General features: G+C 41.6%; 44 protein-coding genes (2 of these 44 cut by a window edge). 39 read left to right on the top strand and 5 right to left on the bottom strand.

What is annotated here, in order from left to right; all coding sequences use genetic code 11:
• Positions 1-254 carry the final stretch of a helix-turn-helix domain-containing protein gene (locus tag MKX46_RS12580; RefSeq protein ID WP_341071278.1) on the top strand. It extends 1144 nt beyond the left edge of the window, so the window shows 254 of its 1398 coding nt (coding positions 1145-1398); its start codon lies beyond the left edge, outside the window; the stop codon is at positions 252-254.
• A gap of 253 nt (positions 255-507) precedes the next feature.
• On the opposite strand, the gene MKX46_RS12575 is transcribed toward MKX46_RS12580, so the two are convergent.
• A complete protein-coding gene (locus tag MKX46_RS12575; RefSeq protein WP_341071277.1) occupies positions 508-900 on the bottom strand; it encodes a helix-turn-helix domain-containing protein in 393 nt (130 codons plus the stop codon).
• 255 nt (positions 901-1155) lie between these two features.
• Between MKX46_RS12575 and MKX46_RS12570 the strand changes: the two genes are divergently transcribed.
• Positions 1156-2538, top strand: coding sequence for a DNA-binding protein (locus tag MKX46_RS12570; RefSeq protein ID WP_341071276.1), 1383 nt, complete (start codon positions 1156-1158; stop codon positions 2536-2538).
• Positions 2539-2771: 233 nt separating this feature from the next.
• Positions 2772-2999: an aspartyl-phosphate phosphatase Spo0E family protein gene (locus MKX46_RS12565; RefSeq protein ID WP_023990607.1), complete on the top strand. Its 228-nt coding sequence runs from the start codon at positions 2772-2774 to the stop codon at positions 2997-2999.
• A gap of 235 nt (positions 3000-3234) precedes the next feature.
• On the opposite strand, the gene MKX46_RS12560 is transcribed toward MKX46_RS12565, so the two are convergent.
• Positions 3235-4050 (bottom strand): flagellar motor protein MotB, encoded by an 816-nt coding sequence (locus tag MKX46_RS12560; RefSeq protein ID WP_039271420.1) that lies wholly within the window; start codon positions 4048-4050, stop codon positions 3235-3237.
• A complete protein-coding gene (locus MKX46_RS12555; RefSeq protein ID WP_029514537.1) occupies positions 4034-4861 on the bottom strand; it encodes a flagellar motor protein in 828 nt (275 codons plus the stop codon). Before MKX46_RS12555 ends, MKX46_RS12560 begins: the two co-directional genes overlap by 17 nt.
• 208 nt (positions 4862-5069) lie before the next feature.
• On the opposite strand from MKX46_RS12555, the gene uvrB reads away from it, so the two are divergent.
• The 3 genes from uvrB (at position 5070) to MKX46_RS12540 (ending at position 11712) form a co-directional block, all read left to right on the top strand.
• Positions 5070-7061: an excinuclease ABC subunit UvrB gene (uvrB, locus tag MKX46_RS12550; RefSeq protein ID WP_029514536.1), complete on the top strand. Its 1992-nt coding sequence runs from the start codon at positions 5070-5072 to the stop codon at positions 7059-7061.
• A gap of 172 nt (positions 7062-7233) precedes the next feature.
• Entirely contained in the window at positions 7234-10095 is a 2862-nt protein-coding gene (gene uvrA / locus MKX46_RS12545) for an excinuclease ABC subunit UvrA (RefSeq protein ID WP_029514535.1), read from the top strand.
• A gap of 405 nt (positions 10096-10500) precedes the next feature.
• Entirely contained in the window at positions 10501-11712 is a 1212-nt protein-coding gene (locus MKX46_RS12540; RefSeq protein ID WP_029514534.1) for a hypothetical protein, read from the top strand.
• 113 nt (positions 11713-11825) lie between these two features.
• On the opposite strand, the gene MKX46_RS12535 is transcribed toward MKX46_RS12540, so the two are convergent.
• A complete protein-coding gene (locus MKX46_RS12535) occupies positions 11826-13451 on the bottom strand; it encodes a nitrite/sulfite reductase (protein ID WP_039271414.1) in 1626 nt (541 codons plus the stop codon).
• Between the two features lie 359 nt (positions 13452-13810).
• On the opposite strand from MKX46_RS12535, the gene MKX46_RS12530 reads away from it, so the two are divergent.
• The 7 genes from MKX46_RS12530 to MKX46_RS12500 all read left to right on the top strand — a co-directional run bounded on the left by MKX46_RS12530 (position 13811) and on the right by MKX46_RS12500 (position 26574).
• Entirely contained in the window at positions 13811-15055 is a 1245-nt protein-coding gene (locus MKX46_RS12530) for a S1C family serine protease (protein WP_341071275.1), read from the top strand.
• Between the two features lie 49 nt (positions 15056-15104).
• Positions 15105-17018 (top strand): stalk domain-containing protein, encoded by a 1914-nt coding sequence (locus MKX46_RS12525; protein WP_341071274.1) that lies wholly within the window; start codon positions 15105-15107, stop codon positions 17016-17018.
• A gap of 194 nt (positions 17019-17212) precedes the next feature.
• Positions 17213-17653: a GNAT family N-acetyltransferase gene (locus tag MKX46_RS12520; RefSeq protein WP_039271408.1), complete on the top strand. Its 441-nt coding sequence runs from the start codon at positions 17213-17215 to the stop codon at positions 17651-17653.
• A 423-nt stretch (positions 17654-18076) separates the two neighbouring features.
• On the top strand, positions 18077-20587 hold the full coding sequence (locus tag MKX46_RS12515; protein WP_340933343.1) for a U32 family peptidase: 2511 nt from the start codon (positions 18077-18079) through the stop codon (positions 20585-20587).
• 198 nt (positions 20588-20785) lie between these two features.
• Positions 20786-21676 (top strand): UTP--glucose-1-phosphate uridylyltransferase GalU, encoded by an 891-nt coding sequence (galU, locus tag MKX46_RS12510; RefSeq protein WP_340933341.1) that lies wholly within the window; start codon positions 20786-20788, stop codon positions 21674-21676.
• Between the two features lie 344 nt (positions 21677-22020).
• A complete protein-coding gene (locus MKX46_RS12505; protein WP_341071273.1) occupies positions 22021-25230 on the top strand; it encodes a lantibiotic dehydratase in 3210 nt (1069 codons plus the stop codon).
• Positions 25231-25233: 3 nt separating this feature from the next.
• Positions 25234-26574, top strand: coding sequence for a lanthionine synthetase C family protein (locus tag MKX46_RS12500; protein WP_340933338.1), 1341 nt, complete (start codon positions 25234-25236; stop codon positions 26572-26574).
• A 115-nt stretch (positions 26575-26689) separates the two neighbouring features.
• On the opposite strand, the gene MKX46_RS12495 is transcribed toward MKX46_RS12500, so the two are convergent.
• Positions 26690-29149, bottom strand: a complete 2460-nt coding sequence (locus MKX46_RS12495) for an O-antigen ligase family protein (RefSeq protein ID WP_340933335.1) — start codon at positions 29147-29149, stop codon at positions 26690-26692.
• A gap of 235 nt (positions 29150-29384) precedes the next feature.
• Here MKX46_RS12495 and MKX46_RS12490 point away from each other — a divergent pair, with 235 nt between their 5' ends.
• From MKX46_RS12490 to ligA, 26 genes are all read left to right on the top strand, one after another.
• Positions 29385-30755: a class I SAM-dependent methyltransferase gene (locus MKX46_RS12490; protein WP_340933334.1), complete on the top strand. Its 1371-nt coding sequence runs from the start codon at positions 29385-29387 to the stop codon at positions 30753-30755.
• A gap of 47 nt (positions 30756-30802) precedes the next feature.
• Entirely contained in the window at positions 30803-31738 is a 936-nt protein-coding gene (locus MKX46_RS12485) for an NAD-dependent epimerase/dehydratase family protein (RefSeq protein ID WP_341071272.1), read from the top strand.
• Positions 31735-32529: an ABC transporter permease gene (locus MKX46_RS25590; RefSeq protein ID WP_430024401.1), complete on the top strand. Its 795-nt coding sequence runs from the start codon at positions 31735-31737 to the stop codon at positions 32527-32529. Before MKX46_RS12485 ends, MKX46_RS25590 begins: the two co-directional genes overlap by 4 nt.
• A gap of 14 nt (positions 32530-32543) precedes the next feature.
• On the top strand, positions 32544-33275 hold the full coding sequence (locus MKX46_RS12480; protein ID WP_103047484.1) for an ABC transporter ATP-binding protein: 732 nt from the start codon (positions 32544-32546) through the stop codon (positions 33273-33275).
• 33 nt (positions 33276-33308) lie between these two features.
• Positions 33309-34169 carry a glycosyltransferase gene (locus tag MKX46_RS12475; protein WP_341071271.1) on the top strand — a complete coding sequence of 287 codons (861 nt, stop codon included), beginning with the start codon at positions 33309-33311 and terminating at the stop codon, positions 34167-34169.
• A gap of 10 nt (positions 34170-34179) precedes the next feature.
• The gene (locus tag MKX46_RS12470; protein WP_340933328.1) at positions 34180-35883 is read left to right on the top strand and encodes a glycosyltransferase; all 1704 of its coding nucleotides are present in this window, start codon (positions 34180-34182) and stop codon (positions 35881-35883) included.
• 27 nt (positions 35884-35910) lie between these two features.
• A complete protein-coding gene (locus tag MKX46_RS12465; RefSeq protein WP_340933325.1) occupies positions 35911-36882 on the top strand; it encodes a methyltransferase domain-containing protein in 972 nt (323 codons plus the stop codon).
• 36 nt (positions 36883-36918) lie between these two features.
• Complete coding sequence (locus tag MKX46_RS12460) at positions 36919-38616, top strand: glycosyltransferase (RefSeq protein WP_341071270.1); 1698 nt, start codon at positions 36919-36921, stop codon at positions 38614-38616.
• Positions 38606-39337 carry a hypothetical protein gene (locus MKX46_RS12455; protein ID WP_340933322.1) on the top strand — a complete coding sequence of 244 codons (732 nt, stop codon included), beginning with the start codon at positions 38606-38608 and terminating at the stop codon, positions 39335-39337. Before MKX46_RS12460 ends, MKX46_RS12455 begins: the two co-directional genes overlap by 11 nt.
• Before the next feature lie 31 nt (positions 39338-39368).
• Positions 39369-40304: a glycosyltransferase family 2 protein gene (locus MKX46_RS12450; protein WP_340933321.1), complete on the top strand. Its 936-nt coding sequence runs from the start codon at positions 39369-39371 to the stop codon at positions 40302-40304.
• Complete coding sequence (locus MKX46_RS12445) at positions 40301-42040, top strand: DUF6020 family protein (protein WP_341071269.1); 1740 nt, start codon at positions 40301-40303, stop codon at positions 42038-42040. The genes MKX46_RS12450 and MKX46_RS12445 overlap by 4 nt, the downstream gene beginning before the upstream one ends.
• A gap of 9 nt (positions 42041-42049) precedes the next feature.
• Positions 42050-42403: an EamA family transporter gene (locus MKX46_RS12440; RefSeq protein ID WP_340933319.1), complete on the top strand. Its 354-nt coding sequence runs from the start codon at positions 42050-42052 to the stop codon at positions 42401-42403.
• Positions 42387-42722: an EamA family transporter gene (locus MKX46_RS12435; RefSeq protein ID WP_340933317.1), complete on the top strand. Its 336-nt coding sequence runs from the start codon at positions 42387-42389 to the stop codon at positions 42720-42722. Before MKX46_RS12440 ends, MKX46_RS12435 begins: the two co-directional genes overlap by 17 nt.
• A gap of 61 nt (positions 42723-42783) precedes the next feature.
• Complete coding sequence (locus tag MKX46_RS12430) at positions 42784-43902, top strand: acyltransferase family protein (RefSeq protein ID WP_340933315.1); 1119 nt, start codon at positions 42784-42786, stop codon at positions 43900-43902.
• Positions 43903-43978: 76 nt separating this feature from the next.
• On the top strand, positions 43979-44722 hold the full coding sequence (locus MKX46_RS12425) for a sugar phosphate nucleotidyltransferase (RefSeq protein WP_340933313.1): 744 nt from the start codon (positions 43979-43981) through the stop codon (positions 44720-44722).
• Positions 44723-44759: 37 nt separating this feature from the next.
• Positions 44760-45308, top strand: coding sequence for a dTDP-4-dehydrorhamnose 3,5-epimerase (rfbC, locus tag MKX46_RS12420; protein WP_340933311.1), 549 nt, complete (start codon positions 44760-44762; stop codon positions 45306-45308).
• A 96-nt stretch (positions 45309-45404) separates the two neighbouring features.
• Positions 45405-46424, top strand: a complete 1020-nt coding sequence (gene rfbB, locus MKX46_RS12415; RefSeq protein ID WP_340933309.1) for a dTDP-glucose 4,6-dehydratase — start codon at positions 45405-45407, stop codon at positions 46422-46424.
• 1 nt (position 46425) lies between these two features.
• On the top strand, positions 46426-47295 hold the full coding sequence (gene rfbD, locus MKX46_RS12410; RefSeq protein ID WP_340933307.1) for a dTDP-4-dehydrorhamnose reductase: 870 nt from the start codon (positions 46426-46428) through the stop codon (positions 47293-47295).
• Positions 47296-47559: 264 nt separating this feature from the next.
• On the top strand, positions 47560-48522 hold the full coding sequence (locus MKX46_RS12405) for a glycosyltransferase family 2 protein (RefSeq protein WP_340933305.1): 963 nt from the start codon (positions 47560-47562) through the stop codon (positions 48520-48522).
• 121 nt (positions 48523-48643) lie between these two features.
• Entirely contained in the window at positions 48644-48736 is a 93-nt protein-coding gene (locus MKX46_RS25585) for a putative holin-like toxin (protein ID WP_219727884.1), read from the top strand.
• 372 nt (positions 48737-49108) lie between these two features.
• Complete coding sequence (locus tag MKX46_RS12400) at positions 49109-50017, top strand: glycosyltransferase family 2 protein (protein ID WP_165146359.1); 909 nt, start codon at positions 49109-49111, stop codon at positions 50015-50017.
• A complete protein-coding gene (locus tag MKX46_RS12395; protein ID WP_029514512.1) occupies positions 50014-51414 on the top strand; it encodes an undecaprenyl-phosphate glucose phosphotransferase in 1401 nt (466 codons plus the stop codon). Before MKX46_RS12400 ends, MKX46_RS12395 begins: the two co-directional genes overlap by 4 nt.
• 106 nt (positions 51415-51520) lie before the next feature.
• Complete coding sequence (locus tag MKX46_RS12390; RefSeq protein ID WP_165146362.1) at positions 51521-52393, top strand: phosphatidylinositol-specific phospholipase C/glycerophosphodiester phosphodiesterase family protein; 873 nt, start codon at positions 51521-51523, stop codon at positions 52391-52393.
• Between the two features lie 126 nt (positions 52394-52519).
• Complete coding sequence (locus MKX46_RS12385) at positions 52520-53230, top strand: heptaprenylglyceryl phosphate synthase (protein WP_341040127.1); 711 nt, start codon at positions 52520-52522, stop codon at positions 53228-53230.
• Positions 53231-53271: 41 nt separating this feature from the next.
• Positions 53272-55596: a DNA helicase PcrA gene (pcrA, locus tag MKX46_RS12380; protein ID WP_029514509.1), complete on the top strand. Its 2325-nt coding sequence runs from the start codon at positions 53272-53274 to the stop codon at positions 55594-55596.
• A gap of 89 nt (positions 55597-55685) precedes the next feature.
• Positions 55686-57671, top strand: partial view of an NAD-dependent DNA ligase LigA gene (ligA, locus tag MKX46_RS12375; protein ID WP_341071268.1) — the 5' portion only. 30 nt of this gene lie beyond the right edge of the window; the window shows 1986 of its 2016 coding nt (coding positions 1-1986); it begins with the start codon at positions 55686-55688; its stop codon lies off the right edge, out of view.

Genomic DNA, 57671 nt, shown 5'->3' with positions numbered 1-57671 from the left:
TTTTATGGAATTATTCCCGCGTGTATCTGGAACTTGCGCGTTACTATTTCAACATAGGCAGATATTCAGAAGCTATTGACAATATAATAAAAAGCCTTAGGGTATCCACTCAGTTAAATACGAAGAGTAATTTTATTAAAGGAGTAACCTTGTTATTCGAAAAACTAACAGGCCATATTACACATGAACAACTTGCAGAATATGAAAAAGTGCTTGAAGAAGTGCGTTATGGTATGAAGCAAATGGTTCTCTAAACTAATTTGAACAGTCTCAAAGTATCCTCACAGTTGAATGATAAGGCTTACTATATCAAGTCTATCACGTTATTGTTTGAGAAATACAAAAACCATTCGACACATGAACAACGGGCAGAATATAAAAAGTACTTAAAGCTGTCGAATATAACATTAAGCAAATGACGCCTTAAAACTCAAAAGGGCTATGTACATTTCTACTATAGGTAGAAAAACATAGCCTTTTTTGACATTTAAAGAGTATGGTGCACGGCTAATTCTGAGAATTTAATTTCTCATTAGCATCCGAATCACCTGAGTTACTCACTAAAAGCTCACTCTCTGTCGAGAAAAGTTCCTTTAAAATACGATAAGCTTTATTTTGCCCTGCTTCATTCTGCTGGGAAAGTATACGAACGCATTCCCAAATCCAAGGCTGGCTTTTGAGTTCTTCATATGGATTATAGTCAAAAAATGCAAATACGTTTGTGTCCAGCGCCTCTGCTATTTTCTCCAGTGTCTTGATCTGCACATTGACCTCACCGCGCTCTAACTTGCCGATATAGGAACCTGTTGAATCGGATGCTTCTGCTAACTGTTCTTGTGTAATACCCCGCAATTTTCGAAATTGACGGATTTTTGTTCCTAATAGTTTCGTTGTTTCCATAGACATCCACACTCCTATAGTATGAGTGTAGACAAAGCTAGATTAAGCGTGGAGGTAATTAAATTACCTTAATTATTCGTCGTTTAGTTCTTGTAAGAACTATTTTAATAACATCAAATTCCATAATATAATAAAACAGTGTAGAAAAGGGGTTGACCATCATCCAATTTATTCATATAATTTCTAGTATATTGTAATTGATTGTCGAGGAGGGTGATTTTTTAAAATCATCTGAATATGCCGGGGGTGTTTTTATTGGAAAATGCAACCACGATTCGTTCGGAAATTGAGAAAGAATTAAAACTTGGTGGCTACACGTTTAATAGTTTTGGACAAGCTACGGGGCTTAACCGGGGTATATTTAGTGCGATGCTTAACGGAAATCCACCTAAACCTATATCTGTAAGACAAATGGACTTGATTACCAAAGCCTTTAATTATCCAGAGGGCTGGTTATATGATCTGTATGTGGATGAATGTTTTTATGATGGAAGACCACATTGGAAAAGGGTCAAGCCGTTCCTGATTCGTTGTGTTGAAGTGGGAAACTTGCGATGTGTTGAGAAAGTGCTTTCACGCTTAATGGAAGATCTTAACCACATTCCAACAATCTTTGCTTTGGCAGAGGAGCTTTATGAAGAAGGGAAGTTACAAGAGGCAATTCCTTTCTATGAATGTGTCATTGAAAATGAGAAATACCAACATTCAGAGAGGTTGGCAATTAGTCATTATAGAATTTTTTCAATCTCTGTTAGTGAAAGTATGGAAAGAAATTTGGAGGCCGCACTAAGATTTGTACCCTTTAGAAATCGGGTACCCTTAGAATATCATTTAGATGGTTTGCTTAAACTGTTAAATCTTTATCACAATTTGCATCAATGGAAAGAAGCGGAGCGTTATGCGGATGAATTAAGAGCGCTTACAACTATTGTATGTAAAAGTAGAGAAACTAATAAAAAGAGTTTTACATTGAAAACTGAAAGACATTTAGTTGTCTACTATGGTCAAGGTTATTTGATGAAGGGAATTGCATTGGAAAAACAAGAAAGATATGAGGAGGCCATGAAGTATATTTCTGGCTATGCTGATTTGAGTTGGTTTGAAGATTTAGGGGGAATTGGACAAAAAGAAGTACAAAAGTTCACCCTTTGGGCAAATGCTAATCAACTTAGCTTGAAAATTCTTATGGGCGATACAAGTAGTTTACCAATGTATATTCAATTTCTAAAAAATAACCCACCCGAGATTTTGTTGGGTTTATTAACGATAGTAGAGTCGGCTAACAAGCACGGTTTTTTAATTGAACATATTCTCCAACAGTTTTCTCATGAATTGGCCTCATTTAATAATGAATTATCTATGGAAGCCAGCTACTATAAACAGTCATTTAGTTATGACACTTATGCTGATTTGTGTTACCAACTGGCCATATATATGTTTAATAACCATTCCCATGAAAAAGGCATCTATTATGTTTTAAAAAGCTTGAAGAAATGTCTGGAAATCAGCAGTAAAGAAAAGTTTATGATTTGTACAGCATTATTTGAAAGGTTTAGAAACAAAGCAACAAAAGACCAAAAATCAGAATATGAAGGTATCATGGAGGAGGTTTTAATCAATGCGAGTAAAAAACCTTAAATACATGCTGATTATGGGTTTTTTTAGCTTTTTAGCATTCTCTCATTACATTGTTGTTTTTGGACATGGTGCAGGAGGTTAATAGTTATCAAAAAAGCCAATTCTTTTGAATTGGCTTTTTTGATTCATTCCGTTAAAGGGATGAATTGGGTTTTATTATATTTTTAACCTGTGGGGAAGGTATCAGCTTGTAAACTAATGTAAATACCACACCGAACAGGAGGTTTATTGATGTGAAATGGAAACAATTGGAGGAATGCATCGAAGAAAAGCGGAAGGAACTAAATGATTTGGCGAATGAGGTGGGATTGAAGGATCGGCGGGTGTTAATCAAGTCCATGGAGTTAGATCGACTCCTTAATAAATACAGCGACTGGAAATATAGCTATCGTAGACAACAGAGCATCCCCCAAAGTTCACAAATACAAGAGAAGCAACACGAGCTTGTCCTATCTTATTAATCTTCAAGCATCATGACAAGATAGAATCTAACTTCACCAGGGCTTCTAATACATAGTGGGATATAGAATAAACAAAATAATCTCTATTGCATCTCGTACGCTGCTCTTATCCACGTTGTTCGTACGGTTTATTGTTCTGCGTCTACATCAGGCGGAAGCCATGTATTAATGATGAATATGTATCAAAAAAACCTCCCGATTCACGTTATTACGTGATTCAGGAGGTTTTTGGGTTTTACTGTTGAAGTTGGCGTAGTACGGTGATTTCGACACGGCGGTTTTTTTGTCGTCCAGCTTCGGTGCTATTGTCACCAACCGGTCGGGTATCTGCATAACCTGCATACTGAAATCCTGAGGGTGAAAGTTGCTCTCTGTCGAGAAAGAATCGGAGTACAGATAGTGCCCGTGCGCCTGAAAGCTCCCAGTTATCCTTATACATCGATGAGTTCGAGGAGCGCGTGAACGGAATGTTGTCCGTATGGCCCTCAATGCTAATCGGTGTTTTCAAATCTCGAAATAGACTGGCCAACTTGGATAGTGTGTTGGCAGAGCCTTGCTTGAGTGCAGCTCTACCTTGATCGAATAAAAAGCGGTCATTCAGCGTAATGACAATACCACGCGGCTGATCTGACACAAAAATCTGATTTTCCAGTTTGTTGTCCGTAATATATTCTTGAATGACACCCATTAAATTTTGCAGCTCTTTTTCCTGCGTGCGGAATGCTTGTTCACGTTCGGTAAGCTTTGTCGATCCAGTTTCCTTTTTATCGGCTGCTGGTTGCTTGGTCGTGGGTGGATTCTTGCTGGTATAACGATCGGCAGTACCTGTAATGCCCGAGCCTTGCTCCAAAATAGAATCTCCCTTGTGGAACGTATCCTGAAGGGATTGAACAACGACATCGTATTTTTTAGCATCCAAACTACTCATGGCATACATCACAACGAAAAATATGAGCAGCAGGGTGATTAGATCGGCATAGGTAATCATCCAGCGGTCACGATGGTCTCCGCCGCCTCCTTGACCCCCTCGGCGCTTACCGCGCGTTCTCATGGAAGTCCTCCTTTGGAGATGCGTCCTCAGTGCGTGAGCGACGAGGCGGTTTGCGATCTATATTTTGCTCTGAGCGGATAAAGAACTCCAACTTTTTGCGTACAAGCTTTGGATTCTCTCCGTTTTGGATAGCTAGAATACCTTGGAGCAGCAAATCCATTGTGATAATTTCACTCTCACTGGCTGCTCTTATTTTGGATGCGATGGGTAGAAAGATCAGATTGGCGCTAGCAACGCCGTATAGGGTTGCGATAAAGGCAACAGCAATGGACGGACCAAGCGCAGTAGGCTCGGTCAGGCTGCCCAGTACATGGATCAGGCCCATAACCGTACCGATAATCCCCATCGTAGGGGCATAACCGCCTGCGGATTCAAATATTTTGGCGTACCCCTCATGTTTGTGTTCAATGGCATCTAACTCAAGCTCTAAGATCTGTTTGATCTGTTCCTGCTCGGTGCCGTCGATGACCAACTGAAGACCTTCGCGCAAAAATGCATTCGGATGCTCTGATGAAATACGCTCTAGCGCAAGCACACCGGATCGGCGTGAGGTGGCAGCCATGGAAACCAAATCTTCTATATATTGCTCCGTAGGATTGTCCTCACGGCTAAATGCCATCCGTAGAGCGGTGGGGATCGTCTTCAGCTTGGAAGCGGGGTAGCTGATCACAACTGCGGCGAAAGTTCCCCCAAATACAATGAGAGCCGATGTACCTTGAAGCAGCCCGGTAAATTCGCCGCCTTCCCATAAGAAGCCACCGATTAATGCTATGATTCCTGCGATGATGCCCAATACGATGGTGATATCCAAAATTTAATTCACTCCTATTCAAGACTTATCGTTTGCATCCGCGGTAAGAAAGAGGTATAATACGGGAACAAACATTCTTATCCAACCATATTTCCCAAGTATCATTGCTCGGGAAATATCGACATAGAGTTACAGGTAAAGACGTTAAAGCTCGACTGGTGTAAAATCATGATGTTTCCATTTTAGACGATAAGGGTGATGCAGGGCAATGAGTGATATCGTTGTTAGCGATAAGACTTTTGAAATTCAGTCGGAATTCCAACCTCAAGGCGATCAGCCCCAGGCCATTTTTGAATTGGTAGAGGGAATTGCAGAAGGAAAGAAGCATCAAACGCTATTGGGTGCTACGGGAACAGGTAAGACGTTTACCATCGCACAAACCATTGCCAAGTTAAATCGGCCTACGCTGGTTATTGCACATAATAAGACTTTGGCTGCTCAACTGGCGAGTGAGTTTAAAGAATTCTTTCCGAATAACTCCGTCGATTATTTTGTCAGCTACTATGATTACTATCAACCGGAAGCATACATCCCGTCTTCCGATACGTATATTGAGAAGGATTCCAGCATCAATGAGGAGATTGATAAACTTCGCCACTCAGCGACAAGCTCTCTGTTTGAGCGTCGTGACGTTATTATTGTAGCGAGTGTCTCCTGCATTTATGGTTTGGGTTCGCCGAAAGAATATTCAAGCCTGCTGCTTTCGCTTAGAGTTGGCATGGAGAAACCCCGCAATCAGATTTTGTCCCGCTTGGTCGATATTCAATATCAGCGGAACGATATCAACTTCGTGCGGGGTACTTTCCGTGTACGGGGGGATGTTGTTGAGATATTCCCGGCTTCCCATGGGGAACATGCTATACGTGTAGAACTATTCGGGGATGAAATTGAACGAATTACCGAGATTAATGTGCTTACGGGTGAATTGATCGGTGAACGTGATCATATTGCTATTTTCCCGGCATCTCACTTTGTTACTCATGAGGATACGATGAAGGTAGCATTGGTCAACATTGAACGTGAGCTTGAAGAGCGGTTAGCAGAGTTGAAGGAGCAAGGGAAGCTGTTAGAAGCGCAACGTTTGGAGCAACGTACCCGCTATGATATCGAGATGATGAAAGAGGTTGGTTTTTGTTCCGGTGTCGAGAATTATTCAGGTCCACTGACATTCCGTGAGCGAGGAGCAACACCATATACGCTAATGGATTATTTCCCGGATGATATGCTGATCGTCATTGACGAGTCCCATGTAACATTGCCACAGATTCGTGCCATGTATAACGGTGACCAAGCACGTAAGAATGTACTGGTGGATCATGGTTTTCGTTTGCCGTCTGCATTGGATAATCGCCCGTTGAAGTTTGAAGAGTTTGAGGACAAGGTAAGTCAGATTATCTATGTATCAGCTACTCCAGGACCCTATGAGATGGAGAAGTGCGAAACGATGGTGCAGCAGATTATTCGTCCTACCGGGCTTCTTGATCCGATTATTGAGGTGCGTCCGAGCAAGGGGCAGATTGACGATCTTATTAATGAAATACGGCTTCGCATAGAACGTGAAGAACGGGTGCTGGTGACCACACTTACGAAGAAGATGTCCGAAGATTTGACTGACTATTTAAAAGAAGTAGGCATCAAGGTCCGGTATATGCACTCCGAGATTAAGACGTTGGAGCGGATGGCTATTTTGCGGGATCTTCGTCTAGGGACCTTCGACGTGCTAATCGGGATCAATCTTTTGCGGGAGGGTCTTGATTTGCCGGAAGTATCTCTGGTCACGATTTTGGATGCAGACAAAGAAGGCTTCCTGCGTTCTGAGCGCTCTCTGATACAGACAATCGGACGGGCAGCACGGAACAGTGACGGTCGTGTTATTATGTACGGCGATAAGATTACCGATTCTATGGATAAAGCGATAAAGGAAACGGAACGTCGGCGTGCGATTCAAATTCAGTATAATGAAGAACATGGGATTACCCCGCAAACCATACGTAAAAAGATTCGTGATGTTATTGAAGCAACTAAGGTGGCAGAATCGAAGAATGATTACCTTCCTAATGAGACGGGTAAACTTTCCAAGAAGGAGCGCCAATCACTCATTCAGCGTCTGGAAGCAGAGATGAAAGACGCCGCCAAGAACCTACAGTTCGAGCGGGCAGCCGAGCTGCGTGATGCTTTGCTGGAGTTGCGAGCTGATTAAACATTGAGAATAAGCTAGAAGCAAAACATATGAAAATAAAATGTTTGATTGCTTTGCTTTTAAAAATAGTGAGGGCGGCCTATGTGGTCGTTCTCTTTGCGATATATCACTTCCATGGGATAATCCAATGCGATATAGCATGACGTGAACTACGGCTAAGGAGATGAAACATTTGGCGAATGAAAGCATCATCATCAAAGGCGCACGCGCGCATAATCTCAAAAATATTGACGTGACGATTCCACGGGACAAGTTCGTCGTCCTGACAGGGCTTAGCGGCTCAGGTAAATCGTCGCTGGCTTTCGATACGATCTATGCGGAAGGGCAGCGGAGGTATGTGGAATCTTTATCTGCGTATGCCCGTCAATTTCTCGGGCAAATGGAGAAGCCGGACGTTGATTCGATTGACGGTCTGTCTCCTGCCATTTCCATTGACCAAAAAACAACAAGTCGGAATCCGCGTTCTACTGTCGGAACAGTTACCGAAATCTATGACTACCTGCGGTTGTTGTTTGCCCGGGTGGGTCATCCTCATTGTCCTGAACATGGCATTGAAATCACGTCACAGACCGTCGAACAGATGGTAGACCGCATTTTGCAGTATCCTGAGAAGACACGACTGCAAATCCTAGCTCCATTGGTATCGGGTCGCAAAGGTGAGCATAAAACACTGTTTACGGATATAGCCAAGCAGGGCTTTGTGCGGGTACGTGTGAATGGCGAACTGCGTGAATTGTCTGAGAAGATTGAGTTGGAAAAGAATAAGAAGCACTCGATTGAAGTGGTCGTAGACCGCATCGTTGTCAAGGAAGATGTGCGTGCGCGTCTGTCTGACTCTATTGAGACGGCATTGAATCTTTCAGGCGGGCAGTTGCTTGTAGACATTATGGGGCAAGAGGAGTTGCGGTTCAGCTCCAACTTTGCATGTCCTATTTGTGGATTCAGCATAGATGAACTGTCTCCGCGGATGTTTTCCTTTAATAGTCCGTTCGGCGCTTGCCCGGATTGCGATGGGTTAGGAGTTAAAATGGTGGTTGACCCTGATTTGCTCATTCCCGATCCTGAAAAAAGTGTGGAAGATGGGGCGTTTCAGGCTTGGAGTGGGGGAACTTCCACTTATTATCCTCAATTTTTACAGTCAGTATGCGAGCACTACGGTATTCCACAGGACATTCCTGTTAGTCAATTGACGACAGAACAAATGAACCTCATTTTACATGGAACGGGTGAGCAGAAGATCCGTTTCCGCTATGAAAATGATTTTGGTCAACGTAAGGAAGCCTATGTGACCTTTGAGGGGATTATCCCCAACTTGGAGCGTCGGTATCGTGATACGGCTTCTGAGGGCATACGTGAATTTATTGAAGGCTTTATGAGTGCAAAGCCATGTAACACCTGTAAGGGACATCGACTGAAAAAAGAAAGCCTGTCGGTAACCATTCAAGAGCGCAATATTGCTTATGTAACAGCCCTGTCTATCGGTGAAGCCTCAAACTTTTTCCATACACTGGAGCTGAGTGAGAAGGAGAAGTCGATTGCCAATCTCATTTTAAAAGAAATTAACAGCCGACTGGGATTCCTCGTTAACGTGGGTCTGGAATACCTGACTTTAAGCCGTGCGGCAGGCACGTTGTCAGGCGGTGAGGCACAGCGTATCCGATTGGCGACACAGATCGGGTCCAGTCTGATGGGTGTGCTTTATATTTTGGACGAGCCTAGTATCGGGCTGCATCAGCGAGATAATGATCGTCTGATTAGTGCTTTGGAGCATATGCGGAATCTTGGCAATACCTTGATCGTAGTGGAGCATGATGAAGATACGATGATGGCGGCGGACTATATCATTGATATCGGGCCGGGAGCTGGAATCCACGGTGGGATGATTATGTCGCAGGGGACCCCGCAGGAAGTTATGGAAGACCCGAATTCCTTAACCGGGCAGTATTTGAGCGGACGCAAGTTCATTCCGGTCAATACCGAGCGGCGCAAGCCTGCTGATAAGTGGCTGGAGATTCGCGGAGCCAAGGAGAACAATCTCAAAAATGTGAATGTCAAAATTCCGTTGGGTGTTTTCTCGGCTGTTACTGGTGTATCCGGCTCTGGAAAGTCGACGCTGGTCAACGAAATTTTGTACAAAACGTTGGCGCGTGATCTGAACCGGGCGAGAGTGCGTCCAGGGCAGCACAAAGAAATTCGCGGGCTAGAGCATATCGAAAAGGTTGTTGAGATCGATCAATCGCCAATTGGCCGTACACCGCGTTCCAATCCTGCAACGTATACTGGTGTATTTGATGATATCCGTGACTTATTCTCGCAGACGAACGAGGCCAAAGTACGAGGCTACAAGAAAGGCCGCTTTAGCTTTAACGTTAAGGGAGGTCGTTGTGAAGCTTGTAGAGGCGACGGCATCATCAAGATTGAGATGCATTTTCTGCCAGATGTGTATGTTCCATGTGAAGTGTGCAAAGGCAAGCGTTACAACCGGGAGACCCTGGAGGTTAAATACAAAGGAAAAAGTATTGCCGATGTGCTGGAGATGACGGTAGAGGATGCGACGGAGTTTTTTGAAAATATTCCGAAGATTCATCGCAAGATCCAGACGCTGATGGATGTAGGTTTGGGGTATATCAAGCTGGGTCAGCCTGCGACTACCTTGTCTGGCGGTGAAGCACAGCGTGTGAAGTTGGCCTCCGAATTGTATCGTCGCAGCACAGGCAAAACCATTTATATTTTGGATGAGCCGACAACTGGTCTGCATGTTCACGATATTGATCGATTATTGACGGTGCTGCATCGTTTGGTTGATTCAGGAGAGACGGTGCTGGTCATTGAGCATAATCTGGATGTGATTAAAACAGCCGATTATCTGATTGATTTGGGACCGGAAGGCGGAAGTGGCGGTGGAACGATCTTGGCTACCGGGACACCGGAGCAACTCGTGAAAGTCGAAGAATCCTATACAGGTCGATACTTAAAGCCGATCCTTGAACGGGATACAGAGCGTAGCCAAGCGCTTCAGACAGTCGATCTATAGATATCGTTTAACGTACGCTTTAAAAGCCCTGCACAGGCAGGAAGGCAGAATACGAACTACTGTATTTATGCCTTCGCCTTGGCAGGGCTTTATTTTTTTTGTAAAAAAAGAAAACTTTTATCAAATTCCTGCGTTAAAGCATGTGACACGTAGTTTACCAAGCGCTGGGATAATAAATCTATACGTATATTCATCGACAGAAAGTCTCTGAGTAGTCTCTAAATTTTGGAGTTTTGGATGTTTAGGTTCGGACTTGAAGAGGTAAATATATAAATCGTCATAGCATCATACAAAGTTCCGTGCCCACGTGACACCATTACAAGTTGAAGCGAAACCGTCTCTAGTTTTATCACATCTAAGGTTCATACAACATCTCTGAGGAAGTCATGAAGGGAGCTGGAACGCTTGAAGGTTAAGCAAAGTAGAGTTTTACGTACACGTGTGTATACATGGGCAGCAGGAGCTGCTTTGGCGGCATGCTTGATGGGATATAGTGCTGCACCGTCCTATGCCTCCGAGGTGTCCGAGGCGTTTGTGCCCAAACAAGCCGAAATCGAAACAAGTGCGGCCATTGGCAGTATTAAGGATTTAGGAAACGCTCACAATTACATTCAACCCACAGCAAATGGTGGGTTTTTAACGCTGAACGTCGAGGACGATACAGAAGCAAGTGTAGTACACGTCACATATGGCAAGCTGGACAGTTCTGTGGAGGCTGTATGGAAACATCAGCAGGATCTGAACGTACAGCCTGGAACAAGCAGCAGGGGAGTCCAGCGGGAGACGTCGGATGGTGGCTTGCTGTTTCTGATTGAATATACAAAACCGAACGGAATACGAGAGTTGCAGGCTTCACGATTGGACGAGGATGGAAACACCTTGTGGTCCAAAACATTACCCACAGATGGCTTGATATCTCATGGGGAGGATTCTCAGGTTGGCTTGGAGCCACTGGAGGATGGCGGTTTCCTGGTCTCCTATCTGAACCTTGCGGAACAGTCCTTCACTGTACTCAAATACACTGAAACTGGCGATATACAATGGAATCGAACGACGGCCGGAGTGACCTCGGGTTGGCTGGTCGGCAGTCACAATGGATATTATGCGCTTTTGAACAGCTCAGATGGTCCCGTGGGGGTACAAGCAGATGTATATGGTCGCGATATCCGTGACATCCATCTGGACTTGGGATCAGGTAAAGAAATTGCCGCAGTACGTGAGTTGCCGAGCGGTCATATTGCTGTAACAGGGCTTAAAGGAAACAGCAAGCGTACACAGGTGCTAAGTAATAGTCTGCAATTATTTAGCAATACAGCGGACTACGGGGCTGACCAGGTGTATCTGCCTGAGGAGCAGCTGTATGTCCAGTTCAGTGATCAATATGATCCACTGGGGAAAACGACGAAGATGCATGGCATCACCATTACAGGCTTGAAAGAAAACGGTACGAAGGTGTGGGAAACGAGGACTCATTATAAGGAGGACAATTCCTTCGGCATCCGGTATGATACGGGATTGATATATAAGATACCTTCAGGCTACGCGGTGGTGACATCTACAACAGGCGCTCATAAACCGACAGTGCTTGATTTTGCAAAAATATTGATACCGGAGTAATCCGGTGTCTTTTTTTTGTGAAAGTGAGGGAGACGATATTGCGGGGCTGTATGGCGATAAGAAACAGCCTGCTTGTATATGGGATACAAGCAGGCTGTTAATAGGCTCTATATTTAGGATGCAACGTGGCTGGACTGTAAAATGGCAGACAGCTTTTCCTGGAAAGTCGGAATACCTACACGCTGTACATATGCGTAAAAGCTTTCGCCAGCGCTCCTGTTTTCTTTGTAGAACAGAATGAGCTCCGCCAGCACAGGTCCAACCTGATCCCCACGTACGCGACCTTTGAGCGCCTTGTTAAACTGGGCGCCTGCCCCAAGCGCTCCGCCGACAGCGATGTCGAACGCGTCGACCAAGCCTTCCGGTGTCTTTATGAGCGAGCCTTGCAGACCGATGTCCGCAATATGCTTTTGACCGCAGGAATTTGGGCAACCGATAAAATGAATGCGCACCTTTTCATCCAATTGTACGTGCTGATCCAAATACTCGGCAACGTCAACCGCCCGTTTTTTGGTTTCCACAATCGCCAGATTGCAAAACTCATTTCCTGTGCACGATACCGTACGACTCATAAAATGCTTGGGTCGTGGTGTCAGGCGTTGCAGCACGGGAGCTTCCAGTAGTTCATCCACTTGCTCATCCGGCACGCCGCTCAGCAAAATATTTTGCGACATCGTGGTACGAATCTGACCATCGCCATAGCGGTCAGCCAGTTCGGCCAGTTCATGCAACTCGTCAGCGCTAAGGCGACCGACAGGCACGTTCAGACCGACATAGTTCAGGCCTTTTTGGGCTTGAGGATGCACACCGTCAAAATAGGCGGCTTGCCAGCCAATCGTTTTGTCCTCGCCTCTTCCGGGCATTTCACCGATATACTCGGTGAGCTTAGCCAGAAATTTGTCTGGGCCCCAATCGACAACGAGGAATTTCAAGCGAGCATGGTGCCGCTTTTCCCGATAGCCGTAATCACGGAAAATGGTGGTGACAGCAATAGCAACCTTCAGCACTTCCTCTGGACGAACAAACAAATCCAGAGACTGTGCCATATGCGGCTTGGCGGACAAACCTCCACCAACCATCACATGGAAGCCGATCACTTCTTTTCCGTCGAGGATCTTGGTGGCCGGAGTGAAGGACAGGTCGTTAATTTCAGCCTGTGCATTGTTGTACGTATTACCGGAGATAGACATTTTGTACTTACGCGGCAGATTGGAGAAGTCTCGATTTAATAAGAAAAAACGGTTTACTTCATCTACAATCTCTTGGGTATCCACCAATTCATTGGGATCAATACCAGCCAGCGGATTACCGACAATGGTACGCGGGCAGTCTCCACAGGCTTCGAAGGAATACAAGTTGACTTTTTCCAGTCTTTCAAAAATATCGGGCAAGCTTTCGACTGTCAGCCAGTGGAATTGAATCGCCTGGCGAGTGGTGACGTCCACAAGACCGCGTCCGTATAGCGCGGATATGTCTGCCAGTGCATGTGCTTGTGCTGAAGTCATGATCCCTGTGTTGATGCGGACTCGCATCATGAAATGACCATCCTTGGGCTTTTGCTGATATACCCCAGCCCATTTGAAACGATCCATATCGTCCGCAGAGATCGAGTCATAGCCTTCGTTGGCATAGTTTTCAATAATGGTACGGATAACGTCGAGACCGTCCTTTTCCAGCTTGACTAACTCGAATTTGTTAAGCTTATCGGGATGAGCGTTCCAGATTGGTTCGTAGGCCATTCTTTTAACCTCCTGTAGGTGCTTATTTATACTTTAGTGTTTTGGATAGAGGACTCATGATTTTATTCTTTATTTCCGACAATAAAACTAAGATATAATGTGATGGTATCATAGTTGGTTATGCCCGTAAACGAAGGAATGACCTAAACGGTATAACGATTATTTATCGGTTTTGCTTATTTTTTTGATATAAGGATTTGGAAAATTTATAATATAAATAGCATGAGAGGACAGGGATGCAGCAAACGGCGCCTTTTAGAAAAAGATAGGGCTTAAAGCGATTGTATACGTGTCCCCTCTATGGTAGATTTGGACTAACTGATAGAACAGGGTCATGTAAGAGAGGGAATGGTGAGTATATGCGTAAGATGGGGAAAAGGGCAGTTGTTCTGGCTTTGGGCAGCGCTCTATGTGTTTCTGGTACGGCAGGTGCAGCCAGCAGTGGGACTGCGTTAAAGGCCAAAGTCATTAATGGTGGGGTCTATGTTAACGTAAGCGATATGAATAAGGCATTAGGAACCAGCGGCGCATATAACAGCGCAAATGGTACATATACGTTATCGGCCGGTCGTGTGCCGCAGGTGGTTAAAAATGTATCTCCTTCTGTGGTCGGTATTATTGGCCGTTCAGCCACGGGAGAGACCGTAGCAGGAGGAGATCGATACAACCTGGCTCACGGCACGGGTGTCATCATTCGTACAGATGGATGGATTGTGACGAATGCGCATGTTATCGAAGGATTAGGTGATGCCGTGGTCGTAACCTCGGACGGAAAATCTTACGGAATCACCGACAGCTATAGCGATCCGATCAGTGATTTGGCATTAGTTAAAATCAAGGCAAGCGGCCTCAAACCCGCTACCTTGGCAGCTTCAACGAACAGTCTACAGGTAGGGGAGCAGGTAGTGGCTATTGGTACGCCTATATCCTTTTCACTTCGCAATTCGGCAACCTCAGGTGTGGTTAGCGGGCTGAACCGTGGTGTCAACGCTGCTTATCGTTTGATCCAAAGTGATACCGCGATCAATCCTGGTAACAGCGGCGGTCCGCTGGTCAATCTCAAGGGTGAGGTCATTGGGATCAATACGATGAAATTCTCGGCGGTCGGCATTGAAAATATGGGCTTTTCGATTCCGGCGGATACGGTGAAATATGTCATCGGCCAATTTTTCAAATACGGAGAGGTTCGGCGCGCTAGTCTTGGTCTAGGGCTGGAAGAAAGCTGGTCAGCTATCGTCGGATTACCTACCGAGGATCCTTTGAAAGTTACGAAAATTACTTCAGCCAATGCCGTTCAGGCCAAAATCAAGGAAGGCGATGAGCTGTATAGTATTAACGGTAAGCGTGTAGCTTCCGCTATTGATGTCAATGAACTGCTTAAAAACTATCAACCAGGTCAAACGGTGAGTGTACTTATGCAGTCTGACGGTGATATTGTGAAGCGCAAGCTGGTACTGACACAGGATAATGGTGAAATCTATGAGTCCATTCAGTCTGGAGAAGATAGTGAAGATTCGAACGGTTCGGAAGTCGCTGAAGATGGTGGTGTAGCGCCTTCTAAGGAAGCATCGGAGCCAGCTCAAGGAGCAACTACTGGAAAGTGAACAATAATGCCTCTTGAATCTATAAAATAAAGCTAAAGGGAGATTTACTGTGAAGCATATTCAAAGAAAAATGATGCGTAAGCTGGGGGTCGGCGCTGTCGCATTGTCCCTTCTGCTTTCCGCTTTGCCAGCAGTTGCAGCAGATCATGATAAAACCATGCTGGAATTACGGTTGCAAAGCGGCAGCAATACAGCCATCGTGAACGGTCATAATGCCAATATTACGAAGCCGTATTCCAAAAGTGGTGCACTGATGGTTCCGGCTGGTGTGTTTAAAAAGGCATTTAACAGCAAAATTCGATTAGCTGAAGATAATGTGGTTAAAATCACTAGCGGAACTCATGTTGTATCGCTAACCATTGGTAGCCGTACAGCGTGGGTGAGAGGTCACAAGGTGACACTTCCAGCTCCACCGGAAATGTCATCAGGTATTCTCATGGTGCCTCTGCGTCAAGTAGCAGAAGGGCTTGGCGGTAAGTTGGAGAAGAATGGTGCCGGAATCATTATTCGGATGGAAGCACAAGAAGAGGCAGGCACGGTAGCTGAAGAGACACCGAACATTGATAATGATGAGGGTAAGACACAGATCGGGAACAGTTACTATGACTGGTCTATGAACTATCCAACAGGGCTCGTCATCGGTCAGGGAGGTGGAGATGAGAGTATTTCCACATTTATGGACGAGAACAGTGCGTATTATATGGAAGTGCACACAGCGTCACAGCCGGTTCCACTGAATGCGGACGATCTGCTGCAACAATTGGTGCAGGCAGCCAAGGAAACGGGAGAAACTGTGATCGATCGAAAATCCTTCCCGAAAGCGAAGGTACCTTATGCTCGTGTCATTACGAAGGATGGGGACGGCGTGCTGTGGGAAAATCGTCAGTACTATAACAACGGACGATTGTATGTAGTTTATTTTTCCGATGCTAAAGCAACGAATTATAAAGATCTGGCCCAGTATGCGGGACTTTTAAATTCCTTCAAGACCTCCTTTAATGCGCAGGATAAAAGTATTAAAGACTTGTCTACTGTCGTAGGAGGCACACGCGAGGCCGGGAATCCAGACTACGGTGTGTCACTCAGCATACCCGCAGGCTGGAAAATGGACGATCAACGGATGCAATATGAAAGTAATGATGGATCGAGCTTCCGTGTGAAAGTAACCTCAGCTCCAGCAGATGGAAAATTGGAGAACTGGGGCCAGCAGCTGCAAAAATGGCTGAGCGATTCATTTGTGTCCACGGCTTATGAGGCACAGAAGACGTATCCGCTGGAGGTTGCAGGCGTTCAAGGGTTAGTACAGGAGTACCGCTATAATTTTGGCGATGGATGGGTCAAAGAGTACAATGTGCTGATTCAGCAAAATGGATACCGCTACTTGGCTGAATACGCAGTGCCTGAAAAAGTAAGCAAAGGAAATGATCAGTTCAACGCGCTCATTTCCTCGCTTCAAATCGATTTTCAAACCGTAGCGAGTAACTTTGGACAGTTGGAAGAAGACGACTATTTGACAGACAAAACGAAAACGGTCAAAAAGACGTCAAAAGCCTATGAATATACAGTGAATATCCCACGATATTGGACCGCGATTAGCGATCAATTTGAATTGGGCGATGTAGAGTACGAGTTTACCGGAGGACGCTTTTCCATCAAAATCGACAACGACCAATCATTTGAACTAACGGTATCCCAGCTCAAGGACTTCTACGATAAGCAAGCAAAGAACTACAAAAACCTCAAAGTTGAGGAAGTTAAGGACGTAACATTTGCTGGTGTTCCGGCAGTGTCCTTTACATTCCATCGTATCGAGGAAGGCATTGGCTACACAGGCCACCAATTGGTTTTAGAACGTGATGGAAAAACGTATACCGTGACAACGACATTGAATGATGCGAACAACACGGCTGTACAGTCTAACGCACTGGATTCGACGTTAAATTCGTTTAATTTTGTGAAGTAAGAGGGTGTAGGTAAGAGATTAGCGAGGTTGTGGGGGAAGCGCTACGCGTGCCATTTGAGCCTACGAGCGCTGACGCTTCTTCGGATTCAAATGGCCCGCTTCACTGGCGCCCGCCAAATACCGCCAATCTTATAATGAGTGAAGTAAGCACTAGGGAAGTCGATACGGATTTCCCCGTATAGGAGGAATCCAAAATGATTACGCTAAAAGCAGTCGACAAACATAATTGGGAAGCATGTGCCGAACTTGAACCGACACCTGAGCAAAAAAGATTTATGGTATCTAACCTTTTTTCGATTGCGGAATGTCAGTTTTTAGATGGATTTTTATCTAAAGCAATTTATAATGATGACGAATTAATTGGTTTTACAATGTATGGTTTAGACCCGGATGACGGAAATTACTGGGTTTACCGATTTATGATTGACGAAAAATTTCAAGGTCAAGGTTATGGCTACAATGCGATGTTGCTGGTTATCGACGAAATAAGGAAAGCCAGTGATAGGACGGATGTTATCATGATTGGGTATAAACCAGACAATGAACTAGCTAGAAAGCTATATAGTAAATCAGGCTTCAGGGAGAAGGGAATATCACCCTGGGGAGAAATGCTTGCGAAGTATAGGTTTGCCTAGTTAATGATAGGATGACTCACCTCCAAAGCACCGTTTGACGGGATTGGAGGTGTTTTTAGTATTATTTTTTAAAGGAATCGCTTGGAAAGTGTAGAAGCTTAGGTCGCAGTCTGGTACACTAGATTAGTTACAAGATAAGAATGATTCTGCCGCAGATGTTTGTGATGCGGATTTTTTGAGTTAGATGTAATTCACGCGAGGAACCGATGGTTCAGTGTGTGGATGATCGGACAAGATGATAGAGACGGATAGGATTTAAAATATGATTCTTAGTAGGCTTCCATTCCCCTGACTAAACATGATCAGCTTTGGAATGAGTCTATGGAACATCCATGAGATTACCAAGTAAGCAGCATAGCTGCCCTGAAAACAACGATTATTCCTCGGGGGATCATTCGTTTTCAGCATATGGGGAGGGCAATAATGAAATCAGCAGTACGAAGAGAAGATGTCGAGCTTCTGGCACCAGCCGGTGACTGGGATTGTATGCGTGCGGCGGTGGCAAACGGGGCTGATGCGATCTTTTTCGGGGTGGAAAAGTTCAATGCACGAGCACGAGCGAATAATTTTCGCATGGAGGAACTGCCTGAAATTATGGCGTTTTTGCATAGCTATGGAGTTAAAGGTTTTTTAACATTCAATATATTGGTATTTGAAAACGAGTTGGAGGACGCTAAGGAGCTGGTCGATGCCTGTATTGATGCCGGAGTCGACGCCTTAATTGTCCAAGATATGGGCTTGGTGAAAATGATCCGCGACATTTCACCGGATTTCCCGATCCATGGTTCTACCCAAATGACGATTACCTCGCCGGAAGCGGTAGAGTTTACAAAGCCGTACAATATGGAACGGGTCGTGCTTGGACGCGAAAACAACCTGAAACAGATCCAAAAAATAGGCGACCAGGCGAGACTTCCAATGGAGGTATTCGTACATGGAGCGTTATGCGTATCTTATTCTGGCCAATGCCTGACTTCAGAAATGTGGGGCGGCCGCTCTGCTAACCGTGGTGAGTGTGCACAGGCATGTCGTTTACCTTACGATCTGATGGTGGACGGAGAGCAGAAACCAATGGCAGATGTGACGTATCTGCTGTCACCTAAGGATCTGGCAGCGATTGACTTGATGCCTGAACTGATCGACGCGGGTGTTGTTTCTTTTAAAATTGAAGGGCGACTGAAAACACCTGAATATGTGGCGAATGTGGTCAGCAAGTACCGCAAGGCCATTGATAAGTATTTTGATGGCGATACGTCCAAGACCAGCAAAGAAGATATCCGCGAGCTGCAACAGAGCTTTTCACGCGGCTTTACGCACGGTTTTCTCGAAGGGACCAATAACAAGAAGCTGGTTGACGGTACGTTCCCGAAAAGCCGGGGGGTGTATCTGGGCCGAGTGGAACAAATCCTTCGTGATGGTGTAGTGTGCCGTATTGATGCCCCACTCAAGCGTGGCGATGGGATTGTATTCGATGCGGGAGATCCCACGCAAAAGGAAGAAGGCGGACGCGTATACGATATCCGTCGCAAGGGCGTGAAGATTGAAGGCGAAGCCGGAGAAGGCTGGATCATTGACATCGTAGCGGGACGCAACGATGTGGATCTGCGCCGTGTGCACGTGGGCGACCGCATTTGGAAGACCAACGACCCAGCGCTGGATAAACGTCTGCGCCAGTCGTACGACACGGACAAGCCGTACCGGGTCTTCCCGGTACATGTGCGAGTCAGCGGCTCCCCAGGGCAACCGCTGTCGACGTGGTGGACCGATGTGCAAAAGGGCACAACGGTCCGCGTGGACTCCGAGCTGGAACTCGAAATTGCCCAGAAGCGTCCGATGACGCACGAACTGCTCGAAGAGCAGTTCGGCCGACTGGGCGGAACGGTGTTCCAGCTGGAAGAACTGGACGTCCATCTGCATGGGGACGTCATCGTGCCGATGCGCGAGCTGAACGGTATCCGCCGTCAGGCGGTGGAACTGCTCGCGGGCGAGCGTCCCAAACCGCCCGTGTACACGAAACGGGCGGTCGAGGTGTATGACGATGCATCGGCTCCGGCATCGTCTGTGGCACGCGGTCAGGCAGAGCTGACCGCGTTGTGCCGCAGCCTCCCTCAGGTGGAGGCTGCGCTCGAGGCCGGCGTGGAATTCATCTACGCCGACTTCGAGTTCATCAAGCAATTCCCAGCAGCCGTAGAGGCTGTGCACGCTGCAGGCCGCCGAATTGCGCTGGCGACCCCGCGTATTCACATGCCGGGTGAAAATGGCTACCACAACAACATCCTGCGCTTGAAGCCGGATGCTGTGTTGGTACGCAATCCAGGGGCACTGTATTTCTACTTGCGACATCGGTTGGAGAACCCGGACGCACATCACCCGCAATTGATTGGTGACTTCTCGCTGAACATAGCCAACCATAAAGCGGCTGATCTGTTCCTGGATTCCGGCTGCGACCTGGTTACGCCTTCGTACGATCTGAACATTCAGCAAATGGTCGATATGCTCAGACGTACACGTACTGATAAGCTGGAGATCGTGATCCAGCAGCATATGCCAATGTTCCATACTGAACATTGCGTATACTGCACCTTTATGAGTGAAGGCACCGACTACACTAACTGTGGACGTCCATGTGAGGACCATCGCGCATCCCTGCGTGATCGAATTGGTATGTCTCATCCGGTCCGTGTGGACGAAGGCTGCCGCAACACGGTGTACAACGCGATTGAGCAATCCGGCGCGGAATATCTGTCCAACTTCCTGGAGCTGGGCGTGTCCCGTTACCGCGTGGAATTTTTGGAGGAGACACCGGAGCAAGTGCATGAGGTTATTGATCTCTATAACCGTGCCCTGCGCGGAGAAATCAGTGGAACACAAGTATGGAAGACGCTGAAAGCGACGAATCAGTTGGGTGTTACACGTGGGCAGCTGGTGAAGTAAATAACTGTATATTTGTTCGGGAGCCAGAAAGATTCCGGCAGCATAATATATTCATATAGAAAGCAAGTGATTAGAAGACATGTTCTCTTTGAGGGAAGATGTCTTCTTCTTTAACCTATCAAATTCATCTATCTTCCTGTTATAATCATAGACAGTATATCTATCCCGTTATATTGAAGACAAAAGGAGTTTTAACCTATGAAAATCCGTAAAGCGATTATTCCTGCTGCGGGATTAGGAACCCGGTTCCTTCCTGCTACAAAAGCGATGCCTAAAGAGATGCTTCCCATTGTAGACAAACCAACAATTCAATATATTATTGAAGAGGCTGTTGCATCTGGTATAGAGGATATCATTATCGTTACTGGTAAAGGCAAAAGGGCGATTGAGGATCATTTTGACTACTCCTTTGAGCTGGAGCATAATTTGACTGCGAAGGAAAAATGGGATCTGCTCAATGAAGTGCGTAAACCATCGGAGATGGCAGATATCCACTATATTCGTCAAAAGGAACCTAAAGGGTTGGGGCATGCCATCTGGTGTGCACGTAAGTTTATCGGTGACGAACCCTTTGCCGTCCTTTTAGGGGATGACATCGTTGAGTCTGAGAATCCATGCCTCAAACAGATGATTGACGTGTTCGATGAGTATCAGCGTTCTGTTGTAGGTGTAAAACAAGTGGATTGGAACGAGGTACATCGTTACGGCATAGTTGAAGGTCATGCACTTACTTCCAAAATCTCTGAGGCGGAACGATTGGTAGAAAAGCCAAAGAAGGAAGAAGCAACCTCCAACTTGGCGATCATGGGACGTTATATTCTGACGCCTGATATTTTTGATATCCTGGGTCAGCAATCGGCGGGAGTAGGCGGGGAGATTCAGTTGACGGACGCATTGTCCAAACTGGGAGAAAAGAATCCGATCCTAGCCTACGAATTTGACGGCAATCGCCATGACGTTGGCGAGAAATTAGGATTCATTGAAACTACTATTCATTATGCTCTGCAGCATAACGAAATCAAGGATGAAGTACTGGCTTATATGAGACAGGTTATTGAAAAAATTGATGGTAATGTAACAAAATTGTAATTGTATGCGATAAAAAGATTTTTTGGATTTTTGAGTATTATATTAAAATAAGAGAGGAATATTCCAAATATTATCTTATTTTAGCGAAGGAGGTATAGAGATGAACCCTTTAGATCTATTCACTTTGCAACAAAAAGACACCCTTGATTTGGACTTGCAGATTAGTGCTTTATCAGTTAATTCTGCACCTCAATGTAGTGTTACTCGCTCTGTTTCCTGTGCTGCTTCTTCTTGTTATAGTTGGAATAAATACGTAACTTGCAACTGCTGTGTTTAGTTAACAAAACAACCCCAGATATGATTCTTATATCTGGGGTTATTTACGTTAAGGAGGCTCATGAGCTATGAAGAACGCTGAGAGCAGGAATACAGATATGAATATGTTCAAAGCTTTGGAATTTTTTTTAGTTAGAATTCCGTTGTTGTCTATTGAACAGTACAAAGAATTATTCAATGAACCTTGGAATGAAGGTTTGCAGAATAGACTATTCCATATTTTGGAAGACTCGATTATCCGTGAGGCACTTTTGATTGCCAGTCCCTCATTAATGAACTCTGTTAATCAAATAATGGACAATTCAAATTTAAAGAAAGTAGATAAGGTTATCAAAGCATTAGCTTATTATATGATTAGGCTTTCAACACGAGCTACCCCTTATGGTCTTTTTGCTGGTGTTGCTGTGGGTTCCTTTGATAATGAAAACAAACTTGTATTAGGAGATCTGAGCTGTAACAGAAAAGTAGCACGTCCAGATATGCAATGGTTAATGAATCTCGTAAAGAGTTTGGAACGTATGAGGCATGTCGTTAAGCAAATCAAAGTACGTATGAATCCGATCTTTTATGTTTCCGGATCGCGTATGAAGTTACCTTATCTTAATTATATAGATCATAGTGATTCCACTAATGAAATCAAAAGTAGTTCAATCCGCATTTCCAAGTTTGTGGACTATGCCGTTCACTGTGCGAAAGAGCCTATTCCCATAAAGTTGTTAATGATTAAGATGCAAGAAGAGTTCCCCACTATAAATCGAGAGCAGTTATTTGATTTTTTGATGAAGTTAGTAGAGCAAGAGTTTTTAATAAGTGATTTAAGGCCGCCTCTATCCATTCGTAACTCTGAAATGCCGTTTGAATATTTAAAAGGGCAACTAGCATCCGTAACAGGTATAGACGATCTCAAGACTTCCATTCAAAAGATTCATAACCACGTACAACAATATAATCGAACCTCTGTAGGTGAGGGGGAAGAGCTATATATAGACATAAGCAACAGTATGAATAAAATGTTTCCTTGCAAAGATCCACTCCAAATTGATATGGAAACATCTATAATAAGTGCAACTTTAAGCCACAGTATAGCTGAAGAGGTTGCCGAAGCTGCCGAAATTTTATGGAGACTATCGAATGATGTGTGCAATCCGCATCTTGAGACCTATCGGAGTGCTTTTATTGAGAAGTATGGATTACATCGGCAGATTCCCTTGTTAGAACTGTTGGATGAAGATATGGGATTAGGAGCTCCTCCAGGTTATGAATATCCTGTGAGCAGACGAAGTTGGGAAATACCTGCTACCAATACTGACAGAGATAAACAATTAGCATGTTGGGTTGGAGAAGCGATCAAACAAGGTAGTATCGAGATTGAGCTTACAGATGAAAAGATCAAAAAAATAGAAAGTGTTCCATCTGATCTCATACCTCCGCCATCTTTAGAGATGTATGTTACCATTGCCGCTTCGAATTCGAATGATCTGGAAAAGAAGAGTTATAAATTGATTATAAATCCCAATTCAGGAGACCCAGGTGCAGGCAAAGCATTTGGCAGATTTGGTCCGATTCTAAATGAAGTTGCACAAGGGAAAATCTCCAGTATTTATGAGCTACAATCTGATCAGGATCCAAACGTAGTTTTTGCGGAACTTATTTATTTAACAACTAATAATAGGCATTCAAACGTTGTTATAACAAATCGATCTTGTTCTCATCAGATTATCCTTGGAACGAATAATTACACAGATGATGGAGCGGCAACCATCCCTTTATCTGATTTATATGTAGGTTGTACACACAACTCTTTTTATTTAATATCACGTTCTTTGAATAAGAGAGTGATTCCTATATCTACAAATATGCTGAATTATTATAGGGCGCCTAATATTTATCGATTTTTACGTGAAATTCAACAGGAAGGGCAAAGAAATATTTCATCGTTTCAATGGGGAAGCCTCTCAGGATTTCCGTTTCTGCCCCGCGTAAGGTACGGTAATACTATTCTTTCACCAGCGATGTGGTCCTTTAATGCAGGTATGGAGGCTTTTCAGGGATGTCATACCAAAAGTGATTGGGCTCATGCATTTGAAAGGTATAGGAAGGAGTGGAGTATTCCCCGGCACGTATATATAACCATTGATGATAACAGATTATTAATGGATACTACACATGATTTTTGTATATCCGAACTATATGATAAATATCAAAAGCTTTCAGGTCCTGCATCCCTTTGGTTGACTGAATGCGGTTTTGAATGGAATGAAGTATGGGGAGAGTCCACTAAAGGACACCACATTGCTGAGTATGTCATTCCTTTAGTGAGAATGAATGGAATAGTCCCGTCTGGTATAAAGGATCTTGTTCAGCCTAGTGCTATGCAAAACCCCATCAGTACTAGTAGGATGAATGTCTACTTTCCGGGAGATGAATGGCTTTACGTCAAGCTGTATGGCATGTCTGAGCGTGAAAGGGAATTTATTGGGAACTACCTCAGACCGCTTTGTGAGTTGGCAGAAAAACAAAAAATTATTGATCGATATTTTATCGTTCGATATAGAGATTCTGACGATCATGTACGTGTGAGATTTCATGGAGATGCAGCAAGGTTGTGTGCACAACTAATTCCTGCTATTCAATCGTGGGCGAACAAGCTCAAGCAGGAAGGACTGCTGAACCAAGTTGTGTATGATACATACGTGCCAGAGGTGGAAAGATACGGCGGAGAAAGCCTGATTCAACTGGCTGAAGAGATTTTTGCCGAGGATTCCAAACTTACTTCTGAATTCATCTTTTTGCAATATAACAAGAAGTTGAAGATTGATTTGGAACATATTGCGTTTATTAGTGTGGTTGATATGTTAAATCAATGGATACCTTCATTAGCTAAACAGGCTGAATGGTCTCAACAGAAAGATTGGCACAATAATCACACCAAAACATTTCAAAAAAATCGTACATGGTACATGTCAATATCCGATGTTTCAGATCAATGGAGTTCATTGAGAGCATATGATTATGGTGAATTTATGATAGAGCGCTTTCAACCTCGTAGGGAAAAACTAAAGCAATATAAGGAGAGCTTCCTTCAGATAAAAGAGGAAACATACGGGGGCGAACCTTTATTGGATATTATGGAAAGTTTTATTCACATGCACCTGAACAGACTGATAGGCACGGATCGAATGAAAGAGGCGAAAGTAATGTCACTATTGAGTCATGCCCTTTATCATCTGAATCGTGCTCAGAAGTACACAAAGCGAATGAATAATAAGGAGAACTGAAATATGATCACAACAGGAATATCGGAAGATTTGCGTCAGACTATTCTGGAGATTGTACAAAGAGTTGCAAGAAGATTGGCAGACCCAGAATATGTAATTTCTGTATGTTCATCAAAGACAAATCAAACAGCCTTACAAGAGGATTATAAATGGGATGACATAAGTCTTGCGAGTGGCTTTCCAGCAGTGAGTCTACTGTTCGGGAGGTTGGGAGCTGTATTTCAAGAGGATACTTTTACACGATATGCACATCAATATCTTATAAATACAAGAGAAGCACTTAAGCTAGAGGAGAACATCTCATTATCGCTATGGAGCGGGCTGTCGGGCATCGGGTTTACGGCTTATGCGTTATCTGACAAGCTTCGTAAATACCAAGGTTTTATTCAACAGATTAATCATATAATCGTTCGCTATGGCCCAGCTCTGTTGGAGAGCTCAAGAAACAATCTAGAAACAGGGGTCAATTTTCATGACTATGATGTCATTTCAGGGTGGAGTGGAATAGGTAGATATCTGTTATTGTTCCCAGATGTACCTGAGATGAGAGATCTCCTTAAAGATGTTCTCAGCTATCTTGTCATGTTAAGTGGAGAGAGAGCTTGGAAGGGTGAGGTTCTTCCAGGCTGGTATATCCCTGTTCACAATTTACCCTCACATGAGCAGTTGAGGTATCCCGAAGGATATTTTAACATGGGGTTGGCCCATGGCATTCCTGGTCCGTTGGCCTTACTGTCGATAGCCTGGCACCAAAATGTGAGAGTATCAGGCCATAAGGAGGCTATAGAGCGATACAGTTCATGGTTGGACCATTGGAAGCAAAAAAATGATTATGGGTGGTATTGGCCCAATAATATAAGCTACAAAGAGTATATGAACGGAATCATTCCCGATGAAACAGAACGTGAAGCCTGGTGTTATGGATCTCCAGGGGTTGCTAGAAGCTTATGGTTGGCAGGGAGGGCACTAGAGAATGAAGACTTAAAGTCGCTTGCTGTGGATGCCTTTAAATCCATATACGCACGTCCCCGCGAACGTTGGAGTATATATTCTCCAACGGTATGTCATGGCTATTCGGGATTAATAAAGCTTACCCATCAGATGTATCTGGATACGGGAGATATCGAGCTGTGTGAATATGCCCGAGGTTTGCTTTTAGAAGTCGTTGAAAAGTTTGATAGTGAATTAGCGTTCGGTTTTTGTGATATCGTTAAGGATACCCAATCGGTCAAACATTTGGATTTCGTAGGTTTATTGGATGGTGTTTCAGGTATTGTTATGACTTTGTTGGATAGCCTTGAATCCGAGGAAAGTTTTTGGGGAAGGAGCTTATTAATCACATAGCAGGAGGAAGTAAAAGTTAGGATGAAAAAAGGAACACCAGAAGTGAAAAACTTCTGATGTTCCTTTTTTTTGGTTGATGTAGCTCTGTATTTGCATTCAATGTTAAACGGTATACCTAGAGCTTTAAGGACTTTAACTTCTCAATTTGCTCCTTCTCTTTCGGATCAGTTTGAATCAGTTTGTTATATAAAACTTCGTCGTCTTGGCCCTGCTGCTGTAGGGCAGCAACGTAATAACGAGCAACCTCACGATTCGTAACATCGCTCAGGTCGTCCTTCAGGCCGTTTTTAAGGATGCTTGCAGCCTCAGCAGGCTTACCTGACATGAACTCAATCTTGCCAGTACTAAGCGCAATACCTGAGGTTACTTCAAAGGTACGTGTCAACTCAATTTCAGGTGGAATCGTCTTAAGATGGGCTACCCCATCAAGAACATTCTGATAAGCAGCAAGACCTGCTTGGAAATACTTCCGTTCCTTGGCTGTATCCTTCTGCTCACGTGCCTTATTACCAATAGTGTAGGCCTGGGTAATCAACATATTGTACCAATCATTGTCCCAGTTAAATTTGTGAATATTATTTTCCAAAATGCTGAAAGCTTGCTCATTCTCACCTTTTGCTTGTAAAAGGTTAACTTTGAAGTTATACATGGTTTTATTATACGGTTCTGCCTTCAAGCCCGTATTTAGTATCTCTATTGCAGCATTATAAAATTCCTCTTTTTTCGTTTGATCATACACATTTTTGTATAGTGCAGCCAATCTCAGAACAGAATCGGGGTGTGTAGGGCGAAGTTCAAGATCTTTATTAATAGCACTTTGAATTTCCTCAAAAGATGTGCTGACCGCCATGATCTGTTTGCCATATGAAGCGGCATTAGCCGATTGCACAAAGCGAAAACCTGAGAATAGCACGACGATACTCAGAATACCAATGACTACACTGTACGTGATCCGAAAACCGGAAGCACTCATGGATAAGCGTTTAAGAGGCTTGCTGTCCATAGCAACGGCCATGCCGCCTAGACTCACAAATACCAGTATGCCCATGAACACGTAACTCATATTAAAGTCCAGTAAGCTGTGGAGTAAGATTGAGAGTGCCAGAATAAGGTACAGAAAGTGAGAATCCCGCTCTTCATCATTTTGTCTAATATAGCTACGAGTATATTTGTAGAAAATATATAAGATAAATAACATTAAAATTACAAAACCGAAAATACCTACTTCAACTAGGTACTGCATGAAAAAGTTATGGGCCTGACGGCTGCTATAAGGATAATCCTGATATTCTTCGTATAAAGATGCCCAACCGCCGCCGCCAGTGCCAATAACAGGATGATCTTTAATCAATTTGGCAGCATCCTGATAGAATGCAATTCGTTCAAGTACACTATGCTGGCGAAAATTAATGTTTTCCAACCGGACCTGAACATTCTCCGGCAGTACGCTGCGCAGGCCAGTTCCTATTAACAGAAAAGCCAGCAAGCCAATCACCACAACTGATCCGACAGGTAGCCACAGGTTGGAGAATTTGCGGGAGGTCCATCCTTTGAGGGCATTTTCCAGCTTTGGTGCCAGATAACGTTCAACAAGCCACAGTACAACAGTTACAGCCAGGGAGACACCAATTAGTAACCCCCAAGCCTTCGCAGCCTCTCCGCCGTTGTAGGTCTTGTTGAGCTGTAAACCCATATTTGTAATCGGCGCCAAGATAGATATTGACGCTATACCAGCAATGGCGCAATGTAAAATCCATATAATTTGGCGTGCTGGTTTAAGGAAAAGCAAAAGCAGCACGAATACGACAGGCAACATAACCAGACCGCCCCGAGACAAAGTCAGGAATAGCGAGACCAGAATAGGCACCAACATGAAGCTGTGAATAGCCTTGCCATACCATAGTTTTGATTTCATCAAACAGAAAACGGCAGCGAATAGGATGGCCATTAGAAAGGCAGCGTATGTATTCGCATATTGAAACACTGATGTTAGCCGGAGACCATTTGTATCTGTCATAACTGCATTGATATAGCGATACTGGTACACATATTGGGTAAACCAGCCTACCATCTTGCCGGCAAGTACCCACTGTCCAAACCAGTTAATGAAGCCAAAGCCTACAATGACATAAGCAACAGTCATAATCAGGTTGTGAATAATCTTATTGCCTAAACGATCCTGGAGTAGATAGATTGAGATGATAAACAGGGCGGCATATATGCACTGTACCACCACCATATTCATGGCCAGGTAATGTGAAGCTGCTGAAGTCAGTGAAAGCACATAAGTCAGAGGAAGCAGTAGTACTAATACAGCCAGCCAATCCCTTTGCTCTTCCAGCTTGAATTTTTTATAATAGGTTACGATTCCTAAAATCAATAGAATCGTGCTGATGATCAAAGCCCAATACAGAGGTTTCTCAAAATCGAGCATTTGACCATTAAAAAGTGCAGCCTGGAAGGGGGCCCAAGCTAAGAACAAAATCATGCCAACAATTAACACCCAAAACATAGCCGGCCTTTTATCGTCACGGGTCGACGTTTTGGCCTGTTTCCCGTATACTGGATTCGACAAGGTTTACAATCTCCTTTTCTTGTAGATACGTCAATATTTTAGCATAAAAATTTGCTTCTACATAGCTCTGCTCCTAGAGAGTGTAGATAATGTTAGAGCTTGGGGACAGTTGTGTCCGGCCTATACTAAACTTAATGTTTTATTATTAAAGGTAGACTTGTTCCAATAACCGAGGATATTATGCCTAAAGATTGTATTGAAAAATAAAGCTCTGCTTGGAGATGGGGTTGACTTTATGTTAAAGAAAATAGCAAAAAAAATTCCACAATTAAACAAGATAGTTGATGAGAGAAATAGATATGCTCTTGATAGTGAGAAGAAATATGAGAAGATTTTAGAATTGGAACGTATTAACGCAGACTTAGTGTCTAGAATTGCATTGGATAGGAGCTTCAAAGATGACTTGTTGAAGCAAAATGAAATTGTTAAATGGAAGTGTAAAGAGAACAGGCTTGAAAATCAAATTTCAAGCTATTTAGACGGAGACGGGAGTATCATAGATCATTCCTTCATTAGACTTGCAGAAGATCAACATGTTGTTGCGTTCATTCCAGTTGAGCTACTTTTCACGGAAGATAAAATTACAGCATATTCCAAAGTGGATCAAATAACGGCGAATTGGGAGCATCAAAACACAGTTTGGGAAAATATTAATTTGGTTAGATTAAAACCTCATCGGGACCTAATGAATTTTTTTAAAGGCCTTGAAAAGAGCCCTGATGCCTATATTAAATGGTTTGAAAACTTATTTTCTTCAAGAGGGCTAATTTCGGAATCTTCAATAGCTGTAATAGATAGACGTCATAGAGAATTTCAATGCATGAGCAAGGAGCTAAATAAAGGAATTGATTTTTTTGCGGATAATCCAATAGAAGTCAGATGGAACCCTAGCGGTTATTTTAATATAATCGATGGTCATCATCGCGCAATGTTTCTTTACTGTTCTGGAATGAGGTTGATTCCAGCAAAAGTTAGCGTCCAAGAGTTTATAAATTGGAGAAATAAAGAAAAAGCTTTGGAATGTCTTGAATTAATTAATGAACAGGAAAGAAGCGAATTTTATACACCTATTTGTAATCCATATTTTTATGATAGGCCTGCTTATCGTGATAATTCGTATAAATCAAGATTAGACCATATACTTGAATTTTTCAATTCGCAGAGGTTTAGTAATTATAAGATCTTAGATATTGGTTCAAACCTAGGATATTATTCACAATTTTTTAGCAGAGAAGGAGCAAAAGTTACTGCTTTGGAACCTGACAAACAACACTATGATTTGGCAAAATTATTAACGGAGCTTACACATACAAATATTACGTTACTTCAAGATAAAATTGAAGAGTATGAAACGAGTGGAACTTACGATGTTGCGATATTTTTAACTGTTTTTTATCATTTTTTCGAAGATAAAAGAGAGCTTATTATCCAGAATCTTGATAAGTTGATCACTTCATTTATTATCTGGGAATCTGGCGATAATCCTCAAATGGAGATCGATTACATTACCCAAAACTCTAAATTTACTTATTACAAACAGATTGCCGACACATATGGGACGGATAAAATTAGGGAGTTAGGTGTTTTTTCCGTGAATCCTTTTTGAATAATAATGAGCGCATAAAGTACAAATTTGTTATGGAGTGATTGATAATGAAGATATTAATATCTGGTGGGGCAGGATTTATAGGGTCAAATGTTGCTGAACAATTGCTAAATTTAGGGCATCATGTTTTTGTAATTGATAATTTATCCACTGGAAAACTAGGCAATTTAGATGACAGAGCTGTTTTCTTTGAAGCTGACATTACATCTGAACAACTGGATAAATTATTCGATCAGATTAAGCCTGATCAAGTATTACATTTTGCGGCCCAAGTAAATGTGAATAGATCAATTGAGGACCCTCTGTTGGATGAGGAGACTAATATTAAAGGAACAGTTAACATATTGGAAAACTGCAAGAAGCATGGTGTTAAAAAAATTATATATGCTTCTTCTGCGGCGGTTTATGGTGTGCCTCAAAACTTACCTATTGCTGAGAGTCACGTTATAGACCCCATTTCTTTTTACGGCATATCCAAATTTGTACCTGAGCAGTATATTAAAACTTATGCTGCTCTTTACGGACTTAAATATACGATTTTAAGGTATTCTAACGTTTTTGGACCTAAACAAGATCATATTGGTGAAGGAGGAGTAGTCTCTATTTTCATAAACAAGATGTTAAAAAACGAATCCCTTACTGTTTATGGTAATGGAGAGCAGACAAGAGATTTTATTTACGTCCAAGATGTTGTTAGTGCCAATATCGCAGCTATTGATAGCGAGATTAATGGAGTATTTAATGTGAGTACAAATACTACAATTAGTTTGAATGAACTTGTGAGGATTATGTCTGAGTTTAATTCCCAGAAAGTGGAATTGGTCTATCGAGAAAGTAGAGTAGGGGATATTATCCATAGCTGTCTTGATAACAGTTCCGCTATTTCACATCTTAACTGGAAGCCTAAGTACTCTTTAGAAGAAGCATTGAAAGATACTTTTGATTATTACAGAAGAGAAACAATTAATAACGAGTTTATATGAGGAAAGGACTTTTAATGAAAACTTATTGGCAAAATTTCACTAAATATAGATTTCTTCTACGTGAATTAGTCGTTAATGATATCAAGTTAAGATATCGGAAATCAGTTTTAGGTATTATTTGGAGTGTGCTTCATCCGCTAATGATGATGTTTGTTCTTACAATGGTTTTTTCTAATTTGTTCAAAAGTGATGTTCCGTATTTTCCGGTATACGTTTTTACGGGTAGGATTATATGGGATATGTACTCACAATGCACGAGCATGTCTATGAATTCAATTGTAGGAAATGCATCACTAATAAAGAAAGTATATATTCCTAAATATATTTTCCCTCTTGCTAAATGTCTATCAACATTGGTCAATTCAGGATTCTCTCTAATAGCTTTATTGGTTGTTATGTTATTTGTAGGTGTGAAAATAACTCCTGTGCTTCTATTGGTCCCGCTAGCTATATTTTACGTTTTCTTATTCGCAACCGGAGTAGGCTTATTGTTATCTGCCTACACAGTGTTTTTCAGAGATATTAGTTATTTGTACGAAGTTATACTGACGGCCTGGATGTATTTCACTCCATTATTTTATCCTGCGTCTGTACTTCCTGAGAAATATCAGTTTATTTTTTATATAAATCCGTTATACTATATGGTTGATTTTTTTAGACAGATTGTAATGTACCGAACTTTTCCGAGCATTTTTGAAAATGCGATCTGTTTTTCAATAGGGTTTTTAACATTCATTGTTGGTTTTTACGTTTTTTATAAGAAACAAGATAAGTTTATCTTACATGTTTAGTAAGGAGCGAATTAATGAAGGAATCTATTATAGAGGTCGAGAATGTTTCCATGTTGTTTAATTTAAGCTCAGAAAAAATTGATAACTTCAAAGAATACTTTGTAAAGTTGCTTAAAAGACAATTATTTTATAATGAGTTTATTGCTCTTAAAGATGTGTCATTTAAAGTGGAGAAAGGTGATATTCTAGGTCTTGTTGGTCTAAATGGAGCTGGCAAAAGTACGCTCTTAAAAATCATTGCAGGTGTGCTTAAACCCACAACAGGAAACGTTTCTGTTAAAGGAAGCATGGCTCCATTAATAGAGTTAGGAGCAGGATTTAATCTTGATCTTTCTGCAGAAGAAAATATTTATCTTAATGGGGCTGTATTGGGATACTCTAGAGACTTTATGAAACAGAAATATAATGAAATTGTTGACTTTTCTGAGTTACATGAATTTATGAACGTTCCTATTAAAAATTTTTCTTCAGGTATGATTGCCAGGCTGGCTTTTTCAATCGCAACTATAATTGAGCCAGATATACTTATAGTAGATGAAGTTTTAGCCGTCGGTGACTATAAGTTTCAGGAGAAATGTAAAATCAAAATTAACAGCTTACTTAGTAAAGGGACAACTGTATTATTCGTTTCACATTCTTCTGCACAGGTAAAAGAGATTTGTAATAAAGCAATTTGGATTGAAAAGGGGAAAATTATAATGGCAGGCACAGCTGACGAGGTAGTTGATCAATACTCAATGGTCTAATGTCAGAGAATTGCTTTTAGAGAGGTGCATTGAGTGGAAGCTAAAGTAGCCATCATTATGAGAACAAAAAACAGACTTATTTTATTAAATCGAGCAATTCAGAGTGTTATAAGTCAAACCTATGATAATTGGGAGATTCAATTGATTAATAATGGTGGTGATATCGTTCAACTTCAACACCTTTTAAAGCAATATGGCTCTGATGTTCTTAAAAAAATAAAAGTAACTCATACTAAGAGTGATTTATATATGGAAGTTGCTACTAATATTGGTTTGGCCAATAGTAAAGCTGAGTATATTACTTTATTAGATGACGATGACACTTGGAGTCCTGACTTTTTAAGGGTTTGTATAGAAAGTCTAGAAGAAAACAAAGAATTTGATGGAGTTGTGACTTTAACTTATCTAATTCATGAAGAGATATTTAATGGAAACATTACTCAGAAGTTTAAAACTATATTCAATCCAAAACTAAAGAGAGTTTCACTGTTGAAAATTGCAAAAGGCAACTTGTTTACCACAAATTCTTTTGTATATAGAAGAAAGGCTTTGGGTTTGACTGGAGAATACAGAGAAGATCTACCGGTTTTGGGTGATTGGGAATTTAACATTAGATTTATTTTTAATTGTAATGTTGGTGTAATAACTGAACCTCTATCTAATTATCATAAAAGGATTGTTTATGATAATTCAAGTTATAATAATTCAAATATACAGCAACATATTCAATATGATTATAAATTAAGAATGGAATACTTTCGTAAGATTTTTAAAGGTGGATATTTTATTTTAGGTTTTACAATGTTATCGTTTGGATTTGTTAATTCATTTAAGAGATTAGTGAAAAAAATAATCAAAAGATTTAACTGGATTGCGAATTTAAATAGTAAGTAGGCGGTATTTGATGAATGGAAAGGTGATAATATCAGTTATAGTACCGGTATATAACGTAGAGAAATACTTGCGAAAATGCCTAGAGTCTCTGGTCAACCAGACGATGGAGAACATTGAAATTATTGTAGTTGACGATGGAAGCACGGATCAATCATCCGAAATTATCAAAGAATATAAAGAGGCACATCCTGATAAGATTGTTTCCCTGACAAAACCGAATAGTGGATTAGGCGGTACTCGTAATTATGGGTTAAAGTTTGCTAAAGGGGAATATATCGGGTTTGTGGATTCCGATGATTGGGTAGATCGGAAGATGTTTGAAGCGATGTATGGGATGGCGAAGCAAGGCCATGACATTGTGTTATGTGACTTTATGGTGGTGCAAGATGGATGGGAGACTGGTCATGTCGCAAAAGGCTTTCGAGGGACACATTTCAATCCCCAGGAAGTAGTTATTAATTCGATTGATCCAGCGACAGCCTGTAATAAACTATACCACAGGAAGTTTTTCCAAATTGCTGAGTTTACTGATGGGTGGTATGAGGATATTGGGACGACTCCAATCCTGCTTTCATATGCTCATAGTGTGGGTTATTTGGAGCTGGCTTTGTATAATTATAGACAGCGAAGTGGTTCAATCACTTATAGTGCAGATGAGAGAACGAAGGATGTAATTAGTTCTTGGCAGCGGGTGCTGGATAACGTTCACAACAATTTTAGAAAAGAAGCCATATTTGCAGTATACAAGAGCATAGCAACATTTATAGAATTCAAGCCAGCATTTGCGGATGATTTTTTGGAATACGCTCATCAGAAACAAGAGTTGTTTCAACAAAATGATTACTATCAAAAGAATACGCGAAGTAAATCGATAGTTGATTTATTTCAGATGAGGCTAATTCCTAAAAAGTTACATTATTTCTGGTTTGGACATGGCGAGAAGAGTGAACTGATTAAGCGTTGTATGGCATCTTGGGAAAAGTATGCAGGTACGTATGAAATTATTGAATGGAATGAAAGTAATTGTGATATTAACGAAAGTCAATTTGTAAAAGAGGCATATGAGGCAAAAAAGTGGGCATTCGTAGCCGATTATTTTCGGATTAAGGTGATATATGAACAGGGTGGGTTTTACATGGACACGGATGTAGAACTTAAAGCCCCGCTGGACTCATTAAGAACAAGCAATTTCTTTTTTGCTTTCGAAACAAGAGATAATATTAATGCGGCTATATTTGGAGGAATACCTAGATTTGAGTTAGCAAAGAAATGGTTGAAGACATACCAGGAAGAAACGTTTAAAAAGGAAGACGGGACATATAATATGAGTAATAATATTGTAATCCGTCTTACAGGATTGTTGAGGAAAGACTATAAAATAAAGTTAAATGGACAAATGCAGACGTTAAGGGATAATGTCAAAATTTATCCTGCAAACAAGCTAACCATTGATGTATATGACGGAAAGAATTTAGCGGTGCATCATTTTGATGCTTCTTGGTGGGATGTAAAAGATGAAGTATCCTACAAAAATGTCGTTTTACAGGATTATTTTAATAAAGGATTCTTTAACTGGGAATACCCCAGAGGTGTGCTTAAAAAAAATTACCACCAGTTAAAAAATAGAATTTCAACTAACTCTGATTTAACATCTAGAATATTGGATTTAGTTTTAAAGGCTTTATTTAAAATTTATAAAAGTATTTTTAAATGACGATAATGAGAGGGAGGATTGGGGAATTTGAGTATAAAAAAGATAATTATTAATTCATTACCTCCTCTAAAAAAGGTTATTCAGGAGAGGGAAACTTACTATGAGTCATCTAGTAATCTTTATCGGTTACTTGAAGATAAAATTAGAGAGCACGAACAACTCGTTAGAGACAATGAAATACTGAACAATACCTTAAAAAAACTCCATCTCCAAAATGAAAATTTACAAAGCGAGAATAGCGTTCTTTTCAAAGAGAAGAACATTCTCGGAGAAAAGCTTGAGTTGCTTATCAGTGAAAATGAAAATTTATTAGATAAAGTGAACGATTTATCGCGTATTAATGAAGAGTTAATTCAAGAGAATTTCAAACTTAAACAGCAAGAAAAGAAAATTTTGGACATAAGTTCAAGTGAATTTTGGGATAGTCACTATAAAGAAGGCTATACCTCTGGAACAGGGTCATACAATCATCTTGCTGAGTTCAAAGCCAATATAATAAATGAATTTGTTGCAAGCCACCAGATTAATTCTGTAATTGAGTTTGGCTGTGGTGATGGAAATCAACTTTCACTTATGAACTATCCCCTGTATATAGGAATAGACGTTTCTGAAACAATTATCAAGAAAAACAAAGATAAATTTGCTGACTTTGATAATAAAGTTTTTTTTCATAGAGATGAAAAAGATAAATATATGAAAAAAAAGCATGACCTTGCTTTGTCTTTAGATGTGATTTTCCACTTGGTTGAGGACCATGTTTATATAGAGTATATGAAAGATTTATTTAATGCATCAAGTAAGTACGTGATAATTTACTCGAGTAATCATGAGGAATTTACGAGATGGCCGGAATTTAGAAATCGGAAATTTATGAGGTATGTTCAGGAAAATGAAAAAGATTGGAAAATGATCGATTTTATAGCTAATAAATATCCTTTTGAATTAGGTAATGAAGATATGACTTCTCCATCCGATTTTTATATTTTCGAAAAATTATAAGTAGAATAGCTATAATCGAAAGAATAGGCGGTTATTATGAGAAATGATATTAGTGTGTCAGTTATAGTACCGGTATATAACGTAGAGAAATACTTGCGAAAATGCCTAGAGTCTCTGGTCAACCAGACGATGGAGAACATTGAAATTATTGTAGTTGACGATGGAAGCACGGATCAATCATCCGAAATTATCAAAGAATATAAAGAGGCACATCCTGATAAGATTGTTTCCCTGACAAAACCGAATAGTGGATTAGGCGGTACTCGTAATTATGGGTTAAAGTTTGCTAAAGGGGAATATATCGGGTTTGTGGATTCCGATGATTGGGTAGATCGAAAGATGTTTGAAGCGATGTATGGGATGGCGAAGCAAGGCCATGACATTGTGTTATGTGACTTTATGGTGGTGCAAGATGGATGGGAGACTGGTCATGTCGCAAAAGGCTTTCGAGGGACACATTTCAATCCCCAGGAAGTAGTTATTAATTCGATTGATCCAGCGACAGCCTGTAATAAACTATACCACAGAAAGTTTTTCCAAATTGCTGAGTTTACTGATGGGTGGTATGAGGATATTGGGACGACTCCAATCCTGCTTTCATATGCTCATAGTGTGGGTTATTTGGAGCTGGCTTTGTATAATTATAGACAGCGAAGTGGTTCAATCACTTATAGTGCAGATGAGAGAACGAAGGATGTAATTAGTTCTTGGCAGCGGGTGCTGGATAACGTTCACAACAATTTTAGAAAAGAAGCCATATTTGCAGTATACAAGAGCATAGCAACATTTATAGAATTCAAGCCAGCATTTGCGGATGATTTTTTGGAATACGCTCATCAGAAACAAGAGTTGTTTCAACAAAATGATTACTATCAAAAGAATACGCGAAGTAAATCGATAGTTGATTTATTTCAGATGAGGCTAATTCCTAAAAAGTTACATTATTTCTGGTTTGGACATGGCGAGAAGAGTGAACTGATTAAGCGTTGTATGGCATCTTGGGAAAAGTATGCAGGTACGTATGAAATTATTGAATGGAATGAAAGTAATTGTGATATTAACGAAAGTCAATTTGTAAAAGAGGCATATGAGGCAAAAAAGTGGGCATTCGTAGCCGATTATTTTCGGATTAAGGTGATATATGAACAGGGTGGGTTTTACATGGACACGGATGTAGAACTTAAAGCCCCGCTGGACTCATTAAGAACAAGCAATTTCTTTTTTGCTTTCGAAACAAGAGATAATATTAATGCGGCTATATTTGGAGGAATACCTAGATTTGAGTTAGCAAAGAAATGGTTGAAGACATACCAGGAAGAAACGTTTAAAAAGGAAGACGGGACATATAATATGAGTAATAATATTGTAATCCGTCTTACAGGATTGTTGAGGAAAGACTATAAAATAAAGTTAAATGGACAAATGCAGACGTTAAGGGATAATGTCAAAGTTTATCCTGCAAACAAGCTAACCATTGATGTATATGACGGAAAGAATTTAGCGGTGCATCATTTTGATGCTTCTTGGTGGGATGTAAAAGATGAGGTATCCTACAAAAATGTCGTTTTACAGGATTATTTTAAGAATCATGTTTATACTTCATCAGATATACAAAGTGAGATTCAAAAATATCAGCAGCTCATTCACACGTATGAAAACACATTATCTTGGAAGATTACCTCACCATTAAGGAAAATTAGCGCCTTGATAAGGAAGATAAAAAATGATGGTTAAAAAATACGGGCTACTAGTAATCATACTTTTTTTTGTAATATTAGCTGATTCGATTTATTTAACGGATGTGCTGACTCGATTTACTGTTAATTCGATGTTACAGTATACTTTTGTCTTACTGTATTTTTTCTTGCTGTTTTCTATTATATTTTGTTTTACTGTTATTAAGATTAAGAAAGAAACCTCTCGTTCGAGTTATAGGAAAAAATTACTTTTTTCTGTAATAAGTGCAGCTATATTGCTTGTACTGGGGAATTCCATGCTGGTGAATCATTTGTATAAACCATCAACTCTTGAAATAGTAGCTAGTGGGGAAAAAAATGTTGAATCTAAATCAACAGAAGTATGGGTTACCGACATTTTTATTAATGGAGATAAAGCTAATTTCGATTATTTGCCTTGGAGTGGTGGTTGGCAAGTAAAAGACAAAGCTTTATTAAGTTCTGCGAAAGTACCGCAGTCATTAAAGATTAAACTGCCGGCTTCAAAAGATATAAGGGTGAAATTTTTGAAGCATGAGTGGTCAGGCATTGTTGTGATTAAAGATGGCGGTAAAGAGAAATCGTTGGATCTCTACTCTTCCAAAGCATCTAGTTATGAATACAAAGTGAATGGAAGTGAGAATCATCCTTCTGATATAAGACGGATTTCTGATTTGTTTATGGCTTTTATTTTATTATTGAGTATTTTCTTTTTGGTCAGTATTTATATAAAAAAATAGTTTACTAAAATTCATAAGGGGACCTATGTAAATGGAAATTGCAGTTTTAATTCCTTGTTATAATGAAGAACAAACGATCGGAAAAGTCATACAAGATTTTAGGAAAGAATTACCTTTTTCGAAGATTTATGTTTATGATAATAATTCTAAAGATAAGACAGTGAAGGTTGCGCTTGAAAATGGAGCCATTGTAAAGCATGAGTATAGACAAGGTAAAGGTAGTGTAGTTCGATCTATGTTTATGGACATTGAAGCTGATTATTATATTATGGTTGACGGGGACGACACTTACCCGGCTGAGTATGTGCATAGATTAATCGAGCCATTAAAAGAGAATAAAGCAGATATGGTTATTGGAGATAGACTTTCAAATGGGACTTATGCGAATGAAAATAAGCGGAACCTCCATGGCTTTGGTAATGATTTAGTCAAAAATATGATTAACTTTCTTTATAAAAGTAATGTAAAGGATATTATGACAGGTTATAGAGCTTTTAACAAATTTTTTGTTAAATCATTTCCGGTTATGAGCCCGGGATTTGAGATTGAAACTGAACTAACCATTCATACGTTGGATAAACGCTTCTCCCTAAAAGAAGTTCAAATTGATTATAGGGATCGGCCAGAAGGTAGCGAATCTAAATTAAATACATTAAGAGATGGCTATAAAGTTCTGAAAACAATACTTATGCTTTTTAAAGAGTTTAAACCTTTGTTTTTTTTCAATATTTGGTCTGCTCTTCTTCTTATATTAGGCCTTTTAGTGGGGGCACCCGTTATTATTGAATATATATATACTAGTTTTGTTACAAAATTACCATCAGCTGTTTTAGCGGTGGGTTTTGTTTTACTGTCTATCATTAGTTTTACTTGTGGTTTAATACTAGATACAGTGGTAGCGAACTATCGAAAACAGTATGAATTGGAATTGCATCGTATTAAGCAAGAGGTAGGTATAAAGGTATGATTTTGTTTAATAATCTAGCAACTAAGGTTAATTTCTTTTGTTTAGTTCTGTCTATTGCTTTAGGTAGTGGCTTGGTGTATCTTCTCACTACTAATGTTTCGTTAATAAAATGGTTATTGAGCATAATAATTGTTTTCGTTTCTTTAATTCACCTTGTTATAAGTAAGAATTTGAATAATTTAGAAATAAAGCCTTCGCTGAAATCATGGTATAATTATATTTTTTGTCTAGCACTTACTCTTTTTCTATTTGTTAGTTTAATGGGATCTTTTTTTAAACGTGGTTACAATTTATTTGGTTTTGCGTTCATAAGTATTACTGCATTTATTGCTTTGTTTTGTATTGTACTCGCTTTAACTCAGTTTTTAATGAAATCAAGGTCAGGAATTTCATGCGTTGAAGGAAGAAAAATTAAAATTTTGTTTTTTGCGACCCCCTCGTTTGTTATTTTTTTAGTTTACTTTCTGGCTTTTTATCCTGGAGTTTTGTCGCCAGATTCTTTAGATCAATGGTCTCAAATATTCACCGGAAAATTTGATGATTGGCATCCAGTAGCACATACGTGGTTCATCATGTTTACGACTCTGTTAGGGGACACACCAGCAGCTTTCTCAATTATCCAAATAATTATTATGTCCTTGATAATAGGATACTGTGGGTATACTTTTGAGAGGTATGGAGTTAAGAAGATTTTTGTTTATTTATCTGTTGTTTTTCTATCTTTCGTTCCTATTAATGGAATTTATTCCATCACGATGTGGAAAGATATTTTGTATAGTGGGCTTCTTTGCTTAATAAGCTTATATATTGCTAATATTGTTATTTCTAATGGACTATGGCTTGATTCTAAGTTGAATGGAATTTTATTCGTTATAGCTTCGGTTGGAGTAACACTTTTTCGACATAACGGATTTATAATTTTTTTATTGACATTGCTTATTTCAATCGTAGTTTTCAAAAAGAAGCTTATGAAATTCTATTTATGGTCAATTCCGGTACTGTTAATTTATTTTATCGTTACAATTCCTGTTTTTAATGCTTTGAAAGTCACCTCCTCAGACCCTAACGAAGCTCTTGCAATACCCACACAACAAGTTGCTAGTGTTATTGCACTTGATGGCAAAATGACCAATGAACAATTAGAATTTTTCGCCAACATATTGCCGATAGATGTCTGGAAAAGTCAATATAATCCATACACAGTAGACCCTTTGAAATTCAATAAGGAATTTAATAGAGGATTCCTCAGAGAGAATAGAAGTGAGTTTCTTAAGAAGTGGTTAACATTGTGCATACAGAATCCTAATATTGTAATAAAAAGCTATCTAAAACAAGTTTCGAATGTTTGGCAGATAACACAATTTAACGATGGTGTTACATCACTATATTCAACATCAATAACCGAAAATAATAACTCAATTAAATATGGTTTATCAAATAAGACCATCAGTGTCGGGTTGACAGAAAATGTATCTCGGATTTTAGAATTTTCAAGAAATAGTATAATATGGAGAGCTGCCTTGTACAATGTATTGATTATATTATCCCTATATATAATTGTACGGCGTAGAAACTATGCGTTAGTCATAGTAGCACTGCCTGTAACGCTTAATACTCTAACCATCATGGCTGCAACACCAGCTCAGGATTTTAGATATTTATATGCAAATTTGCTTGTTTCTATTGTTGTTTTTCTTACATCTTTTCTGAAATTTGAAAAGAAGGCAGTTCATTAAGGAGGCGTATTGGTAATTAAAAGATTTAACTTTTTTTATAGAAATAGCAGTTTGGGAATAATACTTATTTTATTTTCTGCTTTACTTACTGCTGTTGGACAAGCATTATGGAAGGTTTCTGGAACCAATAATTTATATATTTTAGCTTTAGGATTAATTCTGTATGTATGTGGTGCTGTTTTAATGATGATTGCTTTTAGGTTTGGAGATTTATCTGTTCTTCATCCGCTTTTAAGTTTTGGCTATATATTTGCTGTATTAATAGGTAGTTACTTCTTAAAGGAACAGATAGGATTCAAGGAAATCATAGGTATAATTATGATAGTTTTGGGGGCTGTCTTAATCAGTGTGGAGAGAAAATGAAATATTACTCTTTGTTTTAATGACCATGTTTGGTGCTTTGGGAGGACTTTTTCTTAAAAAACTCTCTTTGTACACAATAGGAATCAATAAACCTTTTTTAATGCATTTTTTTTTGGCAGGTTTTCTTTACGCTTTGGGGGCATTTCTCAATATTATATTATTAAAGTTTATTCCATATACAGTTGTGTATCCTTTAACCGCCTTCACTTATATATGGACATTAATATTTTCCAAAATATTTTTAAAAGAAACTATAAGTGTTACAAAGATTGGGGGGGTGCTTTTGATAATTTGCGGAGCGTTTGTTTTGATTCTTTAAATATATCACTATTGTAATATGAGGACTTTCTTGCATACATCGTAGAAGAGGATGAATTTTATTGACTGTAAAAGATGGGAAAATCGATTTTATACAGATGTTACGAGGGATTGCTGCTGTTTCTGTAACAATATTTCATGCGAGAGGCCATCTTCCTAGTCAATCGCCTTTTTCCCAGTGGCTGTTTTCTGCTGCATCGTCTGGTGTAGATATATTTTTTATGATTAGTGGCTTCATTATGGTGTATACAACTAGGAATAGTAACGGTTCTTTTTTGTATTTTTCTAAATTTATGCTAAAAAGATTTGCGAGAATTTGGCCTATGTATCTTGTATTGACTTTCTTATACATAATACTTATGCTGCTAAGTGCTTACATTATTAACCGAGTGGATGTCGATCCTTCAGTCACAGACATACTTAAATCCCTATTCTTTATTCCATTAATTTTAGACAAAAGTGACGGGCCTTTCTGGGGAGGTTCTGTTCTTCATACGGGATGGACTCTTAATTTTGAGATGTACTTTTATTCATTCTTTGCAATATCGTTACTGTTTGGAAGGTATAAATGGCTATTGTTTTTTTCTTGGGTAATATTCACTCTAATATTACTTCCGAGTATGGCAGGGGACATTTCTTTAGATCCCAAGCACTATTATGGTTGGGACTGGGGATATCTTAATTTAATCACTTCCCCTTTGATTTGGGAATTTGTTGTAGGCGTCATCATAGGATTGATATATTTTTCTAAACTCAGAATAAAAAACACTAAAATATGTTGGTTGCTCTGTTTACTGGCTTTATCCTTTACAATGTGGTATTTTCTTGGGGGTATTAACCCCGGCTTTGGAATAGTTAATTGGGGACTGCCTTATGTAATTTTGTTTTCTATTTTGGTGATCTCAAGCAAAAGTATCGAGATTAAAAGCCCTTATTTTTTAGTGTGGCTTGGTAATATTTCTTTTTCATTATATCTAATCCACCCTTTAGTAATTCATCCTCTTGCCAATATTGCATGGGAGTTTGAATCGCTAAGAAATTCTTTACAGGATATGTCATATATCATTTTTCTAACTGTTCTAAGTATTTGTTTTGCGGCAGTTGCTCACGAATTTTTAGAGAAACGGTTATCAAATTGGTTCCGTGATAAACTTTTTACTTTACTAAAAATTAAGTCTTAAGGTCGTAAAGATGTTTCATCTAATTAATTTTTTCTGAAAATCATATTAATATATGTATTAGTACAAGGAGGGCGCTATGAAAGGTATTATTCTTGCGGGCGGGACTGGTTCTCGCCTTTTTCCTTTAACCAAGGTAACCAATAAGCACTTGCTTCCTGTCGGTAAGTATCCCATGATCTTTCATTCCATATATAAGCTAAAAAAAGCTGATATTACGGACATCCTTATTGTAACAGGTAAAGAACACATGGGGGATGTTGTAAATCTGCTTGGAAGCGGTCGTGAGATGGGCGTAACTTTTACATATAAGGTACAGGACGAAGCGGGTGGCATTGCGCAGGCGTTAGATCTGGCAGAGCATTTCGTTGGCAAAGATCAAATGGTCGTTATTTTGGGGGACAATGTGTTTGAGGATGATATCTCTCCGTTTGTGCAAAATTTTCGTAAACAGAATGTTGGTGCTAAATTATTATTGCAAAAGGTCCATGATCCGCAGCGATTTGGTGTGGCAGAAATTCAAAATCAACGTATTCTATCTATAGAAGAAAAACCTCAGATGCCTAAAAGCGATTATGCAGTTACGGGCATTTACATGTTTGATCATAATGTTTTTAATATTGTGAAAACCCTAAAACCTTCGACACGTGGAGAATTAGAGATTACAGACGTTAACAATGCGTATATTGCTAACGGAACATTGACCTATGATATTCTTCAAGGTTGGTGGACGGATGCAGGAACGCATACTTCGCTTGCCAGAGCAAATGAACTCGCGCAAAATATTATATTTGGTGAGGAATTTGGTAAGTTAAAGTTGTAATGCAAAGTTTCACAGCATTGAGGGAAGGACGTATAGCATGAAAGTGATACCTTTAAAATTAACAGGTGCAAGTATAATGGAGCCGACTGTTCATGGTGATCAACGCGGTTTTTTTATGGAAAGTTATAATCAACAGGTAATGCAAAGTGAGGGGATTAATCATACTTTTGTTCAGGATAACCAATCTCTTTCTGCTGATGCAGGAGTTATACGTGGGTTGCATTACCAATTAAATCCGAAGGCACAAACGAAACTTATCAGGGTACTCACAGGGGCTATCTATGATGTGATTTTGGACATTCGAAAAAGTTCTCCTACGTTTGGGCAATGGATGAGTGTCATTCTAAGTGAGCATAATCGTCGCCAGTTACTGGTACCTAAGGGGTTTGCTCATGGTTTTTGTACGCTTGTTCCCAATACTCAGGTGTTGTATAAGGTTGATGAATATTACTCTCCTTTGCACGACAGAGGGATACGGTGGAATGACCCTGCATTGAGTATTGACTGGCCTACCTCCAAGGCGATACTGTCAGAGAAGGATAAACAGCAGCCTGTTCTGACAGATGCGGAAATCAATTTTGATTAGAAGCTAACACAAATTAATACTTTGAATGCTTTTGAGTTAAGAAAATGAGTCAGAAGTCTAATATACTTTAGACATTGCTCAGCTTAGGAGGTCTGTATGAAACTTCTTGTTACCGGTGGGGCCGGATTTATAGGCAGTAACTTTGTATTGTATATGCTTAAACAGCATCCAGATTATGAAATTGTAAATATAGATGCTCTTACCTATGCAGGTAACCTGGAAAATTTGAAATCCATTGAAAGTAACCCCAAACATAGCTTCATCAAGGCAGATATCACTGATACTCAAGCGATTGACCAGCTGATGCAGCAGGGAATTGATGTGGTGGTTAATTTTGCAGCGGAGTCACATGTGGATCGGAGTATTCTGGAACCGGAAGTGTTTGTGAAAACAAACGTATTGGGTACGCAAGTGCTACTGGACGCGGCCAAGAAATATAACGTGGCCAAGTTTGTACAGGTATCAACAGATGAGGTGTATGGATCTTTGGGAGAAACAGGCTTGTTTACGGAGGAAACTCCGTTGCAGCCTAATAGTCCTTATTCTGCATCCAAGGCAGGTGGCGATCTGCTAGTTCGTGCATATCATGAAACCTTCTGTTTACCAGTGAATATCACGCGTTGTTCTAACAACTACGGCCCATATCAGTTTCCTGAGAAATTGATCCCGCTAATGATCTCACGTGCATTGAGCGACCAACAGCTACCTGTATACGGGGATGGCTTGAACATTCGCGACTGGTTGTATGTAGAGGATCATTGCAGCGCAATTGATCTAGTCATTCATCAGGGTAAACTGGGTGAAGTATACAATATCGGGGGAAATAACGAGCGGACAAATGTGCATATCGTCAAAACAGTATTAGAGGAGCTGGGCAAGCCAGAATCTCTGATTTCGTATGTGCAGGATCGTCCAGGACATGACCGCCGTTATGGCATTGATCCAACGAAGACCATGAATGAGCTGGGCTGGAAGCCAAAGCACTCTTTTGAAACAGGCATTAAAGAAACGATTCGCTGGTACTTGGACAACGAAGAATGGTGGATTCGCATTCAATCCGGCGAATACCAACAATACTATGCTAAACAGTACGGTTCCCGCTTGGGGGATGCGTAAAATGAAGGTGCTGGTTACTGGAGCATCCGGTCAACTTGGTAAAGATGTAGTAAACGTTTTTCAGGGTCAAGGACATGATGTTCTTGGATACGATCGGGAACAGCTGGATATCACGGATTTGGAGCAGGCTGTGAAGATCGTTGAACAGTCCCAACCTGATGCCGTAATCCACTGTGCAGCGTATACGGCTGTGGATGCAGCGGAGACCGATGTAGACGGGGCTTATCAAGTCAACGCGGTAGGCACACGTAATATGGTACTGGCTGCGGAAAAGGTAGGAGCCAAGCTGGTTTATATCAGCACAGATTATGTGTTCGATGGAACGGCAAAGCAGCCATATCATGAGTACGATAATACCAATCCGCAGAGTATCTACGGAAAGTCCAAACGGGCGGGAGAGGTATTGACCCAAACACTTTCCTCTAGGTATTTTATTGTTCGTACATCTTGGGTATATGGAATGCACGGAAACAATTTTGTCAAAACGATGCTGAAGCTTGGACAGGAGAAGCCGCTCCTCCAGGTAGTGAATGATCAGAAGGGTTCACCTACCTATACGGTGGATCTGGCACGCTTTTTGGCGGAATTGATTCAAACGGAGAAGTACGGCGTATACCATGCATCCAATAGCGGCTCCTGTACCTGGTATGAATTTACGCAAGCTATTTTACAGGATGCGGCGGAAATATTAGATGCCAAGATCACAGCGAAATTGGAGCCATGCAGCACAGAGCAATTCCCCAGACCAGCAGCGCGGCCACGTAATTCTGTTATGGAGCATGTAGCGATTCGAACCAATGGATTGAATGATTTGCGCGACTGGCGTGAGGGATTGCGTGATTTTATACAGAATTATTGCAGTCAATCATAAGGGAGATTTTACTGTGCACCTATAAGCTTAGAAATAGGCCTAACTTCAAATATATTTGGTCTCAATAATCATCTGAAAAAGTCGAGTTCATACTCGGCTTTTTTTGTTTTATTGAAACATTTTCCATATCACTGCATCTATTGTGGTATATAACAATCTATAGACTGTAGCAGCTCTTTGAAATTATGCTGGTTTGCTCTATGATAGGAATAAGAACATCTGGAGTAAATACGCCAAAATCTCATAAACGAGGAACATGAATCTATGATTAAATCCGTAAGTGTTCATATTGTAACGTATAACAGTGAAAAAGATATCCAAGAGTGCTTAAAGGCTGTCAGCAAGCAAAGCTACCCCCTACAAGCAGTGGTTATCATAGATAATCAATCCAAGGATCAGACAGAGGAACAAGTTAAAGAAATAGCGCATTTGTTTGGTTCAAAATTCAAGTTTGTCTCTAATGTCCAAAATGTTGGTTTTGCCCCTGGCCATAATCAAGCAATAGCGTTGGACGATACGGACTATGTGCTAGTACTTAACCCAGACGTTACTATAGAACCTGATTACATTGAGCGCCTGGTTGCAGTGATGGAGCATAATCAGCGTATAGGCAGCGCTACAGGTCAATTGCTGCGTAAAGCGAACCGGGAGATGATAGATAGCACGGGTATTGTTATGAATTCAGCCAGAAGAGCTTTTGATCGAGGAGCAGGAGAGCCTTCAGTTCAGTGGTCAGAGTCAGGAAAGGTATTTGGTGTTTCAGGCGCAGCAGCTTTGTATTCACGGCGAATGATTAATGACATTGGTCTAAATGGTGAGTTTTTTGATGAAAGCTTTTTTGCATACAAGGAAGATGTAGATGTGGCTTGGCGAGCAGCCTTGCTCGGCTGGGAAGCTTACTATGATGCTAGAGCAATAGCCTACCATGAACGTGGTTGGAAGGAAACGAGTCGTACATCCCAATCGTTGTTTGTGAGAAGACTTTCATATATTAATCGTTATAAAATGATGTATAAAAATGATACTTTCTCTGAATGGATGAAAAATATTATTTTTCTCCTTTCATATGAGATAGCAAGTAATCTGTATTTTCTTTTCAGAGAGCCAAAAGTACTTGTAGCTTGGAAGACTTTTTTTAAAGAACTGCCCGAGCTTAGGGGGAAAAGAAGGCAACTTAGAAAGAAGATTACCCTTCATCATCATCAAAATAAATCAAAAGCTCAATAATACATTGAATTTATCAAAATACCATCGAATGCGTGTTCCTTTATGGAAAAATATAGTATAATTGAAACGTGCAACCGATAGAGCTGCCAAGAGCGGTCGGCTAACTCTCCCGAGGAGGGGGGTGAAGCCTGTGACAGTGTTTGAGGCGCTCAGTTTAATGCTGACGTTCGGGGCGTTAATCGTCACACTGTTAGAGTTTAACAAACGAAAATAGACCGCCCCCGCAAGGAAGGGTCTATTTTCGGCCTGATTGTTCCAAAACCGTCCGCTCTTGGAGCGTTGGTTGCGCAGGGGCTGGCTGGCACCAGCCCTTTTTCCATGTATATCTTACCACGATGAATTTTAGACCTCAACCGAGGATTTTACAAAAATCTAATAAACGACTTCCAATGAACAATATATAGATCGAAATGATTTCGTTTGTCTATATTTGCGCTTTGGAGTGACTGGAATCGAATTTTGCATAATCCTTCTAAACTATGTAAGGTTACAAGTTATGTGCTTTTTTGCGCCCCGTGGTCTGCGCGGTATGCTATAATAGGCGATAGTAGAATAGATTACTGAATTTGTCAGGAGCGTTTTAAATATGGATGTAAGCATACTGGTCGTCAACTATAATACGTGTCAATTGACGCTGGATTGTTTGCAGTCGGTGTATGCGTCCGAGACGCAATACCGATATGAAGTGATTGTTATTGATAATCACTCCAGTGACGGATCTGTTGAGGCTATTCGTGCTGCATACCCGGAGATTATGTTGATAGCCAATAAGGATAATACAGGTTTTGCCAAGGCGAACAACCAGGGGATGGAAGTAGCCAGCGGGCGTTATGTATTGTTATTGAACTCCGATACGTTGGTGCAACCGGACACGCTGGATACAATGATCCAGTTTATGGATACGCATCCGGAGATGGGGGCATCGGGCTGTAAGGTCATCCTGCCGGATGGATCATTAGACAAGGCTTGTAAGCGTGGTTTTCCAACGCCATCAGCTTCTTTTTACTATGCTTTTGGCTGGTCGAAGCGTTACCCGGATAACCCGAAGTACAATCAATATCAGCTTGGGCATCTAAGCCCGGATGATGAGTATCCAGTAGATGTACTGGTAGGTGCTTTTATGCTGGTGCGCCGAGAAACGATTGACCAGGTCGGTGGCTTGGATGAAACCTTTTTTATGTATGGTGAGGACATTGACTGGTGTTACCGGATTAAGCAAGCCGGGTGGGGCATTTACTACTACCCGCGCACATATATTATTCATATCAAAGGGGGCAGCGCTCGCCGTCGTCCTTTGAAAATTATTTATGAGTTTCATAGAGCTATGTGGGTATTTCATCGTAAGCATTATAAACAGCAATACAGTTGGATCACCAATATGGCTGTATATGCGGGGATTGCCGTGAAATTTGGAATGGCTTTCCTAAAAAATAAGTTGTCCGCACCGGTCAAGCCGGACGGCGGGGAACAATCTCATACTGAGGTGAAAGCATGATACGCAGAAATCAGCGTTTTTTAACCCAATTATATATTGTGGCGGATTTCGCGGTCATTCAGTTGTCCTTTCTGATCGCTTGGTTTTTCAAATTTGAAAGTGAATGGATCACCTATACAGAACCGCTTCCTATTCAAGTATATGGAGGCTGGAGCTTAATCTACGGCCTGATTGCCGTAGTGCTGGGGATGTTGTTTTCGCTCTATTCGCCCAAACGCAAAAAACGATTTGCAGATGATGTATTTCGCGTCACCCAGATTCATATCGTTGGACTGTTCGTGCTGTTGAGTGTGATGTTCTTCGTGAAACAAATCGACATCTCGCGGTCCTATCTGGCAATCTATATGGTTGGAAACGTGCTGCTTATTTTGTTTTATCGATTTTTCTTGAAGCAAGTTCTTAAAGCTCTCCGTCAAAAAGGGTACAACAAACAATTCATGCTTATTCTCGGGGCGGGTACTCTAGGGCAGCGATTTTATCATAACCTTGGACAATATCCTGATCTGGGATACGAGGTAGTGGGTTTTCTGGATGATAAGCGGCATTGGAGTGAAGAGGAAGAGGCGCATTTCCGCCCGATTCTTGGAGGCTTAGATCAATTGGAGGCTACGCTGTCGCGTCTGATGATTGACGAGGTCATTCTGGCGCTGCCGCTGGATGCTCATGATAAGTACCCCAAGATTATCAACATGTGTGAAAAGGCTGGAGTGCGCACGCTTATAATCCCCGACTTTTTCGATTATTTGCCGGCTCGCCCGTACTTTGATAACTTTGCAGGTATGCCGATGATCAATGTGCGGGATATTCCACTGGATGTAGCGGGGAATCGATTGTTTAAGCGCCTATTCGATATTTTATTCTCTTTATTCGCGATTCTCCTGACCTTTCCGATCATGCTAGCAGTAGCGATTGGTGTGATGATTACATCCAGAGGGCCCATCATTTTTAAGCAGGAGCGGGTAGGCTTGAATCGTCGCACCTTCCGAATGTACAAATTTCGTTCGATGAAGGTGTTACCACCTGGAACTGAAGATACGGGCTGGACGACTGCTAATGACCCAAGACGCACACGTTTTGGTACTTTTATTCGTAAAACGAGTCTCGACGAGCTGCCGCAGTTTTTCAACGTTCTGCTGGGTGATATGAGTGTCGTTGGTCCACGCCCAGAGCGGCCCTATTATGTGGATCAGTTCCGTGAGGAAATTCCAAAATACATGGTGAAGCATCATGTTCGTCCCGGAATCACAGGCTGGGCACAGAGCAACGGGTTGCGCGGAGATACATCTATTGAGGAACGGATTAAGCATGACATCTTCTATATTGAGAACTGGTCGCTCTTATTTGATATTAAAATTATTTTCCGCACGATTCGCAACGGTTTCAAGAACGCGTATTAATACAGAAGCACCCTTCGGTTTAGCCGGAGGGTGCTTTTGCGTCTGGCAGTTGTTTTGAGCATGCGTATGTGGGGTATTGACCTGTACGAAAAGGATGTGACACCCTATGAAACGACTGATTGCTGCGGTCATTCTTTTAATGTTAACCGGCACATTTTTACTGGCTTACAAAGGGCAATCTACAGAAGAACAGACTGACTTTACCACGCACCGCGTAATTTCGCATGCCATGGGAGCCGTTAATGGTTTGGCCTATACTAATGCGCGTGAAGCGTTTGTGGAAAATTATAAAAAAGGCAGCCGCGTATTCGAGGTCGACCTGATGTTTACTTCGGATGGACAATTGGTGGCGCGCCATGAATGGACAGAATCTTTTACAGAGCAAATGCAACAGGAACAAGCAGTTGCTACAGAACAGGGCGGAAAACCGTGGAGCTACCATCAATTTAAGAACACCCCCATACACGGTTCTTATACTCCAGTAGATTGGAAGGATGTATTGGATTTATTGGAAACATACCCGGATGCTTATATTGTGACCGATACGAAAGAACAGGACCCTGCCCAGATCAAACAGTTGTTTGCACAACTGACCCGTCAGGCGCAGGAGAAAAACCCCGAGCTTTTGTCTCGTATTGTTCCCCAAATTTATAATGAAGAAATGCTGCAAATGTTGCGGAGTATTTATCCCTATCCATCCGTTATTTATACGCTCTACGCCACAGAGGATAAAGATGACCAGATTATTCGATTTGTACAACAAAATGATATAACGGCAGTAACTTTACCAGAGAATCGGGTGAGTGGTGCTCTAGTGGAAAGTTTGCGTCAGGCCGGAGCGGTATGCTACGTAAATACCATTAATGAGTTGAAGGATGCGGCTGAGTATGAACAGATGGGTGTGCAAGGTTTCTATACAGATATTTTAACGGAAAAAGAACTTAGTAAACGCAGTTGGTTGTATGCGCTACGCCCCTAAGCTGTCTGAACGGGGTGTTCCCATTTGATACGAACATTGACACCTTTTAAGCACTGTCATAGACTTAGCATAGAACGCTTTTGGATATTGGAATTCGGTTCGACTGGATCATGACAAAAGCAATGGATGCTGGAGGAATGTGTGTTGGCAGATTCAATTCAATCATGGAGGCATGTGTTTAAGCTTGATCCTGAAAAGGAACTGGATGATGAGGCACTTGACGCCGTGTGTATGTCTGGTACGGATGCGATTATGGTAGGAGGTTCATCAGGTATTACCTACGAAAATACGGTGGATTTGCTGTCGAGGGTTCGACGTTATGAGGTGCCGTGTGTGCTTGAGGTGTCCGATCTGGAAGCTGTAGTACCAGGGTTTGATCTATATATGATTCCTATGGTACTGAATACCGCTGACAGTAATTGGATTCTAGGACAGCACCAACGTGCGATTGAACAGTTTGGTTATATGATCCCTTGGGATTTGCTTGTGACGGAAGGATATATTGTTTTGAACGGTGATTCTACAGTCGCTAAGCTTACCGGAGCAGATACTTCGCTGGATATTTCGTCTGCCACCTCATATGCACAGATTGCTGACAAGCTCATGCATCTGCCGATTGTATATGTGGAATATAGCGGTGCTTTTGGGGATATGGAGCTGGTGCAAAAAATACATCGCAGTACAGAGCGCTCTCGTGTCCTATACGGGGGAGGAATCGTGGATAAATCTACCGCGTTACAAGCGGCTGCCGTTTGTGACACCATTGTAGTAGGAAACATCATTTATCGTGACTTGGCGAAAGCGCTGGAGACGGTAGCTGTGAAATTGGAAGTATAGAACGTGATTTTATGGAAGCTCAGGGAAAGGAGCATGCACGCATGCAATCAATAGATATACACGAGGCGGTAGCTCGCCTTAATCCGCCTCAGCGTCAGGCTGTGGAGGCGGTAGATGGTCCGCTGCTGATTATGGCTGGCGCAGGCAGTGGTAAAACACGGGTGCTCACGCACCGAATAGCCTACCTCATCGCAACCCGCAAGACGGCTCCATGGGGCATTTTGGCGATTACCTTTACGAACAAGGCCGCGCGTGAGATGCAGGATCGCGTATCCAAGCTGATTGGCCCACAGGGAAGAGATGTGTGGGTATCCACCTTCCACTCGATGTGTGTGCGTATTTTACGTCGGGATATCGAGCGGATTGGATTTACCTCGAATTTCAGCATTTTGGATTCTACGGATCAATTGTCTGTCATTCGGAGCTGCATGAAGGATCTGAATATAGACACCAAAAAATTTGAACCCAAAGCGGTTCAGTCTATGATGAGTACGGCAAAAAATGAACTGGTCACTCCCGAAATGTATGAGCGCAAGATTGGCGACTATTTTGAAGGGATTGTGGCGAAGGTATATACCAAGTACCAACAGCGGCTCAAAAACAACAACTCTCTTGATTTTGATGATTTGATCATGGCAACGATTCAGCTGTTTAAAGAAGTACCTGAGGTACTGGACTTCTACCAGAAGAAATTTCAATACATTCATGTTGATGAATATCAGGATACAAACCGTGCGCAGTACATGCTGTGCAAAATGCTGGCCGACAAGCATCACCGGATTTGCGTAGTAGGTGACAGTGACCAATCCATCTATCGGTGGCGAGGTGCCGATATTAGCAACATTTTGAATTTTGAAGAGGACTACCCGGAAGCGCGTACCATTTTGCTGGAGCAGAACTACCGGTCCACCTCGAATATTCTCAATGCTGCCAATGAAGTCATTGGTCAAAATACAGGCCGCAAGCCGAAAAAACTATGGACTGACAAAGAAGGCGGCGCCAAGATTAAGGTTTACCGTGCTGATTCTGAACATGATGAGGGCTACTTTATCGCCTCAGAAATTCATAAGAATATTAAAGCGGGCAAAACCTATAGCCATCATGCCATTTTGTACCGTACGAATGCTCAGTCTCGGGTTGTCGAGGAAATTCTGATTAAATCAGATATTCCTTATCAGATCGTGGGCGGTATCAAGTTCTATGATCGGAAGGAAATTAAGGATTTGCTGGCGTATCTTCGCCTGCTCTCCAATCCTGACGACGACATCAGTTTGATCCGAATCATTAATGTGCCAAAACGAAGCATCGGAGACACAACTGTCGGCAAATTGCAGGCAGCTGCAGCGGAACGTGGAGTTTCGATTTTCCGTGTCCTTCAAGTGGTAGATGATTTGGGCTTTGCAGGACGTACGCGTAATGCGTTGGTAGAGTTTTACGATATGATCGAAGGTTTAAGTCGTATGGTAGACTACCTGTCGGTTACCGAGTTAACAGAAAAAATGCTGGAAACCACCCAATATCGATTGGAACTGCAAAACGAGAATACACTCGAGTCACGCTCGCGTTTGGAGAATATTGATGAGTTCCTGTCGGTAACCATGGAATTTGAAAAAGGTGCGGAAGACAAGTCACTCGTCTCCTTCCTGACCGACCTTGCGCTGATTGCTGATATTGATTCCATGAATGACGACGAAGAAGAGCAAAGCGATGCGGTTGTATTGATGACCATGCATAGCGCCAAAGGTCTGGAGTTTCCCATTGTATTTATTGTCGGTATGGAGGAGGGAGTGTTCCCTCATAGTCGTGCCTTTCTGGATAACGAAGAACTGGAAGAAGAGCGCAGATTGGCGTATGTCGGCATAACCCGTGCAGAGGAGCAACTGTTCCTTACATGTGCACAGATGCGCACTTTGTTTGGACGCACCACGGCTAACCCGCCTTCCCGCTTTCTCGAAGAGATTCCAGACGAGTTAAAAGAGGATACGATCATCAAACGTGACCGCTACCGCCGTTCAGGCAATGTAGGCGGATCTTATGGTGGGCGCGGACTGAATAAAGGTAGTGGCAGCAACTTTGGTGGAGAACGCTCGTTTGATACGATGAGCCGCAGTGGTTCGTCCGCTTCCGCGTCACCCCGCGTAACCGTAACGACATCTTCATCCGCGAAACCGACTCCGGCTGCTTCGGCAGGAGGCCCCTCCATTTTTGCTGCTGGAGACAAGGTGCAGCATGGCAAATGGGGAATTGGAACCATTGTAGCTGTAAAAGGGACTGGCAATGATATGGAACTTCAAATTGCTTTCCCGGCTCCGGTAGGGGTTAAACGACTGCTGGCTGGCTTTGCACCTATTACAAAAGTAGAATAAATCTCAAACATCATTAAATCTCGAACCTCATGAGTGGCAGTTTGGCTTAGGCCTCTGCCCTGATGAAGTTCCCGGAGGGATACGCCTGCATGAACCCAATGCACAGAATGGAGCAGCTTGTTGCTGAACTGAACACATATAACTATCATTACTACACACTGGATGAACCCAAGATCAGCGACAAAGAATATGATGTGCTTTATGACGAGCTGGTAGCGCTCGAACAGACGAGCGGTCTTGTGCTGCCGGATTCGCCGACACAGCGTGTGGGTGGGGAGTTACTCAAAGGTTTCACACCGCATCGCCACCTTGCCCCATTATGGAGCCTTGATAAAGCTCAGAATATGGAACAGCTGCGTGCATGGAACGCGCGTGTTGTGAAACTGGTTAATGATTACAATACCAAGAACCCGGAGAAACCTTTGCCATCTCCAGGCTATGCGATAGAACTTAAATTCGATGGACTGACGCTGAACCTGACGTATACAGATGGACAGCTTGTACAGGCTTCTACCCGCGGTAATGGCGTAGTGGGTGAGGGAATACTGGCACAGGTGAAGACCATTAAATCTGTGCCACTTACAATTCCTTTTCGAAATGGAACCATTGAAGTACAGGGAGAAGGGATCATGAATCTCTCTGTATTGTCCAAATATAATGAGACTGCCGTGGACCCTCTTAAAAATGCACGCAACGCCGCAGCTGGTGCTTTGCGCAACTTGAATCCCAAAGTGACAGCAGAGCGGCGCTTGAATGCATTTTTCTACAATGTGGGATATGCAGACCGTATCCAGTTTAACAGCCACCAGGAAATGATGACTTTCCTGCGTGAAAATCATTTTAAGGTAAACCCTTACCTGACTTACTTTGATAATTTTGAAGATGTAATGGAGCAACTGATTGAGATTGAAAAATCTCGTGCCGGATTGGATTACCTCATTGATGGGGCAGTATTGAAAATTACAGATATGCGCACACGTGAGGCTCTCGGGTATACCGATAAATTCCCGCGCTGGGCGGTGGCATATAAGTTCGAAGCCGAGGAAACGACAACGGTGCTTAACTCGGTTGAGTGGAATGTAGGACGAACCGGTAAAATCACCCCACTCGCAAGGGTAGAGCCGGTAGAGCTGGCGGGAGTCACTGTACAAAATTGTACACTGAACAATGCTGGTGACATCGAGCGCAAAAACCTGAAGTTTGCTTTGGGTGCACGTGTGTTTATCCGTCGCTCAAACGATGTCATTCCGGAGATATTAGGAAAGGTAACGTCTGAGAACGACGGGGAGGAAATTGTCGTACCAGATCATTGTCCAGCCTGCGGGTTTCCGTTACAGCAGCGAGGTGCCCATTTGTTTTGCGACAATAAGCTGGGGTGTAAACCACAAATTGTAGCTCGTATTTCCCATTTTGCTTCACGTGATGCTATGGATATTGAGACATTCAGTGACAAAACGGCCATACAGCTGCATGACGAACTGGAAGTGCGCGAGCCTGCGGATTTGTATACACTCCAATATGATGATCTTGTGAAGCTGGAGCGGTTTGGTGAGAAAAAGGCCAGTAACCTCTTGGCGGCACTTGAAAAGAGTAAAGAGAGAGATTTGGCTTCTTTCCTTTATGCTCTGGGTATACCGAATACCGGTAAAGCAACAACACGCATGTTGGCTGAACACTACCGTGATTTGCACAAGACGATGTCCGCTACGGTGGAAGAACTGATAGAACTACCGGATGTGGGCGGGATTGTAGCCGAAAGCATTGTTGCTTTCTTTGCAGATCCATTTACTCAGGCGGGAATTGAAAAGATGCTGTCTCTAGGGGTGAAAGCTCAGGCCCCTGAAGCTCCGCAGGAGAAGAAGACAGACAGCTTTTTCAGCGGCAAAACGGTCGTGCTTACAGGTACCTTGCATCAGCTTACGCGTGACGAAGCTGCATCCAAGCTGGAGGCACTGGGAGCCAAAGTTGCGGGGTCTGTATCGAAAAAGACGGATCTAGTCATAGCTGGTGAAAAGGCTGGGAGTAAGCTGGCTAAGGCCCAAAAGCTCGGAATTGACACCATAGAAGATGAGGAT

The sequence above is a fragment of the Paenibacillus sp. FSL P4-0113 genome (genome assembly GCF_038009305.1).
In the GTDB taxonomy this organism is placed as follows: Bacteria; Bacillota; Bacilli; order Paenibacillales; family Paenibacillaceae; genus Paenibacillus; species Paenibacillus polymyxa_D.
Note: the sequence above shows the minus strand (reverse complement) of the source record. Positions and strands in the feature narration are given on the sequence as shown.

Excerpts from the sequence above, each read along its gene's own strand:
- MKX46_RS12575 (WP_341071277.1), bottom strand. The coding sequence starts at position 900 with ATGGAAACAACGAAACTATTAGGAACAAAAATCCGTCAATTTCGAAAA.
- MKX46_RS12560 (WP_039271420.1), bottom strand. The coding sequence starts at position 4,050 with ATGAGAACGCGCGGTAAGCGCCGAGGGGGTCAAGGAGGCGGCGGAGAC.
- uvrB (WP_029514536.1), top strand. The coding sequence starts at position 5,070 with ATGAGTGATATCGTTGTTAGCGATAAGACTTTTGAAATTCAGTCGGAA.
- MKX46_RS12535 (WP_039271414.1), bottom strand. The coding sequence starts at position 13,451 with ATGGCCTACGAACCAATCTGGAACGCTCATCCCGATAAGCTTAACAAA.
- MKX46_RS12530 (WP_341071275.1), top strand. The coding sequence starts at position 13,811 with ATGCGTAAGATGGGGAAAAGGGCAGTTGTTCTGGCTTTGGGCAGCGCT.
- MKX46_RS12520 (WP_039271408.1), top strand. The coding sequence starts at position 17,213 with ATGATTACGCTAAAAGCAGTCGACAAACATAATTGGGAAGCATGTGCC.
- MKX46_RS12515 (WP_340933343.1), top strand. The coding sequence starts at position 18,077 with ATGAAATCAGCAGTACGAAGAGAAGATGTCGAGCTTCTGGCACCAGCC.
- galU (WP_340933341.1), top strand. The coding sequence starts at position 20,786 with ATGAAAATCCGTAAAGCGATTATTCCTGCTGCGGGATTAGGAACCCGG.
- MKX46_RS12505 (WP_341071273.1), top strand. The coding sequence starts at position 22,021 with ATGAAGAACGCTGAGAGCAGGAATACAGATATGAATATGTTCAAAGCT.
- MKX46_RS12500 (WP_340933338.1), top strand. The coding sequence starts at position 25,234 with ATGATCACAACAGGAATATCGGAAGATTTGCGTCAGACTATTCTGGAG.
- MKX46_RS12490 (WP_340933334.1), top strand. The coding sequence starts at position 29,385 with ATGTTAAAGAAAATAGCAAAAAAAATTCCACAATTAAACAAGATAGTT.
- MKX46_RS12485 (WP_341071272.1), top strand. The coding sequence starts at position 30,803 with ATGAAGATATTAATATCTGGTGGGGCAGGATTTATAGGGTCAAATGTT.
- MKX46_RS25590 (WP_430024401.1), top strand. The coding sequence starts at position 31,735 with ATGAGGAAAGGACTTTTAATGAAAACTTATTGGCAAAATTTCACTAAA.
- MKX46_RS12480 (WP_103047484.1), top strand. The coding sequence starts at position 32,544 with ATGAAGGAATCTATTATAGAGGTCGAGAATGTTTCCATGTTGTTTAAT.
- MKX46_RS12470 (WP_340933328.1), top strand. The coding sequence starts at position 34,180 with ATGAATGGAAAGGTGATAATATCAGTTATAGTACCGGTATATAACGTA.
- MKX46_RS12460 (WP_341071270.1), top strand. The coding sequence starts at position 36,919 with ATGAGAAATGATATTAGTGTGTCAGTTATAGTACCGGTATATAACGTA.
- MKX46_RS12455 (WP_340933322.1), top strand. The coding sequence starts at position 38,606 with ATGATGGTTAAAAAATACGGGCTACTAGTAATCATACTTTTTTTTGTA.
- MKX46_RS12450 (WP_340933321.1), top strand. The coding sequence starts at position 39,369 with ATGGAAATTGCAGTTTTAATTCCTTGTTATAATGAAGAACAAACGATC.
- MKX46_RS12445 (WP_341071269.1), top strand. The coding sequence starts at position 40,301 with ATGATTTTGTTTAATAATCTAGCAACTAAGGTTAATTTCTTTTGTTTA.
- MKX46_RS12425 (WP_340933313.1), top strand. The coding sequence starts at position 43,979 with ATGAAAGGTATTATTCTTGCGGGCGGGACTGGTTCTCGCCTTTTTCCT.
- rfbC (WP_340933311.1), top strand. The coding sequence starts at position 44,760 with ATGAAAGTGATACCTTTAAAATTAACAGGTGCAAGTATAATGGAGCCG.
- rfbB (WP_340933309.1), top strand. The coding sequence starts at position 45,405 with ATGAAACTTCTTGTTACCGGTGGGGCCGGATTTATAGGCAGTAACTTT.
- rfbD (WP_340933307.1), top strand. The coding sequence starts at position 46,426 with ATGAAGGTGCTGGTTACTGGAGCATCCGGTCAACTTGGTAAAGATGTA.
- MKX46_RS12405 (WP_340933305.1), top strand. The coding sequence starts at position 47,560 with ATGATTAAATCCGTAAGTGTTCATATTGTAACGTATAACAGTGAAAAA.
- MKX46_RS12400 (WP_165146359.1), top strand. The coding sequence starts at position 49,109 with ATGGATGTAAGCATACTGGTCGTCAACTATAATACGTGTCAATTGACG.
- MKX46_RS12395 (WP_029514512.1), top strand. The coding sequence starts at position 50,014 with ATGATACGCAGAAATCAGCGTTTTTTAACCCAATTATATATTGTGGCG.
- MKX46_RS12390 (WP_165146362.1), top strand. The coding sequence starts at position 51,521 with ATGAAACGACTGATTGCTGCGGTCATTCTTTTAATGTTAACCGGCACA.
- MKX46_RS12385 (WP_341040127.1), top strand. The coding sequence starts at position 52,520 with ATGCTGGAGGAATGTGTGTTGGCAGATTCAATTCAATCATGGAGGCAT.
- pcrA (WP_029514509.1), top strand. The coding sequence starts at position 53,272 with ATGCAATCAATAGATATACACGAGGCGGTAGCTCGCCTTAATCCGCCT.